The 57,671-nt window shown below is 47.5% G+C and carries 51 protein-coding genes and 2 tRNA genes (2 of these 53 only partly in view); 29 read left to right on the forward strand and 24 right to left on the reverse strand.

Going from position 1 to position 57,671, the window contains the following annotated elements; translation table 11 throughout:
* A protein-coding gene (locus tag ABV409_RS00890) for a carboxypeptidase regulatory-like domain-containing protein (RefSeq protein WP_353875624.1) crosses the window boundary here: on the reverse strand, nucleotides 1-1,090 show its 5' portion. Its footprint begins 1,598 nt before the window's first position; 1,090 of the gene's 2,688 nt are visible here — the first part of the coding sequence; the start codon lies at nucleotides 1,088-1,090; its stop codon lies off the left edge, out of view.
* 37 nt (nucleotides 1,091-1,127) lie between these two features.
* Complete coding sequence (locus ABV409_RS00895; protein ID WP_353875625.1) at nucleotides 1,128-1,964, reverse strand: GLPGLI family protein; 837 nt, start codon at nucleotides 1,962-1,964, stop codon at nucleotides 1,128-1,130.
* A gap of 128 nt (nucleotides 1,965-2,092) precedes the next feature.
* Here ABV409_RS00895 and ABV409_RS00900 point away from each other — a divergent pair, with 128 nt between their 5' ends.
* The 4 genes from ABV409_RS00900 (at nucleotide 2,093) to ABV409_RS00915 (ending at nucleotide 5,784) form a co-directional block, all read left to right on the forward strand.
* Nucleotides 2,093-3,568, forward strand: a complete 1,476-nt coding sequence (locus ABV409_RS00900) for a sensor histidine kinase (RefSeq protein ID WP_353875627.1) — start codon at nucleotides 2,093-2,095, stop codon at nucleotides 3,566-3,568.
* A complete protein-coding gene (locus ABV409_RS00905; protein WP_353875628.1) occupies nucleotides 3,565-4,245 on the forward strand; it encodes a response regulator transcription factor in 681 nt (226 codons plus the stop codon). Before ABV409_RS00900 ends, ABV409_RS00905 begins: the two co-directional genes overlap by 4 nt.
* 110 nt (nucleotides 4,246-4,355) lie before the next feature.
* Entirely contained in the window at nucleotides 4,356-4,970 is a 615-nt protein-coding gene (locus tag ABV409_RS00910) for a deoxynucleoside kinase (RefSeq protein ID WP_353875629.1), read from the forward strand.
* Nucleotides 4,971-5,079: 109 nt separating this feature from the next.
* Nucleotides 5,080-5,784, forward strand: a complete 705-nt coding sequence (locus ABV409_RS00915; protein WP_353875630.1) for an energy transducer TonB — start codon at nucleotides 5,080-5,082, stop codon at nucleotides 5,782-5,784.
* Between the two features lie 61 nt (nucleotides 5,785-5,845).
* On the opposite strand, the gene ABV409_RS00920 is transcribed toward ABV409_RS00915, so the two are convergent.
* From ABV409_RS00920 to ABV409_RS00935, 4 genes are all read right to left on the reverse strand, one after another.
* Nucleotides 5,846-8,248 (reverse strand): sodium-translocating pyrophosphatase, encoded by a 2,403-nt coding sequence (locus ABV409_RS00920; protein ID WP_353875632.1) that lies wholly within the window; start codon nucleotides 8,246-8,248, stop codon nucleotides 5,846-5,848.
* 112 nt (nucleotides 8,249-8,360) lie between these two features.
* Entirely contained in the window at nucleotides 8,361-8,888 is a 528-nt protein-coding gene (locus tag ABV409_RS00925; protein WP_353875633.1) for an inorganic diphosphatase, read from the reverse strand.
* Between the two features lie 73 nt (nucleotides 8,889-8,961).
* Nucleotides 8,962-11,457, reverse strand: coding sequence for a DUF5686 and carboxypeptidase-like regulatory domain-containing protein (locus ABV409_RS00930; RefSeq protein WP_353875635.1), 2,496 nt, complete (start codon nucleotides 11,455-11,457; stop codon nucleotides 8,962-8,964).
* A 166-nt stretch (nucleotides 11,458-11,623) separates the two neighbouring features.
* Nucleotides 11,624-12,604 (reverse strand): pyruvate dehydrogenase complex E1 component subunit beta, encoded by a 981-nt coding sequence (locus tag ABV409_RS00935; RefSeq protein ID WP_353875636.1) that lies wholly within the window; start codon nucleotides 12,602-12,604, stop codon nucleotides 11,624-11,626.
* A 179-nt stretch (nucleotides 12,605-12,783) separates the two neighbouring features.
* Here ABV409_RS00935 and ABV409_RS00940 point away from each other — a divergent pair, with 179 nt between their 5' ends.
* The 5 genes from ABV409_RS00940 (at nucleotide 12,784) to ABV409_RS00960 (ending at nucleotide 17,601) form a co-directional block, all read left to right on the forward strand.
* Complete coding sequence (locus ABV409_RS00940) at nucleotides 12,784-13,530, forward strand: electron transfer flavoprotein subunit beta/FixA family protein (protein WP_353875637.1); 747 nt, start codon at nucleotides 12,784-12,786, stop codon at nucleotides 13,528-13,530.
* A gap of 10 nt (nucleotides 13,531-13,540) precedes the next feature.
* The gene (locus ABV409_RS00945; RefSeq protein WP_353875639.1) at nucleotides 13,541-14,509 is read left to right on the forward strand and encodes an electron transfer flavoprotein subunit alpha/FixB family protein; all 969 of its coding nucleotides are present in this window, start codon (nucleotides 13,541-13,543) and stop codon (nucleotides 14,507-14,509) included.
* Nucleotides 14,510-14,599: 90 nt separating this feature from the next.
* The gene (locus ABV409_RS00950) at nucleotides 14,600-15,232 is read left to right on the forward strand and encodes a bifunctional nuclease family protein (RefSeq protein WP_353875641.1); all 633 of its coding nucleotides are present in this window, start codon (nucleotides 14,600-14,602) and stop codon (nucleotides 15,230-15,232) included.
* Between the two features lie 14 nt (nucleotides 15,233-15,246).
* Entirely contained in the window at nucleotides 15,247-16,692 is a 1,446-nt protein-coding gene (locus tag ABV409_RS00955; protein ID WP_425589985.1) for a NupC/NupG family nucleoside CNT transporter, read from the forward strand.
* A gap of 84 nt (nucleotides 16,693-16,776) precedes the next feature.
* A complete protein-coding gene (locus ABV409_RS00960) occupies nucleotides 16,777-17,601 on the forward strand; it encodes a thymidylate synthase (protein ID WP_353875643.1) in 825 nt (274 codons plus the stop codon).
* 85 nt (nucleotides 17,602-17,686) lie between these two features.
* Here ABV409_RS00960 and ABV409_RS00965 read toward each other — a convergent pair whose 3' ends face one another.
* Entirely contained in the window at nucleotides 17,687-19,756 is a 2,070-nt protein-coding gene (locus ABV409_RS00965; RefSeq protein WP_353875644.1) for a hypothetical protein, read from the reverse strand.
* Between the two features lie 221 nt (nucleotides 19,757-19,977).
* Here ABV409_RS00965 and ABV409_RS00970 point away from each other — a divergent pair, with 221 nt between their 5' ends.
* The 5 genes from ABV409_RS00970 to ABV409_RS00990 are packed head-to-tail and all read left to right on the forward strand — an operon-like array spanning nucleotide 19,978 to nucleotide 24,651.
* Nucleotides 19,978-20,682: a response regulator transcription factor gene (locus tag ABV409_RS00970; protein WP_353875646.1), complete on the forward strand. Its 705-nt coding sequence runs from the start codon at nucleotides 19,978-19,980 to the stop codon at nucleotides 20,680-20,682.
* Nucleotides 20,679-22,172: a sensor histidine kinase gene (locus ABV409_RS00975; protein ID WP_353875648.1), complete on the forward strand. Its 1,494-nt coding sequence runs from the start codon at nucleotides 20,679-20,681 to the stop codon at nucleotides 22,170-22,172. The genes ABV409_RS00970 and ABV409_RS00975 overlap by 4 nt, the downstream gene beginning before the upstream one ends.
* A gap of 48 nt (nucleotides 22,173-22,220) precedes the next feature.
* Nucleotides 22,221-23,381, forward strand: coding sequence for an ergothioneine biosynthesis protein EgtB (gene egtB, locus ABV409_RS00980; RefSeq protein WP_353875650.1), 1,161 nt, complete (start codon nucleotides 22,221-22,223; stop codon nucleotides 23,379-23,381).
* A 16-nt stretch (nucleotides 23,382-23,397) separates the two neighbouring features.
* Nucleotides 23,398-24,366, forward strand: a complete 969-nt coding sequence (gene egtD / locus ABV409_RS00985) for an L-histidine N(alpha)-methyltransferase (protein WP_353875652.1) — start codon at nucleotides 23,398-23,400, stop codon at nucleotides 24,364-24,366.
* Between the two features lie 3 nt (nucleotides 24,367-24,369).
* Complete coding sequence (locus ABV409_RS00990; RefSeq protein ID WP_353875654.1) at nucleotides 24,370-24,651, forward strand: DUF427 domain-containing protein; 282 nt, start codon at nucleotides 24,370-24,372, stop codon at nucleotides 24,649-24,651.
* A 26-nt stretch (nucleotides 24,652-24,677) separates the two neighbouring features.
* On the opposite strand, the gene ABV409_RS00995 is transcribed toward ABV409_RS00990, so the two are convergent.
* Entirely contained in the window at nucleotides 24,678-24,974 is a 297-nt protein-coding gene (locus ABV409_RS00995) for an isoamylase early set domain-containing protein (RefSeq protein ID WP_353875656.1), read from the reverse strand.
* A gap of 155 nt (nucleotides 24,975-25,129) precedes the next feature.
* Nucleotides 25,130-26,215, reverse strand: coding sequence for an aminotransferase class V-fold PLP-dependent enzyme (locus tag ABV409_RS01000; RefSeq protein WP_353875657.1), 1,086 nt, complete (start codon nucleotides 26,213-26,215; stop codon nucleotides 25,130-25,132).
* A 54-nt stretch (nucleotides 26,216-26,269) separates the two neighbouring features.
* On the opposite strand from ABV409_RS01000, the gene ABV409_RS01005 reads away from it, so the two are divergent.
* Together ABV409_RS01005 and ABV409_RS01010 are read left to right on the forward strand one after the other, a co-directional pair.
* Entirely contained in the window at nucleotides 26,270-26,659 is a 390-nt protein-coding gene (locus ABV409_RS01005) for a 2TM domain-containing protein (RefSeq protein ID WP_353875658.1), read from the forward strand.
* Nucleotides 26,656-27,147: a dihydrofolate reductase gene (locus ABV409_RS01010; RefSeq protein ID WP_353875660.1), complete on the forward strand. Its 492-nt coding sequence runs from the start codon at nucleotides 26,656-26,658 to the stop codon at nucleotides 27,145-27,147. Before ABV409_RS01005 ends, ABV409_RS01010 begins: the two co-directional genes overlap by 4 nt.
* 1 nt (nucleotide 27,148) lies before the next feature.
* Here the strand turns inward: ABV409_RS01010 and murI are convergent, their stop codons facing one another.
* The 8 genes from murI to ABV409_RS01050 form a co-directional block, all read right to left on the reverse strand.
* Nucleotides 27,149-27,937, reverse strand: coding sequence for a glutamate racemase (gene murI / locus ABV409_RS01015; RefSeq protein WP_353875661.1), 789 nt, complete (start codon nucleotides 27,935-27,937; stop codon nucleotides 27,149-27,151).
* Between the two features lie 62 nt (nucleotides 27,938-27,999).
* Nucleotides 28,000-28,509: an OmpH/Skp family outer membrane protein gene (locus tag ABV409_RS01020; protein ID WP_353875662.1), complete on the reverse strand. Its 510-nt coding sequence runs from the start codon at nucleotides 28,507-28,509 to the stop codon at nucleotides 28,000-28,002.
* Nucleotides 28,510-28,558: 49 nt separating this feature from the next.
* Nucleotides 28,559-29,389 (reverse strand): OmpH/Skp family outer membrane protein, encoded by an 831-nt coding sequence (locus ABV409_RS01025; RefSeq protein ID WP_353875663.1) that lies wholly within the window; start codon nucleotides 29,387-29,389, stop codon nucleotides 28,559-28,561.
* Nucleotides 29,390-29,483: 94 nt separating this feature from the next.
* Nucleotides 29,484-32,129 (reverse strand): BamA/OMP85 family outer membrane protein, encoded by a 2,646-nt coding sequence (locus ABV409_RS01030; RefSeq protein ID WP_425589986.1) that lies wholly within the window; start codon nucleotides 32,127-32,129, stop codon nucleotides 29,484-29,486.
* Nucleotides 32,101-32,841, reverse strand: coding sequence for an undecaprenyl pyrophosphate synthase (gene uppS, locus ABV409_RS01035; protein ID WP_353875665.1), 741 nt, complete (start codon nucleotides 32,839-32,841; stop codon nucleotides 32,101-32,103). Before uppS ends, ABV409_RS01030 begins: the two co-directional genes overlap by 29 nt.
* 1 nt (nucleotide 32,842) lies before the next feature.
* Nucleotides 32,843-33,529 (reverse strand): type IX secretion system protein PorG, encoded by a 687-nt coding sequence (gene porG, locus ABV409_RS01040; RefSeq protein ID WP_353875666.1) that lies wholly within the window; start codon nucleotides 33,527-33,529, stop codon nucleotides 32,843-32,845.
* 103 nt (nucleotides 33,530-33,632) lie between these two features.
* On the reverse strand, nucleotides 33,633-34,514 hold the full coding sequence (locus ABV409_RS01045) for an NAD kinase (protein ID WP_353875667.1): 882 nt from the start codon (nucleotides 34,512-34,514) through the stop codon (nucleotides 33,633-33,635).
* Nucleotide 34,515: 1 nt separating this feature from the next.
* A complete protein-coding gene (locus ABV409_RS01050) occupies nucleotides 34,516-35,172 on the reverse strand; it encodes a CBS domain-containing protein (protein WP_353875668.1) in 657 nt (218 codons plus the stop codon).
* 86 nt (nucleotides 35,173-35,258) lie between these two features.
* On the opposite strand from ABV409_RS01050, the gene ABV409_RS01055 reads away from it, so the two are divergent.
* The 7 genes from ABV409_RS01055 (at nucleotide 35,259) to clpX (ending at nucleotide 42,298) form a co-directional block, all read left to right on the forward strand.
* On the forward strand, nucleotides 35,259-35,975 hold the full coding sequence (locus ABV409_RS01055; RefSeq protein ID WP_353875669.1) for a pyridoxine 5'-phosphate synthase: 717 nt from the start codon (nucleotides 35,259-35,261) through the stop codon (nucleotides 35,973-35,975).
* On the forward strand, nucleotides 35,972-36,739 hold the full coding sequence (locus tag ABV409_RS01060; protein WP_353875671.1) for an alpha/beta fold hydrolase: 768 nt from the start codon (nucleotides 35,972-35,974) through the stop codon (nucleotides 36,737-36,739). The genes ABV409_RS01055 and ABV409_RS01060 overlap by 4 nt, the downstream gene beginning before the upstream one ends.
* A gap of 130 nt (nucleotides 36,740-36,869) precedes the next feature.
* Complete coding sequence (locus ABV409_RS01065) at nucleotides 36,870-38,375, forward strand: SGNH/GDSL hydrolase family protein (RefSeq protein ID WP_353875672.1); 1,506 nt, start codon at nucleotides 36,870-36,872, stop codon at nucleotides 38,373-38,375.
* A 51-nt stretch (nucleotides 38,376-38,426) separates the two neighbouring features.
* Nucleotides 38,427-38,777 carry a phage holin family protein gene (locus ABV409_RS01070; RefSeq protein WP_353875674.1) on the forward strand — a complete coding sequence of 117 codons (351 nt, stop codon included), beginning with the start codon at nucleotides 38,427-38,429 and terminating at the stop codon, nucleotides 38,775-38,777.
* 95 nt (nucleotides 38,778-38,872) lie between these two features.
* On the forward strand, nucleotides 38,873-40,195 hold the full coding sequence (gene tig, locus ABV409_RS01075; protein WP_353875675.1) for a trigger factor: 1,323 nt from the start codon (nucleotides 38,873-38,875) through the stop codon (nucleotides 40,193-40,195).
* Nucleotides 40,196-40,279: 84 nt separating this feature from the next.
* On the forward strand, nucleotides 40,280-40,960 hold the full coding sequence (gene clpP, locus ABV409_RS01080; protein WP_353875676.1) for an ATP-dependent Clp endopeptidase proteolytic subunit ClpP: 681 nt from the start codon (nucleotides 40,280-40,282) through the stop codon (nucleotides 40,958-40,960).
* 102 nt (nucleotides 40,961-41,062) lie between these two features.
* A complete protein-coding gene (clpX, locus tag ABV409_RS01085; protein WP_353875678.1) occupies nucleotides 41,063-42,298 on the forward strand; it encodes an ATP-dependent Clp protease ATP-binding subunit ClpX in 1,236 nt (411 codons plus the stop codon).
* Nucleotides 42,299-42,361: 63 nt separating this feature from the next.
* Here clpX and ABV409_RS01090 read toward each other — a convergent pair whose 3' ends face one another.
* Both ABV409_RS01090 and ABV409_RS01095 read right to left on the reverse strand, forming a co-directional pair.
* Nucleotides 42,362-42,901: a hypothetical protein gene (locus ABV409_RS01090; RefSeq protein ID WP_353875680.1), complete on the reverse strand. Its 540-nt coding sequence runs from the start codon at nucleotides 42,899-42,901 to the stop codon at nucleotides 42,362-42,364.
* 156 nt (nucleotides 42,902-43,057) lie between these two features.
* Nucleotides 43,058-44,584, reverse strand: a complete 1,527-nt coding sequence (locus ABV409_RS01095) for a GH3 auxin-responsive promoter family protein (protein ID WP_353875681.1) — start codon at nucleotides 44,582-44,584, stop codon at nucleotides 43,058-43,060.
* 70 nt (nucleotides 44,585-44,654) lie between these two features.
* Here ABV409_RS01095 and ABV409_RS01100 point away from each other — a divergent pair, with 70 nt between their 5' ends.
* Nucleotides 44,655-45,449: a DUF2797 domain-containing protein gene (locus tag ABV409_RS01100; RefSeq protein ID WP_353875683.1), complete on the forward strand. Its 795-nt coding sequence runs from the start codon at nucleotides 44,655-44,657 to the stop codon at nucleotides 45,447-45,449.
* A 249-nt stretch (nucleotides 45,450-45,698) separates the two neighbouring features.
* Here ABV409_RS01100 and ABV409_RS01105 read toward each other — a convergent pair whose 3' ends face one another.
* The 3 genes from ABV409_RS01105 to sppA are packed head-to-tail and all read right to left on the reverse strand — an operon-like array spanning nucleotide 45,699 to nucleotide 50,909.
* Entirely contained in the window at nucleotides 45,699-48,392 is a 2,694-nt protein-coding gene (locus ABV409_RS01105) for an AsmA family protein (protein WP_353875684.1), read from the reverse strand.
* A 32-nt stretch (nucleotides 48,393-48,424) separates the two neighbouring features.
* On the reverse strand, nucleotides 48,425-49,132 hold the full coding sequence (locus tag ABV409_RS01110) for a queuosine precursor transporter (protein WP_353875685.1): 708 nt from the start codon (nucleotides 49,130-49,132) through the stop codon (nucleotides 48,425-48,427).
* A gap of 4 nt (nucleotides 49,133-49,136) precedes the next feature.
* Complete coding sequence (gene sppA / locus ABV409_RS01115) at nucleotides 49,137-50,909, reverse strand: signal peptide peptidase SppA (protein ID WP_353875687.1); 1,773 nt, start codon at nucleotides 50,907-50,909, stop codon at nucleotides 49,137-49,139.
* Between the two features lie 74 nt (nucleotides 50,910-50,983).
* Here sppA and folK point away from each other — a divergent pair, with 74 nt between their 5' ends.
* A complete protein-coding gene (gene folK / locus ABV409_RS01120) occupies nucleotides 50,984-52,129 on the forward strand; it encodes a 2-amino-4-hydroxy-6-hydroxymethyldihydropteridine diphosphokinase (protein WP_353875689.1) in 1,146 nt (381 codons plus the stop codon).
* Nucleotides 52,130-52,237: 108 nt separating this feature from the next.
* Here folK and ABV409_RS01125 read toward each other — a convergent pair whose 3' ends face one another.
* Complete coding sequence (locus tag ABV409_RS01125) at nucleotides 52,238-52,786, reverse strand: RNA methyltransferase (RefSeq protein WP_353875691.1); 549 nt, start codon at nucleotides 52,784-52,786, stop codon at nucleotides 52,238-52,240.
* Between the two features lie 125 nt (nucleotides 52,787-52,911).
* Here ABV409_RS01125 and mutS point away from each other — a divergent pair, with 125 nt between their 5' ends.
* The 4 genes from mutS (at nucleotide 52,912) to ABV409_RS01145 (ending at nucleotide 57,090) form a co-directional block, all read left to right on the forward strand.
* Nucleotides 52,912-55,494, forward strand: coding sequence for a DNA mismatch repair protein MutS (gene mutS, locus ABV409_RS01130; protein WP_353875692.1), 2,583 nt, complete (start codon nucleotides 52,912-52,914; stop codon nucleotides 55,492-55,494).
* Between the two features lie 89 nt (nucleotides 55,495-55,583).
* Nucleotides 55,584-55,656: transfer RNA gene (locus tag ABV409_RS01135), tRNA-Gly, on the forward strand.
* A 55-nt stretch (nucleotides 55,657-55,711) separates the two neighbouring features.
* Nucleotides 55,712-55,795, forward strand: a tRNA-Leu gene (locus ABV409_RS01140).
* A 215-nt stretch (nucleotides 55,796-56,010) separates the two neighbouring features.
* Nucleotides 56,011-57,090, forward strand: coding sequence for a helix-turn-helix domain-containing protein (locus ABV409_RS01145; protein WP_353875693.1), 1,080 nt, complete (start codon nucleotides 56,011-56,013; stop codon nucleotides 57,088-57,090).
* Nucleotides 57,091-57,313: 223 nt separating this feature from the next.
* Here the strand turns inward: ABV409_RS01145 and ABV409_RS01150 are convergent, their stop codons facing one another.
* Nucleotides 57,314-57,671 carry the 3' portion of a hypothetical protein gene (locus ABV409_RS01150; protein ID WP_353875694.1) on the reverse strand. Its footprint extends 158 nt past the window's final position, so 358 of the gene's 516 nt are visible here — the last part of the coding sequence; its start codon lies off the right edge, out of view — the gene reads right to left on this strand; the stop codon is at nucleotides 57,314-57,316.

Genomic DNA, 57,671 nt, shown 5'->3' on the forward strand with positions numbered 1-57,671 from the left:
TTTCACGGATGTAGGTCCGGTTTGACACGCTAGAGATGTCGGTATCTATGTCTGAGAAAATGCCAAAGCCCGAAAGCTTCCACTTTTTATTCGGGCTATGATTGAAGTTCAAGGCCGCTAACTGGGTCTCGATATTGCGTGCCCTATTGTTCTGCAATAGCGACAATCCGATATCGTCTTGTGAAAGGTTTAACGAAGATCCCGAACGACGACCTAGACCTGCCAATCCGCCATTAAAGCGGAAATAATCCTGTAAAGTAAAGGCTTGTTCCCCGATATTGTTCAAATCACCGATGAAATTGAAGCTGGTCTTCGGCGAATAATAAAATAGGTTCGGATGGGCCAAATACCGGCCATCGGGTCCGGCACCGACGGTGACATCACCGAACCATAGGTTTTTCTTGCCGTCTTTCAATTTGATGTTCAAAGCCAAGGCATCGCTATCGTTCACCCCTTGCATCGGCCCTACTTCATTGAAGTCACGCAGCACCTGTACTTTATCGACTGCGTTGGCGGGAATGTTCTTAGTGGCCATTTTGGTGTCCCCATCGAAGAATTCCTTGCCTTCGACCAACACTTTCTCGACCTTCTTGCCTTGTACTTTGACCTCTCCTTCATCAGTGATCTCAAAGCCAGGCAGTTCTTCCAAAACGTTTTCCAGTTTCTTCTCTTTTCCGGTCGTGAACGAATCGGCGTTGTAGGTAATGGTATCCCCTGAAACGGTCACGGGGAATTCCTCGACCAATTCGACCCCTTCCAATTGATTGGGCGCACCTTTTAAAACCAGGTTCTTGACTTGGTCGGATTCGGCCTTGAATTCCGTTTCAAAGGTCTCGTATCCCAAATAACTGGCCCGGATGGTGTAGAGTGAATCCTTTTTCAATCGCAGTTGGTACCGACCTTCGTTATCGGTGATGCCATACGAAGCCATGGCGTTGGTGTTCTTGTTCAGGGCAATGACATTGGCAAGCTCCAATGGGGCGTCTGTCGAGTCGGTTACCTTACCGGTCAAGGTGACGCTTTGGGCGTTGAGAACTAGGCAAAACAAGACTGCGGCCCCATTGATGAGCATTGAAACACTTCTGTTCATTTTTTGATATTAACTGTTTGGAAATGTGCTGCGGTGATTAGCCGCCAATTTTGATTTCGATATTCGCCCCTTGGCCTTTGCGCTTACCGCCACCGTACATCTTGTTCATTTTTTCAACCTGCTCCTTCATGATTTCCTCGTATTCCTCGGCGGTCACTTTCTTGCCCTTATCGGGGATTTCGATGGCAACGGCATCCTTGGGGTTCAACACCACTTTGCTGCAGACGAGTACGCGGCCGCCATTGCTGACTTCCATGATGAGCCCCGGCAGCCCCCAATAGTCGTCAGGACCATGGTTTACTGGAATTTCGAGGGTATACCAAGCCGTGATGGTCTGGGTCTTGGTTTCTTCCTTTTCCTCTTTTTCACCATTGACTTCAGAGACACTGATCTGGGTGATTTCCCTTTCAGCTATCGCCTTGTAACAAGTATACCTTCCAATTTGTTTGGTCTCTGCGGTCATTTGCCATTCATAGGGTTGCAAGGCGCCGGAAACCAGGAACAGCTTTCCGAACCCGTCGGTCGATTCGACCGAATTCTTGGTTTTGGTGTTCTTATACAAGAGACCGTTTCCGCCACCCGAGCCGATCATCACGATCTCGACGCCTCCTCCAGCACCGGCATTGTCCAGTTTTTCAACTTCCTTCCAATTCGATTCGGTGGCGTTGAACACCAGATCATACTCTTTTTGCATGGCCTTCATCAACCGTTGGTTCAATAATTCTTGTTCTCCTGCGGATACTTTTGAGCTATCCATGGTGATCGACATTTTCGATGCTGACTTGTAGGTTGCGATCCCCGTGAATTCTTGGGCGGTTGTGGAAATGCCCATCCCCAGGGCCAACAATAGTAGGGTCATTCGGAAATTTTTCATGATTGCGCTGTTTTTTGTTCGTTGCTATGCTGCAAATTTGGACGAAGCATTGTCGGAAAAGGGTTAACCAACGTTAACGTGTGTTAACCGTAAGAAGCCTGACCGTTAATTGTAAGTACATTTGAAATGTGAAACAGAACAGATTCAACAGATTAGCGTATTTGATCGGCATCACCATAGCCATCACCATAGCGATCCAGGTCTATTGGAACATTCAGCACTACCAAGTCAACAAGCAGCAGCTGATCAACGAAGTGCAGACCAGCCTAGACAATGGGATCGAGGCCTATTTCGCTGAAATTGCCAAGACCGATGTGATGGCCTTCGTCGATCTTTCCGATTCGGGAAATACCTTTCCTGAGCGGGCGGGCAACATTTTATCGAGAATCGAGGGCAACAGCATCGATTCGATTTTCCTTGAGTTTCAACGCGACTCCATCACCATGGGCAGACGACCCAGTGGCTTCACCCAACTTCTCGATTCCTCATCGGGGGTAACCGTTGATAGTCTGGGCAATATCTCGGCCGTATCGGTTTTTCGCGGGCAAGCTGCAGACAGCATACGTGATATACAAGGTCTGGCGAACAAGATCATTATTTCGATTGCCCGTGACACCTTGGATTTTCCGAAACTCGAAGGACATTTCCAAAGTGAACTCAATCGGAAAAACATCAATATCCTGTATTCCTTTACCCATACCACCGAAGACAGCATCTACCAATGGAAAGAACGGGAGCCTGGTAAAAAATTGGCCTTATCGACCCTATCGAAATCGACCTATCTTCCGAATGATGAGACTTTGCAATTGCGGTTCAATAATCCGACATTGGCCGTACTGAAGCGCAGTCTGACCGGTATTTCCTTGTCGGTCTTGCTCTCGGCCTTGATCATCGGAAGCCTCTTCTTCCTATTGCACATCATCCAAAAACAAAAACAGTTGGCAGAGATCAAAAACGATTTGATCAGCAATATTACCCATGAGTTCAAGACCCCTATCGCCACTGTATCGACCGCGATCGAAGGCATCAAGAATTTCAACAGTGCCAATGACCCATCCAAAACCGAAAAGTACCTTGACATATCGAACCAACAATTGCAAAAACTACATCAAATGGTCGAAAAACTCTTGGAAACGGCCACCTTGGATAATGACAAGCTGCTACTCAATAAAGAAACGGCCGACTTGGTGCAGTTGATTACCCAACTGGTGGGCAAATACCGCATGATCACCCCCGAAAAAGAACTGCTGTTCAGCACCAATGTATCGGAATTGGATTGTGAAATCGACATGTTCCACTTTGAGAACGCCATAGCGAACTTGATCGACAACGCCATCAAATATGGTGGGGATCAAATCGAAGTGAATATCAATGCGGTTTTGGACGGCATCGAGATCAGCATCGCTGACAACGGTACCCCGATCGATGCAGCGCAGCGTGAAAAGATCTTCGAGAAATTCTACCGTGTTCCTACGGGCAACCGCCACGATGTGAAAGGATTCGGCATCGGGTTGTTCTACTCTAAAAAAATTATCAACAAGCACAACGGCGAATTGGAGTTGGTACCGAACAAGAACCACACGATCTTTAAAGTGACCTTATGAACCGACCCATAAAAATCTTATTGGCCGAAGACGAACCCGCTCTGGGAATGATCGTGAAGGAAAGTTTGGAAACCCGCGATTTCGAAGTGTTGCTATGTGAGGATGGAGCACAGGCGATGCAGGTCTACAAGGCTGAAAAACCGGAACTGCTGGTCCTCGATGTGATGATGCCGAAACTTGACGGGTTTGCACTTGCCGAACGCATCCGAAAACAGGACAAGCACATCCCCATCATTTTTTTGACCGCCAAATCGCAAGCCAAGGATGTGGTCGAAGGTTTTGAGCTAGGCGGTAATGACTATCTGAAAAAGCCCTTTAGCATGGAAGAGCTCATCGTACGGATCAAGAACGTACTTGGTAGGGCTCGACAAACCCAGTCGAAGGAAGAGATCCCTATCGGGCGCTTTCGCTTCAATTATATCAAACAACAGTTGCTTTGGGATGAGGAGATTATTCCATTGACCCATCGTGAGGCCGAATTGTTGTTCCACTTGACCGAACAACGCAATGAGATCCTCGATCGTTCGACCATTTTGAAACGGCTATGGGGAGATGACGATTTCTTCAATGCACGAAGCATGGACGTCTTCATCACCAAGTTGCGGAAAAAACTCAAAAAAGACGGTCAAATCCAAATCCTGAACGTCCGAGGATATGGCTATAAGTTGATTTGCTGACCCTGGTCGAATATTAAGGGGGAATTTTCAGCAAACCCATTATTCGTTGTATATTGCAAGGACCGACTTGAACCAACCCGAAGTCGAATTCTGTAATAACCAATCGCATTATGCACATCGCCGTTGCCGGAAATATCGGAGCAGGAAAAACCACTTTAACCACTTTACTTTCAAAACACTACAAATGGGAAGCCCACTTTGAGGATGTGGTCGATAATCCGTATTTGGATGATTTTTACACCCAGATGGAGCGATGGAGTTTTAATTTACAGATCTACTTTTTGAACAGCAGGTACCGGCAAATCCTAAAGATCCGTGAAAGCGGTAAGAACGTCATTCAAGACCGGACCATTTATGAGGATGCCCACATTTTCGCACCCAATTTACATGCCATGGGTTTGATGACCAATCGGGATTTCGAAAACTACAAGAGCTTGTTCGAATTGATGGAAACCTTGGTACAACCCCCAGATTTGCTCATCTACCTTCGAAGCTCGATCCCGAACCTGGTCAACCAGATCCACAAGCGCGGCCGCGATTATGAAAACAGCATTTCGATCGACTACCTCAGCAGATTGAACGAGCGCTATGAGGCTTGGGTCAATACCTATGAAAAAGGGAAATTATTGGTCATCGATGTCGATAACATCAATTTCGTCGACGAACCGGAAGATCTGGGCGAGGTCATCAATAAAATAGACGCCGAGATCCACGGGCTGTTTTAAATCAAAGATTCCGTTCCACTAACTCATTGAAGGCTACCGTTCCCTAATTGCTACTGGCAAGGACAGCGGGAGGACCCTAATTTCATAATCTAACTTAAATCGTAGGATTATGGAAAACAAAAAACACCCGAAACACCGTCTTGAAAAAAACTCAGGGCTTTACTTCGTCATGGGGCTCACCTTAGTGTTGGCCCTAAGTTACCTGGCTTTGGAATGGAAGACGTTCGAACCGGATCTGGCCTTCTTCCCGGAATTGGATGAAATCGAGTCCTTGGATGAAATTCCACCCGTTACGTTGATCCAACCACCCCCGCCGCCACCGCCCAAAATATTGGTGCCTGCCAGTTTCGATATCAAGGAAGACGATGAGCAGGTCGTTGAAACGGTCATTGAGTCGAATGAACCTGATCAAGACACCGAGATCCTTCCTATGAAAGAGGTCGATTTCGAGGCTGTCGAAGAAAACCCGACCGTGACCTGGGTAACCGTCGAAGATGCCCCGGTCTTTCCGGGTTGTGAGAACGCATCGGATAAGCGTGCCTGCTTTCAAGAACAGATGCAAAAACACATCAGAAAAGTATTCCGTTATCCCGACCCAGCGCAGGAAATGGGCATGCAAGGCAAGGTATTCGTCCAATTCGCCATCCTAAAAGATGGACAGATCGGTGAAATCAAGCTACGTGGTCCGCATCAGGTTTTGGAGGACGAAGCCGCTCGCATCATTTCGAAATTACCCCAGATGACCCCGGGCAAACAAAGAGGTACCCCTGTCAAAGTACCCTTTGCGATTCCGATTACTTTCGTTTTGCAATAGCAGGGCAAAAAAAAAACCACGCCTAGGCGTGGTTTTTAACTCAGGTATTTGAATTAGCCATTTATTCAATACTGATATCTTTGGTAAAGGCCTCGACCTTTTCCTTTACTTCTTCTTTGGTAGCCCCTGTGAATTCCTTCACTTCGGTCTGGGCTTCCCCGTTGATCTCCGATACGGTAGTGACTACGGCTTTGAAAGCACCGTCTTCGGTGTTGCTCATTTCAACACGGACTTGCTTTTCGACAGCTTTGGTCTCCTTCATTCCATCGGTGGTGATGGTGATCTTGGTACCGTCTTCTTTCAACATGCTCACTTCATCTGCAGGGGCAACGCTTACCAAACTTGGGGCGATGACCAAGGCAACGACCGACATCAATTTCAACAAGATGTTCAATGAAGGCCCTGAAGTATCCTTGAAAGGATCTCCAACGGTATCACCGACAACAGCAGCTTTATGTGCATCAGAACCTTTACGGCCTTCGCTTTCGATGGTTTTCTTGGCATTGTCCCAAGCACCACCGGCATTCGATTGGAAAATCGCCATCAAGACCCCGGCGGTGGTCACACCGGCCAACAAGCCTCCTAGCATTTCAGCGCCTCCAATGAAACCAACGGCCACAGGAACGGCGATAGCCAACAAACCGGGCAATACCATTTCCTTGATGGAAGCTTGGGTCGAAATCGCCACACACTTATCATATTCGGCAACCCCATCGGCAGCATCGAAGATCTTACGGTCTTCGGCAGAAGCTTTTGAGATGTCTGAATCGTATTTTACCATGACTTCCAAAGCGGCTTTCAAAGCAGGAATATCACGGAATTGGCGACGTACTTCTTCGATCATCGCCATTGCAGCACGCCCAACGGCGTTCATCGACAAGGCGGAAAAAACGAAAGGTAGCATACCACCGATCAACAACCCGGCCATGATATCAGGACGGGATACGTCGATTGACGTAACACCGGCTGTCTTCATATAAGCTGCGAACAAGGCCAAAGCGGTCAAGGCCGCTGAGGCGATCGCGAATCCTTTACCGATAGCGGCGGTGGTGTTCCCCACGGCATCCAACTTATCGGTACGCTCACGAACTTCACTTGGCAGCTCGGCCATTTCGGCAATACCACCGGCATTGTCAGAAATCGGTCCGTAAGCATCTACGGCCAATTGGATACCGGTGTTGGCCAACATCCCTACCGCAGCGATAGCGATACCGTACAAACCGGCGAAGTGGTGTGAGACCAAAATTGCGGCAGCGATCAAGATGATCGGAATGGCCGTAGACATCATTCCGACCCCAAGACCGGCGATGATGTTCGTGGCCGATCCAGTCTCTGACTGACGCACGATGCTATTGACAGGCTTGGTACCTGTACCTGTATAATATTCGGTTACTTTACCCACAGCCAATCCGGCGACCAAACCAGCGATGGTAGCCCAGAAAACACCCATTGCAGTGTAGGCCTTACCACCTTCTTCCCAGGCTTCGGGTAACATTCCATTGATCAAGAAATAAGAAACGACCAACATCAGCGCGGCAGAACCGAATTCACCGATGTTCAACGCGGTCTGTGGGTTTCCTCCATCCTTCACACGAACGAAGAAGGTTCCGATAATCGACATGACGATCCCTGCTGCGGCAAGGGTCATGGGCAAATACACGGCGCCCAATCCGTCAAACGCACCTTGGAATTCAGGAAGGGTGGCAAAAACGGCACCCAATACCATGGTTCCGATAATCGAACCAACATACGATTCGAAAAGGTCGGCCCCCATACCGGCTACGTCACCTACATTGTCACCAACGTTATCGGCAATGGTCGCAGGGTTCAATGGGTGGTCCTCAGGGATACCCGCTTCAACCTTACCGACCAAGTCGGCCCCTACGTCAGCAGCTTTAGTATAAATCCCTCCACCGACACGGGCGAAAAGGGCAATGGATGAGGCTCCTAGAGAGAAACCGGATAATACGTTAAGTACTTCGGCCAATTCCCAACCTTGACCACTGTAGATCATAAAGAGTCCGCTCAAGCCTAATACCCCGAGTCCGACAACTCCCAATCCCATAACGGCACCACCGGCGAAAGCTACTTCAAGGGCTTTCCCCAAAGAGGTTCGGGCGGCATTGGTCGTACGGACGTTGGCTTTTGTGGCGACTTTCATTCCGATAAATCCGGCCAAGGCGGAGCAGATCGCCCCAACGATGAAGGATACGGCAACCATCCAGTTCGATCCTTCTTCGGATTCCCCTTTAAAGACAAGCAATACCGCAACAGCGGCAACGAAAATTGCCAATATTTTGTATTCTGCCTTCAAGAACGACATGGCCCCATCAGCGATGTTCTTGGCGATACGCGCCATCTTGTCATCACCGACTTCCTGCTTTGCGACCCAGACGTTCTTCACAAGAACGTACAACAAGCCCAAAACACCGAAAGCGGGCAGAAACTTTACGATTAATTCCATAAGTACTAGTTTAATAGGTTTTTTTTAGTGGCAGCAAAAGTAGTAAAATACCACCTAATAAAAAAAGCAAAAAACCCAACTAATCCCTATAAAATCGGTAGGATGGAAACCGTTATTTCAAACTCAATTCCTCAAAAGTGACCTTGCTTTTCTCATAACGTTCCAAACTGGTCAAGACCGTTTCCTTGGCTTCTTCAAGATTACCGAAACCACCGACATCCACCTTCTTTCGTTCCAGGTCCTTGTACACCTTGAAAAAGTGCTCGATTTCTTTGATGAGGTGCGTATTGAGCTCTTCAAGGTCGTTGACCTTGTTCCAAACCGGATCGGAGACCGGAACGCAAATGATCTTTTCATCCGGACCTTTTTCATCGGTCATATGGAACACACCGATCGGCTTGACTTCCATGACACAACCCGGAAAAGTGGGCTCGGTCACCAAGACCAAGGCATCCAACGGATCCCCATCCAACGCCAAGGTTTCCGGAATGAATCCGTAATCAGCCGGGTACATCATCGAAGAGAATATCATGCGGTCGTATCGGATCTTTTTCAAATCGAAATCGTACTCATATTTGTTACGACTCCCTTTGGGAATTTCGATCAACACATCGAAAGAGGTAATTTCTTCGCCATTCATAGCTATTGTATTATAAGTTTTTTCTTACAATTAATAACTCTAAAATCGGTGGTTTAGTATGGCGGGTGCAAGCTTAAAAGTTAAAGCCAAAGGTACCGGTAATCCCAAAGGCCCTGGCATCCGGGTTATCGAGGTAATTGCCCCTAAAGTTAAAATCGACCCTGAAAATTTTGAAGATGTTGCCCACGCCGAACGAATACTCCCAATAAATTTCATCGTCTGGGGCCTGCAAGGGGATGTTGGTCGGAGAACTCAACAAAATGTTTTCATCCGATAATTGCCCCCAAGCCCCGCGGATACCCACGATTTCCCTCAGGTTCAATTTGCGAAGAAACGGGATGCGCGAAAACAAGCGCCCATTGAAATTATGTTCCAAATGAAGGGTCGCATAGGTATCGGTCACGAACTCATAAAAATCAAGGTTCGGAAACGTATTGTATAAGGAGAATACCGTTTGGTTGCCCGGTATCACGCTCAACAGGCCCAAGGGCACTTCACCAAAGGTCTTCCCCAACTCCACCGTACTGGTCAAACGCCCGAAACCACCCAACTGCCAGGGTTGCGTATAGGAGAATTGCAATCGCTCGTATTCGAAATCACTCTCAAGAAAGCCCTCCAGCCCCTTGGTATAGTTCAACACCAGTGTACTGTGGTTGTCATTGATACTGGCCCGTTCGACACCGTAACCGATCGTTCGTTTTCCCGGGGTGTAGATCAAGGTGGTATTGATATCGAACTGCTTGATTTCGCTGGCGATACCCGTCGGTGATTCGGGGTCGAGATAATCCAAACTAAAATCATTGGGCAGGGCCGAACTGAGGGTCCTAAATGCCCCACCGACCCGAAATCTAAGGTTACGCACCGGTTCGACCTCCATGGCCAAGACCGAAAGGTTGATATTACTCAGCCGGTTGTTGTTGCCCACCGTAACCAAGCCCGAAGAGGCAATACTACGCCCTAAAACATCGGTTGTACTGGTCAAACTCAATCCGAGTTGTTCAATATCGCGACGGTTACCCCCCGAAAGGATTAATCGTGATTTACGATCCAGCAAGAACTTGCCCGAAAAACCGTGTTTGAATTTTTTATCCTCAAAACCATAGGCCATATAGCCCTCAAGCCGCCAGGTATCGTTTTGACCGAAATAGGTGCGGGCCCCACCCCGTAGCCTTATGCCCTCGGCATCGTTAAAGCCGAACGTACTGTAAATATCACCGATATCGATATTCCATTTGTCGATTTCGACATAGCCCGACCCCAAGATGCTCACGATATCATAGTAGGTGCGGAACTTCGGAACGGTCTGCAGGGTATCGAGCAACTTGAAAATACCCGATTCGTCTTCGTTGAGGCGTTCCAATCGAGCGTTCTTCCAAAAGGTACTGTCTTGGGCGAAGACCCGGGGATCATAGGGATCTGATTTCGATTTATAAAAGGCCTCTGGGCGGTCACGATCGAATTGGTAATTGTCATAGACCGTGGTTCGCTTGCCATACACCCCCCTTGATTTTTCCTTTTTCGAAAAGGCGAAATCACTCAACATATAATCCCGCTTCAATAGAAAGACCGAATCGTTGACCACATCGAAGTCCTGCTCGATATAGATTTCCTTCACCCAGTTGATGTTGGCACTCTTGGTCACTTGCATGTTGATGTTCTTGACCGCGAAAGTGGTGTCATTGACCCAAAAATCACCTTTGAAGGTCAGCTCGTTCTTTCGCCTGGGGTAGTAGATGATGTTGTAACACCATTTATCGTCAATGTAGGTACTGTCAGACAAGACATAATTATAGGTGTCGATCCCTGTTTTCGAAAGGGGACTGGTAAAACTTTTATCGAAAAACTTCAGGTAGTTATCATAAATGTCATAATCCGAATAGAGGTCCTCCACAAAGGCCGTGATGGCCTGGTTGCCGCCGAAACCCGAGTTTTTATTGCCCAAAACATCCTCCTTTTCGAGTTCGAGACGGTTGTCGCCATAGACCTTTGAAAACACCTCGTTCAAAAACATGGGCAAATAGGTTTTTCCGGTAATCCGCGAAGTGTCGAGGTCGGCGAACATGAATTCCAATCCCCTGAACAATTTGCTTTTGATCAAGGCACTGTCAATGGTATTCAGATCGAATTCGACCTTCTCATATTTATCGTATTGATAACTTTTGAACTTGCGCACCCCGTTCTCACGTTTCTTGGCCCAGATCTTTCTTAGGATGTCGATGGCCGGATTGTTCTTTTTTGATTGCTTCCCAGTGTAGACCACCACTTCATCAAGTTGCTCGGTCGATTCGGTCAAAACCAACTCCAGGCCATAGTTCACCTTGCGTTCGAGCCGCAACTCCATGGTTTCAAAACCGATAAAGGATACTACGATGGTGTCATACGTGGCCTCCGATTCAAAATAAAAGCGACCGTTATCGTTGGTGATCGTTCCTTCGGTTGACCCTTTGAACACGATATTGGCAAATGCGATGGGTGTTCCGGAACCATCTTTAACGATGCCCCCGACTTTGGTTTGTGAAAAAACGACAAAGGATAGTAATGAAAAAAACAGGAATAGGTTCTTTTTCATGTGCTGCAAGATCTGGCAAACCCAACCGTGTGTTCCGATTGGGTGCTATTTGGTCATTTTGGTTTCGAAGTAACTTTTTATCAAAAACTATTCCCTTTTATTTCTAAAGCAAAAAAAAACCTCGTTGATCGAATCAACGAGGCGAAGATAGAATACAAATTCGTTGCTACTCGCGATATAACACTTTCTTAACAGCCTTGATCACATCTTGATGGTTGGGCAACCATTCGGCCAGAAGCACGGGTGAATATGGTGCCGGCGTATCCGCTGTATTGAGTTTAACCACCGGGGCATCCAAATAATCGAATGCCTGATCTTGCACGTGGTAGATGATTTCAGTCGCGACGTTTCCAAATGGCCATGCCTCTTCAAGAATGACCAAGCGGTTCGTCTTCTTGACTGAAGCGATGATGGCATCATAATCCATCGGGCGTACGGTACGCAAATCGATGATTTCGACGCTGATGCCTTCTTTGGCCAATTCATCGGCGGCCTTGTACGCCTCTTTGATGATTTTTCCGAAAGATACCAAAGTCACATCGGTTCCCGCACGTTTGATATCGGCCACCCCTAGTGGAATGGTATATTCGCCCTCAGGTACTTCCCCTTTATCACCGTACATCTGCTCCGACTCCATGAAAATCACCGGGTCATCATCGCGGATGGCAGCCTTCAATAAGCCTTTCGCATCGGCCGGGTTCGAAGGAACCACGACTTTCAAACCAGGACAATTGGCATACCAGCTCTCGAAAGCTTGCGAGTGGGTGGCGGCCAGCTGACCTGCCGAAGCGGTCGGTCCCCGGAAAACGATCGGGCAATTGAACTGCCCAGCTGACATTTGACGGATCTTGGCGGCATTATTGATGATCTGGTCGATACCGACCAATGAAAAGTTAAAGGTCATGAATTCGATGATCGGTCGATTGCCGTTCATGGCCGAACCGACACCTATTCCCGCGAAACCCAATTCGGAAATGGGGGTATCCAACACCCGATCCGGACCGAACTCATCCAACATCCCTTTTGACGCTTTATAGGCACCGTTATATTCGGCGACTTCCTCCCCCATAAGGTAAATGGAATCGTCGCGTCTCATTTCTTCTGACATGGCCTCACAAACGGCCTCTCTGAATTGTAGTGTCTTCATAGTTGTTTTCGGAGCTGGTTAATCAATCGCGCTCATGCAAAAATGCAAGCAAAAATAGGAAATTATATAGGAAATGATTCCCCTTAAATTTCGAAAAAACAACAAAAATTTATTATGCATGCATAATAAATTTGGGAATTATTGGCTATCTTTACACCTGGAAAAAATTAACGCATCCTATGAAGATTTTAGTTTGCATCAGCAACGTACCGGATACTACCTCAAAGATAAACTTCACCGAGGGAGATACCAAATTCGATACCAATGGGGTTCAGTTCGTCATCAATCCGAATGACGAATTCGGGTTGACCCGCGCCATGTGGTTCAAAGAAAAACAAGGAGCCGCCGTTCATGTGGCCACCGTAGGCGACGCCTCGGTAGAACCGACCATGCGCAAAGCCTTGGCCATCGGGGCCGATGAGGCGATTCGGATCAATGCCGAAGCCAAAGATGGGTTTTATGTGGCCCGACAATTGGCCGAAGTCATCAAAAACGGTGGGTATGATCTCGTAATCGCCGGCAGGGAGTCCATCGACTACAATGGTGGTATGGTACCCGGAATGATCGCCTCCTTGTTGGATATGAACTTCGTCAACACCTGCATCGGTCTTGAGATCGATGGGACCACGGCAACCGCCGAACGCGAAATCGACGGAGGCAAGGAAAAAATAAGTACGGCCCTGCCCTTGGTTATCGGCGGACAAAAAGGATTGGTCGAGGAAAGTGATCTGCGTATCCCGAACATGCGCGGCATCATGATGGCCCGAAAAAAAGTCCTGAACGTCGTAGACCCCGTGGATGCACCAAATCCCACCACCGACAAATCATTTGAAAAGCCAGCGGCCAAAGGGCCGGTAAAACTGGTCGATGCCGAAAATGTCGGTGAATTGGTCGATTTATTGCATTCAGAAGCCAAAGTAATTTAAGTAAAGCATCATGTCAGTATTAGTATATACAGAATCAGATAAAGGAGCATTCAAAAAGAATGCCTTCGAAGTAGCCTCCTATGCCCATGCCATCGCGGCGTCACTTGGCGAGACCGTCACAGCGGTCAGCATCAATGCCGATGACAATGCCGCCCTTGGCACTTATGGGGTCAACAAGGTATTGGGCATCAACGATGGAAAATTGGACACCTTCAATGCCAAGGCTTATGCGAATTGTATCGCCCAAGCGGCCGAAGCCGAAGGGGCCAAGATCGTAATCCTCAGCTCAAGTGCCGACAGCAAATACCTGAGCGGCCTTTTGGCGACGAAATTAAATGCCGGTTATGTACCTAATGTGGTCGGAACCCCTGAAAGCACGGTTCCGTTCGTGGTCAAGCGTACCGCCTTTAGTAACAAAGGATTCGCCCTAACCGAAATCGGGTCGGACAGCAAGATCATCGGGTTGTCCAACAATGCCTATGGCATCGTGGAAAACCCCACCGACACAACAGTAGAGGCTTTTGCCGCGAACATCAATGACAATGACTTCGGTGTGAAATCGGTCGAAGTCGATAAAGTAGTCGGTAAGGCGACCATCGCCGATGCCGATGTGGTGGTTTCCGGTGGCCGTGGATTAAAGGGTCCTGAAAACTGGGGAATGGTCGAAGAATTGGCCGACGTATTGGGTGCGGCAACGGCCTGTTCGAAGCCAGTTTCCGATTTGGGATGGAGACCACACGGCGAGCACGTAGGGCAAACCGGAAAACCGGTGGCCAGCAACCTCTATATCGCCATTGGAATCTCAGGGGCCATACAGCACCTAGCAGGCGTCAGTGCCTCCAAAACCAAAGTGGTGATCAACAATGATCCGGAAGCTCCGTTCTTCAAAGCGGCCGATTACGGCATCGTCGGAGACGCCTTTGAAGTCGTCCCAAAACTCATCGAAAAATTAAAGGAATTTAAAGCAGAGAACGCTTAATTTTTGTTAATTTGCTTCGTTGAAGCGGCTGTTCAAATAAGGGAGAAGCCACTTATTTGAACAGCTTTTTTTTTGTTTAGGAGGATAGCTATGAGTCTAGTACGGTTGAAAATTAAGGGAATATCCTACAGTCAGACGCAGAACGGTGCGTACGCCCTTATTTTGAATGAAGTTGAAGGAGACCGTAAACTTCCTATCGTGATCGGAACTTTCGAAGCCCAATCGATCGCCATCGCGCTCGAAAAGGAAATCAAACCCCCAAGGCCGTTGACCCATGATCTGTTCAAGAATTTCGCAGATCGTTTCGAGATCGTGGTCAAACAGGTCATCATCCATAAATTGGTCGATGGGGTCTTCTATTCCAGTGTCATCTGTGAACGTGACAAAGTCGAAGAGATCATCGATGCCAGGACCAGTGATGCCATCGCCTTGGCCTTACGGTTCGACGCCCCTATTTTTACCTACAAAACCATTTTGGACAAGGCAGGGATTTTCTTAAAGTTCTCGTCGAAGGAAAATGAAGATGACGAAGGCAACGATGACAGCATCGTGGTTGACGAAATCCTACAAGAAGGGGAAACCGTCGAAATCGATTCGGGGGTGGGTGACGCATATCGCGAAATGACCTTGGAAGAACTACACAAAGAGCTCGACAGGGCCGTGGCCAACGAAGACTACGAAAAGGCCGCTAAGCTCCGCGACGAAATTTCAAAAAGGAAATAACCAACACGCACTGTATGAAATCCATTCGAAATTGGGGTTGTTTGCTATTTTTCCTACTGATCATCCCTTTTTCGGCGCATGCCGGTATATCCTCCGAAGCAGTGGAAAGCCTACAGACCGGCTTGACCGAATTACCCGCCGAGATGGTAGCCAACCAAGGCTTCAGCTTCAACAGCCTATGGCGCGGCGCTTTGGGAATGTTCGTACTCATTCTTATCGCCTTCGCATTCAGCGCAAACCGCAAGGCCATCAATTGGAAAACCGTAGGAATCGGCCTGGGCATCCAGTTGTTGATCGCCATTGGGGTATTGAAGGTCCCTTTTGTACAGGTCATCTTTGAAAGCATAGGTCAGATATTCGTCAATATTTTGGATTTTACCCGAGCGGGAAGTCAATTCCTATTCGAAGGTCTGGTCGTTGACATGGATACCTTCGGATACATCTTCGCCTTTCAAGTGCTACCAACGATCGTCTTTTTTTCGGCCCTGACCTCGGTTTTGTTCTACTTAGGGGTCATTCAAAAGGTCGTCAAAGCCTTGGCCTGGTTGCTGACCAAATCATTGGGCATTTCAGGTGCTGAAAGCCTTTCTATTGCAGGCAACATCTTTTTGGGGCAGACCGAAGCCCCTTTGTTGATCAAGGCCTACTTGGAAAAAATGAACCGCTCCGAAATCCTATTGGTGATGATCGGCGGTATGGCCACTGTCGCCGGGGCCGTATTGGCCGCCTACATCGGATTCTTGGGTGGTGATGATCCCGAATTGCGTTTGATCTTCGCCAAACACTTGTTGGCCGCTTCCGTCATGGCCGCTCCAGGGGCGATAACCATTTCAAAAATCCTATATCCGCAAACGGAAAAAATCGATACCGATGTCAAGGTATCTTCCGATAAAATCGGCGCCAATTTTCTCGATGCCATTGCCAATGGAACCACCGAAGGTTTGAAATTGGCCTTGAACGTCGGGGCCATGCTATTGGTATTCGTAGCTTTTATCGCCATGTTCAACGGCATATTGGGATGGGTCGGTGATATCACCACCGTAAATGGATGGATCGCCGCCAATTCACCTTACGATTCCTTATCCTTGGAAGCGATATTAGGGACCGTTTTCGCCCCCTTGATGTGGTTGATCGGTGTCGCGAATGAAGACATTATGCTAATGGGGCAACTCCTAGGGATCAAGTTGGCTGCCAGCGAATTCGTAGGGTATATCCAATTGGCAGAATTGAAAGATATCACCAGTGCCGCGCACTTCACCTTCAACAAATCGGTCATCATGGCCACCTATATGCTGTGCGGATTTGCCAATTTCGCTTCCATCGGTATCCAAATCGGAGGAATCGGATCTTTAGCCCCCGGACAACGTAAAGTACTGTCAGAGTTTGGGATGAAAGCCGTTTTGGGAGGGTCTTTGGCCTCTTTACTCTCCGCTACCATTGCCGGAATGATATTGGGTTGATAACCTTTGGATAAAAGCTCTCAAAAAGAGTTCACGAATTTCCATGCATTTTCTATTTTGGACGGAATTTTGGATTGAAATAGTATGCGGCAATACCACCAACTCCTAGAACACGTCCTTCAGGAAGGCAACCAAAAAGGGGATCGCACAGGTACCGGCACCCTAAGTGTCTTCGGCTACCAAATGCGATTCGACCTTCAGGAAGGATTTCCAATGGTGACCACCAAAAAACTTCATCTAAAGTCCATCATCCACGAACTGTTGTGGTTTTTGAAAGGCGATACCAATGTGAATTACCTTCAAGAGAACGGTGTTCGCATCTGGAACGAATGGGCCGATGAAAACGGCGATCTCGGGCCGGTCTATGGGCATCAATGGCGCAATTGGAACGGTGAGGAAATCGACCAGATCAAGGAGGTGATCGCGACTTTAAAAGCCAACCCGAACAGCCGTCGTATGCTCGTTTCGGCCTGGAACCCCAGTGTCATGCCCGACACCTCGGTTTCTTTTTCGGAAAATGTCGCCAACGGAAAGGCGGCCCTTCCCCCCTGTCACGCTTTCTTCCAATTCTATGTCGCTGACGGAAAGTTGAGTTGCCAGCTGTATCAACGCAGTGCCGATATCTTTTTGGGCGTACCCTTCAACATTGCCAGTTATGCCCTGTTCACCTTAATGATGGCACAAGTGTGCGGATATGCCCCTGGGGAATTCATACATACCTTCGGGGATGCCCATATCTATAACAACCATATGGAACAGGTCAAGCTCCAACTCTCGCGCGAACCACGGGCCTTGCCCAAAATGTACCTGAACCCCAAGATCAAGGATATCTTCGATTTCACTTTCGATGATTTCACACTGTTGGATTATGATCCGCACCCCCACATCAAAGGGGCGGTCGCGGTTTGATTCAAAAAAAAGCCCGGACTTTCGTCCGGGCCATTCCAACATGATTAATTAAACAAAACACTGACTTTCCTTTTCATAGCGTAGTTTATTGTCTTGTCACCATAATGGAATTCGATAGTCCGTAAAGGCCTTCCAGATCCGCTACATTGTTCCCTGCCATTAGGCCGGTCAATCCGTCTTCGTATCGCATATACCAAATAAAGCATACGCCTACGCCTGCAGCATCGAAATCGACACCTTCTACCGCGGTTAGGGTAGGCGGCAAGCCCAAGATGTTGTTTTGATCATCGGTGATCACCCAGGTTCCGTTCGATCCCGTAGCCGTGCTGTTGTCCAAACTGATCCCGCTGACCATGTCAGGGGTGCCGTCAACGGTGAAGGTGAATGGCCCTCCGCTGATCGTGCCCGCACTGGGGTTGCGATAAACCCCTAACGAATTGGACAAGGCATAGAAGCCATCGAGTCCACTGACATTATTGCCGGCCATCAATCCGGTCAAGCCCGGTTCATAGGTGATGTGCCATATCAGGCATACCCCTACCCCGGCGGCATCGAAATCGACCCCTTCTACAGCCGCGATGGTAGGTGGTAGCCCTAATATATTTCCTTGGTCATCGGTAATCACGTACCCTTGGTTCGTTCCGGTCAAATCGGTATCATCAAGTGCCACTCCCGATACCATATCGGGGGTCCCATCGACGGAGAACATATAGGGTCCACCAGACAATACACCGGCATTCAATGGATTTCTGTTCACCACAACGAAGTTCGAAAGATCGAATAGCCCGGTGACGTCGTCAAGGTTGTTGCCCATGGTCAAACCTCCCAAACCAGTGGAATAGGTCAAATGATAGATATAACATGAGCCCACGCCAGCGGCGTCAAAATCAACACCCATAACCGCTTCCAAGGTTGGGGGTATCCCCAAGATATTCCTATTGTCATCGGTGATCACATAGGTTTGGTTTTCCCCATTCAATTCTGAGGAATCCAAGCTGATGTTCATCACCATATCCGGATTTCCATCCACGGTAAAATTGTAAGGCCCTCCATTCAAGGTACCGGCGTTCAAAGCTCTTCTTCCGACCTCAACGAAATTCGACAAGGCGAATTCACCAGTGACATCATCAAGGTTGTTACCCATTTCCAAACCTTCCAACCCGGTAGAATAGGTCAAATGGTAGATGTAACAATCACCGACGCCGGCTCCATCGAAGTCAACGCCCATTACGGCTTCCAAAGTCGGTGGCACCCCTAAGATATTACGACTGTCATCGGTAATGACATAGGTTTGGTTCTCACCGCTAAGGTCGGTATCGTCCAAGGCGATGTTCATGACCATATCGGGCAATCCATCGACAACGAACTCATAAGGTCCGCCACTGAGCACCCCGGCATTCAAAGCGGAACGTCGCACCTCGACGAAATTCGACAAAGCGAACTGACCGGTTACGGCATCGAGGTTATTCCCCATTTCAAGGCCTTCCAAACCAGTGGAATAGGTCAAATGGTAGATGTAGCAATCGCCGACACCTGCACCGTCAAAATCCACACCCATGACGGCTTCCAGTGTTGGAGGGATTCCCAAAATATTCCGATCACTATCGGTGATGACATAAGTTTGGTTATCGCCGGTAAGGTCGGTATCGTCCAATGCGATGTTCATGACCATATCAGGCAATCCATCCACCAAAAATTCATACGGTCCACCACTTAGGGTACCCGCATTCAATTCGTTGCGTAAAACCATAATAAAATTCGAAGTATCGAAATTGCCCTGTAGGTTATCCAAATTCTCCCCCATGGCCAATCCGGTCAAACCGGTATTGTAGGTGATGTGGTAGATGTAACAGGAACCGGCCCCGGCACCATCGAAATCAACACCCAAAACAGCTTCGATAGTGGGTGGCAATCCTAGAATATTGCGTTCGGCATCGGTAATTACATAGGATTGGTTATCACCGTTGCCGTCAAAATCAGAAAGTGTAACTTGACTGACCATATCGGGCACCCCATCAACCGTAAAGGTATACGGACCCCCCGAAAGCGAACCGGCATCTAAAATTGCCGGGGTATCGTCAGAGTCATCCTCATCACAAGAAAGCACCAAAAGGCCCAAAAGCCCGATGAATGCGAAAGTTTTTAAGTTGTTCATAGCTTATGTTTTAATGTTTCCCCAAAGGAATCGAGAAGGTGTTGCAAAAAGATCACAGAAAAATCAATTTTTATTACATCCTGATTATTAGCTATTTAGAATAAAAACAATGCGATGTCTGCAAGTATTGGTGTGCTAGACCGACCTTTATGGTGAAATGTTCACGTTTTGCATACGGAACCGTGAACTTTTCGTGATAGTTTACTTTTTACTTCGTTCCTATGAAAAAGGTCGTAATCATCGAGGATGATCCCGAAATCGTGCATTTGCTTGAAATACACCTTAAAGACCTTGGTTGCGACGTACAAGTCGAAAACCAAGGTGACACCGGCCTGAGAACGGTGATCAATACCCAACCCGATCTTGTCATACTTGATGTGATGCTTCCAGAAATGGACGGCATCGAAGTTTGCCAAAAAATCAGGGCCAACGACATCCCCTCCCCCATCATGATGCTCACCGCGAAATCGGAGGAAATCGATAAGGTCTTGGGTCTTGAGGTCGGTGCCGACGACTATTTGACCAAACCCTTCAGTGTCCGTGAATTCATTGCCCGTGTCAAGGCCATATTCAGAAGACAAAAGATGGGTGCCGAAAAAGTTAGCTCCGCCGCCCAAGGCAGTGTCATGCATTTTGACAATCTGGCTATCGACATCGATATGCGAAAAGTGACCCTAGCCGGGTCACGGGTTGATCTATCACCCAAGGAATTCGAACTCTTGACCTTGTTATCATCGAATCCTGGAAAAAGTTATGACCGGACCAAATTACTCGACATGATCTGGGGCTATGATTTTAAAGGGTATGAACATACGGTGAATTCGCATATCAACCGATTGCGATCCAAAATCGAACCCGACATGGCCCATCCTAAGTTCATTTTGACCACTTGGGGCGTCGGATACAAATTCAATGAAGAACTATGAGCCGAAAAGTACTATCGAACCGACTGATTAAAAAATTGGCCTTTTCGTTTTTGGCGATCCTGATTCTGGCCGGGGCGGGCTATACCATTGCCACCCTTTATTTTTCGAACCAGTATTTTTATGAAACCACGCAGCGCTTGCACGCGAACTTGGCCCAAGACCTCATTGATGAGAAGTTCACCGATGCACACCCCATTGACAGTTCGGGAACGATAAACAAGGCGCTTTTCGGCGACATCATGCACGACATGATGGCCGTGAACCGAGCGATCGAGGTGTATTTGCTCGATATGGATGGCTTTGTGCAGTATTCCGTCGTCTTAGATCACAACGCCCCTGAAACGAATGAAAAGCGGGTGGCTTTGGCCCCTATACAGGAGTTCATTGCCAATGGGGGCCAAACCTATGTTTTGGGTGATGATCCGAAAAATCCTGAAAACCAAAAAGTGTTTTCAGCCGCGAAGTTCGAAAAAGGAGGTAAAGAAGGTATCATTTATATAATCCTGGCTGGCGAAGAATACTTATCGACCCGCAACATGCTGTTCAGAAGCTATGCCCTGAAACTGGGGCTGGGCACCTCACTACTCACCTTGTTTTTCGCCGCCTTGTTAGGCATTCTTTCGGTCTGGTACCTGACCCGAAACCTGCGCGAGTTGGTCTATGCCGCCAAACGTTTTCAAGAGGGCGACCTAAGCTATCGTATCTCCGAAGCTGAAAAAAGCGATTTGGCCGGGGTGACCACCACCTACAACGAAATGGCCGATACCATTTTGACGGATATTGAAAAAATCAAATCGCTTGAAAAGTTAAGGCGAGAATTGATCGCCAATATATCGCATGATCTGCGTACGCCCTTATCGATCATCCAAGGCTATATCGAAACCCTGCAAATGAAAGATGGCGATTTGACCGACAAAGAGCGTTCGGGCTATTTGGAAACCATCGGTAATAGCAGTGAACGTTTGGGAAAATTGATCGCACAACTTTTCGAATATTCGAAATTGGAAGCCAATCAGATCGAACCGCAAAAAGAACCGTTTTTGATCTCTGAATTGGCGCATGACATCCATAGCAACTACAAGGTGCTGGCGGCTAAAAAAAGCATCCGTCTCGAACTGGTCATGAACGAACAGGTCCCTTTGGTTTTCGGTGATATTTCCCTGGTCGAGCGCGCCATTCAAAACCTAATGGACAACGCTTTGAAATTCACCCCGGAGAACGGCACGGTTACGGTAAACATCGTTCCGAGCGAAACCCAGGTCGAAATCGTTATTAAAGATTCTGGACCGGGTATTTCAAAAGCCAACCAAGCCTTGATTTTTGAACGTTACCGTCAGACCAAGACCGGGAAACAAAAGGAAGGTGCCGGTCTAGGGCTCGCTATTGTCAAAAAGATCATGGAGTTGCACAATGCCAGCATCAAAGTTTTGAGCGCACCGAACGAGGGCACTGCATTCAGTTTCAGCCTACCGATATACAGCGCGGCCTGATGGCTTGAACTGTGTGCAATTATGTATCTTTAAGGGTAAATACCCGGCATGCTCCAAAACAAATCACTACCTGATTTTTTTACCACTACCCGGAACCATACGGAAGCGATATGTGAGCCCCTTGAAACGGAAGACTATGTCGTTCAGCCCATCGTCGATGTCAGTCCACCGAAATGGCATCTAGGACACACTACCTGGTTTTTCGAGGCTTTTATTTTGATTCCCCATGCGAAAGGGTACCGCGAATTCGATCCTGATTTTTCATTTGTCTTCAACAGCTATTATGAAACCATGGGTAAGCGCGTTGTTCGTGCCGACCGTGGTAATATGAGCAGACCGTCGGTCAAACAAGTATACGCTTACAGGGCCTACGTCAATGAAGCCATTGGAGAACTATTCGAATCTACCGCTTCAGCGCAACTGCACGCGCTTTTGGAAATCGGAATCCATCACGAGAAGCAGCACCAAGAACTATTGCTCGCCGATATCAAGTACATTTTGGGCAACAATCCACTTTTGCCGCGATACAGTGAAGCCTTCGACGACCATCCGGTCGAAAGCCATGAACGGGAGTGGCTATCCATTGCGGAGGGTCTCTACCCTATAGGCCATGCTTCGGATTCATTTTGTTTTGACAATGAATTAGGTACCCACCGTGTTTTCTTGAACGCCTTCGAGATCGCCAACAAGCTGACGACCAATGGGGAGTATCTGGAGTTTATCACGGCGGGAGGATATAGCCGATTCGACTTATGGCATTCGGCAGGCTGGGATTGGGTCAACCAACACCAGATCGCCCAACCGCTCTATTGGCACCAAGTCGACGGGGTCTGGATGCACTATACGGCGAAAGGCTTGCTACCCCTTGACCTTGAGGCTCCGCTGACCCACATATCGTATTTCGAGGCCTTTGCGTTCGCACAATGGAAAGGTTGCCGCTTGCCAACGGAATTCGAATGGGAGACGGCCCAAGCCTATTTTCCGTGGGGCAAACGTTGGGAATGGACGGAAAGTGCCTATCTCCCCTATCCGAATTACAAAAAGGCCGAAGGTGCCCTCGGCGAATACAACGGAAAATTCATGGTAAATCAAAAAGTTCTCCGAGGTGGATCGGTCGCCACCCCTTCACAACATACCCGACATACCTATCGCAACTTTTTCCAACCTGAGCATCGGTGGCAGTTCACCGGTATAAGGTTGGTGCGCTAATTACGACGAACGACCTATGCCAAATAAAACAAACGCTGTGGATACAGCTTTCGCCAAAGAGGTCCATGAAGGCCTGACGGCCTATCCGAAATACCTTTCATCAAAATATTTCTATGATGTCATCGGTGACAAATTGTTCCAGGATATCATGGCCATGCCAGAATATTACCTGACGGATCGCGAGTACGAGATCCTCCAAACCCATAAACTGGAAATCGCCAATTTATTCGCAAACGGCACAACGGGATTCCAGCTTTTTGAGTTGGGGGCCGGTGACGGTAAAAAAACCAAAGTGTTGCTTTCGCATTTCTTGACGGAAGGCCTAAAATTCACCTACCGCCCAATCGATATCAGTCAGAATGCGCTCGATCAATTGGAAGGATCCATACGGGCCGAACTCCCCGGATTGGACATACAACCGATACAAGGCACCTACTTCGACACTTTGAAAAACATCAAAGCCGAAGCTTCGACCAAAAAAGTCATCCTCTTTCTCGGTTCGAACATCGGCAACCTGCTTCACCCCCAGGCCATTGATTTTTTGATTCAATTAAGGGAGGCCATGGATGATGGGGATATGGTTTTCATGGGGTTCGATCAGAAAAAAAACCCACAGACCATTTTGGATGCTTATAACGACCCAACGGGCATTACGGCAGCTTTTAACAAGAATATCCTAACCCGGATCAACAACGAATTGGGCGGCGATTTTAATTTGGATAAGTTCTTACACTGGGAAGTCTATGATCCCGAATCGGGTACGGCCAAGAGCTACTTGGTCTCGAAAGAAGCCCAACAGGTTTCTATTGATGAATTAAACCTACAGGTCGAATTCAAGGCATGGGAAACCATACATACTGAAATTTCCCAGAAATATGACGACCAAGTGGTTGCATGGTTGGCCGAGCAATCAGGGTTGGAGATCATCAACCGGTTCGCCGATGCTGATCAACACTATAAAAATTACGTATTTAGAAAAAAGTAAGCTATGAAAGCCATTTGGAACGATAAAGTCATTGCGGAAAGCAACGAAACGGTAGTTATTGAAAACAACCATTACTTTCCACCGGAAAGTATCAACGCCGACTACTTCAAGCCGAGTTCGACCCATACGACCTGCCCTTGGAAAGGGGTAGCCTCGTATTATACCCTCGATGTCGACGGAAAAGAAAACCAAGACGCGGCCTGGTATTATCCTGAGGCCAGCGCTTTAGCCAAAAAATTCGAAGGCTACGTCGCTTTTTGGAAAGGGGTCACCATCGAGGAATAAACCTCGATGATGACCGATTCGTCCACTTAAAGTACCAAAACGGCGTTTTCGGCGCCGGCGTAGTCATTCCACTGATAGCTATCGGCCTCAGCTTCGTTGACGTAGGTATTGTCGATCAGGTATCGAAATTCAAAGGAGTTCTCTTTCGGTAGATCGAAAGTTCCTTTAAATGTGCCGTTCTTCAATTTCTTCAACGTGCTCCCTTTTGGGTTCCAGTTGTTGAAATCACCAACAACGGCGACTTTCTTCGCTTCTTCTGCCGGTACGGTAAAGGTTACTTTACAAACGGGCTTGCTTTTCAAATACTGTTTTTTAATTGCCATGGTAAACTAATTTTCAAACTAAATTAAGGGACAAAGCAAATCATAAAACAATTAGCTGTCAATAGGTTACGTTCGAATTATCAATTTGGTAAAATATGGATTACGAATTGTTGACTTTGGCAAAAAAGCGTAGGATTTTTACCCTAACATTCAACTCAATCCAATTTTTTAAGAATCTTCACCAGGCGGTCGATCTCGTCAAAGGTGTTATAAAAATGAAAACCGACCCGAATTCTACCTCCACGAAGCGAACAAACCACATCATTGCGTCTTAATGCGCGGTATCGATCGTTCTCATTGGTAATACTAAAGATGGTACTGTGGGCGGTACGGGACACCACGGAATCTTCTATCAATCCCATTGCGGCAAGGGTCTCTTTGAGTATTCGTGACAATTCAGTATTGTGGTCCCCGATTTTCGTTAAACCGATTTTTTCCATGAATTTCAGGGAGAAGTCCATACTACCGAAACATTGGGCATTCAAATGCCCCGGTTCCAATCGGTTTGAGAGGGTCATCCCTTCCCTCTTGTCCATATCGCCCACTACGGATCCAAAACCGACTGATTTCGGTGTGAACCGAGCCATGGCCGAAGGTTTGATCAATAGGAACCCACAGCCGTAGCCCCCAAGCATCCATTTATAACCACTGGCCCCCAGTACGTCAAAGCCAGAAGCATTGAAACTGAATGGGAACATCCCACAAAATTGGGTACCGTCGCCGATGATCAACAAATCAGGGAATTCCGTTTTCAAACCGGCAATAAATTCTAGGTCGACCAAAACCCCGTTCAACCATTGTACCACGCTTAACGCTAGGATATCGAAATGGTGCGTTCGGAGTTTCTTTGCGATTTCTTCTTCGAAATCGATCGAAACCTTCACGTATTCGATGTCGAAACCCCGATCTTCAAAAGGCCAATTCACTGAAGGATAATCATCTTCGACCAACAAAACCCGTTGTGAACCCGGCTGGTTTTCCATCAGCAGGTTCATTCCGATACTGAAATTAGGAACCAAGGAAACTCCCTCGACCGTCGCATTAAAACAACGCGCTACGGTATGACGTGTGGTTTCAATCGTCGCCAGACACTCGGCGAAATGTTCACTCCCTGAAACCAACTGGTCCAATTCATGTGATTGTCGCCATTCCAAAAGGTCGTCGTACAGCAAGCCCGATGCCGGAGTATTGGCATAAATACCATGTCGTAAGGCCGGAAATTGATCGCGGACCCTATCCACAGCAGTAACTATTCCTATCCATTTCGGTTATCTTTGTTGTTAAAGATAGGCCAAATGTTCTCAAAAATTAAGCCCGAAACCGAAGTCGACCGCGAGCAACACGAGCTGTTGGAGCATGCCCAAAAACGGATTCGGCAAAAAAAACGGCTGTATACCCATTTCGTGGTGTTTTTGATCGGTAGCGTTTTTTTGGTGCTCATCAATAAGATTTTGAAGTATGGCGAATCGTACGACTGGTTCGTTTGGGCGATAACCTTTTGGGCCTTTTTGTTCGCCATGCATGCCTTCAATGTATTCGTCACCCAAAAGTTCCTTGGCAAGGAATGGGAACGGCGCCAACGCGAAAAATTAGTTGCCAAGCAGAAGCAACGCATCAGTACCCTTCAGAAAGAAATTGAGACCGAATTCCCGATTTCGAACGTCAATAAAAAAAAAGAGGAGTGAGTGAATTGATCCTTATCGCCGCAGCGGCTGAAAACAACGCCCTAGGCATCAATAATGACCTACCATGGCATTTACCTGATGACTTCAAGCGATTCAAAGCCTTGACCACCGGTCACAAAATCATCATGGGCAGAAAAACCTTGGAGAGCTTTCCGCGGGCCTTGCCCAAACGGGAGCATATTGCCATTACCCGTGAAAAAGGATACCGGCCGAAATTCGAATGCACCATGGTACATTCATTAGAGGCTGCCTTGGCCTTGGCCGAAAACGATGACAAAGCCTATATCATCGGAGGTGGTGAGATTTATCGCCTTGCCTTGCCTTTCGCGACAAAGATCGAGTTGACCCGGGTACACGCCCAATTTGAGGCCGATACGTTTTTCCCTGAAATCGATTTGGCTGATTGGGAGTTGGTGCATGAAGAATACCATCCTAAAGATGGAGCACATGCCCACGATTTTACTTACCTCACTTACGTAAGGAAATAGCTTAAAATTCGAGATAACCCACATGGGCGTCCTGATCGGAAACCAATGCCTTCAACGGCTCGATGACCGAATTGGTGTACAAGCGGTGCCTATCGACACCTTGCGACCGCGTCGGGCTCAACAAGTCGTGCCGTTGGAGCACGTTTTGGGTCTGTTTGGCCACTGCCGAACCAGAGTCGATGATCTGCACCGATGGCGGCAAAAGCTTTTGCAATAACGGAATAAGGTAAGGATAGTGCGTGCATCCCAAAACCAAGGTATCGATCCCGTTTTCGACCATGGGTCGCACATAGCTTTCCAATAGGGTCTTGGTTTTTTCGGAGGCCCATTGTCCGGCCTCGATCAGCTCGACCAAACCGGTCCCTTCTTGTTCGATGATCTCGATTTCGGCCGCATGGGTCGTGGCCGTTCGATGAAAAAGTTCGCTGCTGAGGGTCCCCTTGGTCGCCAACACCCCGACTTTCTTGGTTTTCGTACCCAAAGCGGCCGGTTTTATGGCCGGTTCTATTCCAATAAAGGGCAAATCGTAACGCTCACGCAAAAAGGAGATGGCATTGGTGGTGGCCGTATTGCAAGCCACAACGATGATTTTGCAGTTTTGGGCCAGCAGATATTCGGTGTTCTTGACGGCCAATTCACGAATGCGGGTTTTGGAGCGGAGGCCATAAGGTGCGTTGGCGCTATCGGCCAGATATATGGTTCGCTCGTTGGGCATACGTTCGACGATTTCACGCCAAATCGACGTACCCCCAAGCCCTGAATCAAAAAGTCCTATCGGTTGTTCACTCATCGACATAAAAAAACCGTTCCTACTAAGGTAAGAACGGTTTTGGTTTTTTTAGGCAATCCGGATTAGAATCCGAGTTCCTGCTTTACTTCAGGAAGTAGATCTTTACCCTTGGCAACGATCAGACCCCCTCCTTGCGAAGCATCGATCACATAATCGAACCCTTGGGCCGCGGCGACTTTTTCAATAGCCGTTTTGGCCTTTTCGGAAATCGGGGCGAACAACTCGGATTGCTTTTTCTGCATTTCTTGCAATGCTGCTGTTTCGGCATCCTTGATATTCTTTTCGAAACCTTGGAGTTCCAAAGCCCTTTTGTCGTTTTCTTCTTTCGACTTTGATGGCGCTTCGTTCGAATATTGGGTGTATTTGTTCTGAAGCTCGGTCATGCTGCTTTCCAAATCGGCACGATAGCTTTCTTGAAGCTTCTTGAGCTCGGCCTGGGCTGCCTTCATCTCAGGCATCTCCTGCAACAATTTATTGACATCGATATGTGCTACCTTACTTTGGGCATTCACAAAACCAGTCATCGCCACCACCATCACGATCGCCAAAACGATTCTCTTTACATTTTTCATAATTCTAAGTAACTTAAATTTGAGTGTTAAATTTCGTGTTTAGTTATCTTCACTGATTTACAGTATCCTTTGCTTGTTCTTTGGCGCGTTCTTCTTGTTTCGCCTTTCTTTTGGCCTCCCGTTCTTCCAGCAACTTCTTCCTGCGTTCTTCGTAGGCCTTTTTCCGCTCTTCACGGAGTCGTAACTGTTCAGCCCTTCGATCTGCCAAGGCTTTTGCCTTTTCATCTTTGCTGGCTTTCGCCTTATCGCGACGTTCTTGGAGCGCCTCGCTTATTTCTTTGTCGGCTTCGGCTTCCTGTTCTTGGAATTCCTTCAGCCTGTTATTCAATTTTTGCTCTTTGTTCGACTTGCTCACCTTTCTGGTTCGCCCTATCTCCCTTAAAACGAGGTCGCTAATATCGTGCCTTTTTTCGGAATACAACATAACGACATCGGCAGATTTATCAAAAATAAAGTCGTACCTCTTGTTTTTACCGATTTTCTGCACCTCAACAAAGACCTGATCTTGAATCGGCTGCACCAACAACCGCTTTTGCAACACCAGATCACCTTGGGGGCCGAAGCGATCTTGTTGGTAGTCGAGCACCTCGGTTTCGAGAATCTGGATCTCTTCTTCCCGTTCAGCGATCAACTCATCGGTCAAGAGTACTTTTTCGGCCATCAGATCTTTCTTCATCTGCTCGATCGTACTCAATTTCAACTCGATCTCTTGCTTCCATTTGGAGGCTTTGGCATTCAGTTGCGCAGTGGCATCCCGATATTCTTCGACATTTTCCAAAATATACTCCATATCGACATACCCGATCCGTACGCCACGTTGTGCCATTACCTGCATGGAACAAACCAAAATGGTCAATACTAAAAGCCCCTTGGTCTTCATTTTATGTTTCCGCTATTTGTATAGAAAATATCATGCCAAAAATAGCAAACTACTAACAATCAGTTGCTTACGATTTGCATGAATTTCTATAAGGTTAAAATCGTTGACCTATGATGAAGTGGGTTTGCCAACCGCTAGGTCCTTGTCCGATCGACTGTGGTCGCAGGTCTTCGTCAAACCCATACCCAAAATCGATACCTAGAAGTCCGAACGCTGGCATAAAAATACGTAGCCCCATTCCAGCAGATCTCTTTAACTGAAACGGATTAAAGTCACTAAAATTGTTGAAGGCGTTTCCTGCCTCGATAAAAGATTGAACGTAGATGGAAGCCGAAGGTTTCAAAGTCAAGGGGTAACGCAATTCGAGTGAGAATTTGTTGTAGATGGTTCCTCCATCCTGTTCTTGTCTACCGGTAATCGGATTCACACTAAAAGGCGTCAACGAACTGTTGTCGTACCCTCGCAATTGGATGACATCACGACCGTCAAGGGTAAAGTTCCCCAAGCCATCACCTCCGACGAAAAAGCGCTCGAAGGGCACGTCACCGATGTCGTTGTTGTAATTGCCCAAGAACCCAAACTCCGCATTGGTACGCAATACCAACTTATCTACCAAACGGGTGTACCAATCACCACGGAATTTGATTTTGTAGTATTCGAGCCATTTAAAGCGCTCTTCCTCCAATTCTTGCAATCTGTTGGTATCGACCGAATTCAAAGGTTGCCCATTGGCATTTTCCACGATTTCATCGATTTCCTCCGAAATCGCCTTGAAATCCTTACTACCGAATAAGGAATAGGGCGGGGTAAACTTGGCGGTAATCTCGAAGTTTGACCCAGTCAATGGGAAAATCCGACTCGGACCTTGCGAACTTCTTGAAATACCGATGGTGTAGGCTAGGGAGTTCGAAGTTCCGTTACCGAAATTAAAGAGACCGATATTATAATCGTTGAACTCGTACAACTGATAGCCCAAAGAGTGGGAAATCGTAAAGTAATCGTCAGGCCATTGTACCCGTTTTGCCAATCCGGCGGTAACCCCGGTAATGGAGAAACCACGGTCCTTATCGACATCGATCTGCCCTTGCCCGTTGAAATTCGAGGCGAATTGTTGTGTTCTCGAGAAGGAAAGGTTGAAACGGACCGGTTTCTTACCCCCCAACCATGGCTCGGCGAAGTTCAGACTATAGACCCTAAAGGTCCTACTGGCCTGCAAGCGGAGCGAGAAGGTCTGCCCATCACCCATAGGTACGGGTTTATAGGCTTCCCCATTGAATATATTCTGAAAGGAGAAGTTATTGAACGATAGTCCCAAAGTTCCGATAAATCCGCCTCCACCATAGCCTCCCTGCAATTCGATTTGGCTCGAACCGGCTTCGACCAAGCTGTATTTGATATCGACCGTACCTGAGTTCGGATCTGGATTCTCGATATCGGGCACGATCTGTTCTGCATCGAAAAACCCAAGTTGTCCTAATTCACGAACACTTCGCACGATATTGTCTTTGCTGTATTTCTGTCCGGGACGCGTACGCAATTCACGGAAGATCACATGGTCGTTGGTCTTGTCGTTACCTACTACGGTTACGTGATCCAAAAATGTTTCCTTACCCTCGATGATCCTGATTTCAAAATCGATGGTATCATTGACGGCCGAAACCTCTACCGGATTGATACTGGAGAAAAGATATCCGTTGTTCTGATAAAGGTTGGTCACATCCTCAGCGTCCGGTTTGGTATCGTCGGCGATCCGCTTTTTCAATAAGACCCCATTATAGGTATCCCCTTTGTTGATTCCGAGTACCTGGGAAAGGATACGATCTGAATAGACCGAATTTCCGACAAAATCGATGTTTCCGAAATAGTACTTATCCCCTTCCTCGACCTTGAGATTCAAGGCGATGTTGTTGTCGTCGATCTTGACGAAAGTGTCCGATAAGATCCGGGCATCGCGATACCCACGTTCAGCATAGGCGTCGACGAGATTCGACAGGTCTTCTTCATAATCGGCCTCGATATACTTCGATTTCTTCCAAAAGCGGTAGAACTTCTTTTTCTTGGTATTCTTCATCGCCTTACGCAAGCGTTTGGCCGATAACTTATCGTTGCCTTCGAACGAAATGCTTTTGATTTTCACCTTGTCGCCCTTGTTGACGTTGATGACCATACTTTCGGAGTTCGTACCTGAGGTATCCTTGGCCGTCGCTATGGTGACCCGGGTGTTCAAATACCCTTGCTTACGGTATTTGTTTTCCAAATAGCCTTTGGTATTCGCAATAAGACTTTCAGTGATCTTTTTGCCTTTTTTCAAATCCGTATCATCGAGGATACCCTGAACCTTACGTTTCTTGACCCCATAAACGGTGACATTGGATAAGGTAGGCCGTTCAAGGATGTTCAATTCAAGAAAGATCTTATCGCCCTCGACCTTGGTCTGGTACATGGAGACATCGCTGAAGAGTTCGAGACCCCATAATTTTTTGATTACGGCGCTGATCTCTTCACCCGGAATGGTAATGGGCTGCCCCACCCTCAAGCCGGTATACGTCTTTACGGTTTGCTCATTGTAACTTTGAAGACCGGTAACTTCAAGTCCTCCTAAAATATACTTCTTACCAGCGTCATAGGAGGTTTCCTGTGCGTAAGTTGCTTGGACAATGATTAAAAGAAGGAGTAGAAGTCTAAAATATGAAGTTGCCTTTGTTAAGCCTTTAATGGAGTTGTTCGCTTGTTTTTCCAAATCGTCGTTCTCTATTCTGGTAATTGATAATCGCGTCTACCAAATGTTGCTCACTAAAATCGGGCCAAAATACGTCAATAAAATATAATTCAGCGTATGCGATCTGCCATAATAAAAAATTGCTTATTCTATGTTCACCACTTGTACGAATAAGCAAGTCCACATCGGGCAGGTCATGCGTGTAAAGATGAGTATTAATAATGGTATCGTCAATATCCCCAGGTGAAATTATATTATTTTTAACTTTGGTACTGATAGCCTTAACAGCCGACCGCAACTCTTCCCTAGCGCCGTAACTCAAGGCCAGTGTCAGGGTGGTTCCGGAGTTGGTCGCCGTTTTCGCAATGACCTCTTTCAGCTCTTGGGAAGCCTTTGCCGGTAAAGAGTCGATGTTTCCAATGGCATTCAACTTGATGTTGTTCTCGTTCAGCGTCTTCAGTTCTTTTCGCAGCGAGGTGACCAAAAGGCGCATTAAGGTATCGACCTCCAGTTTGGGACGGTTCCAGTTTTCGGTCGAAAAGGCATAAAGGGTAAGGTAACCCACGCGCAGACGGGCACAGTTCTCGACGGTTTGGCGTACGGCCTTGACCCCGTTCTCATGCCCGAAAACACGAAGTTTGCCGCGTTGCTTCGCCCAACGGCCATTGCCATCCATAATGATGGCGATATGCCTCGGCATTCTTTCTTCGTTGATGTCGGTAAGGCTGTTCATGTCATTCGAAACAATCCTGACATGGCTTGCGCCCAAAGGTATAGGTGAGGGTTATACCCGAGAACACGTACCAATCGTCACTAAACACATTTCCAAATCTAAATTGCTCAAAGTTAGAACCTTCTGGATTACTTCCATCCAAATTATCGGTAAAAGTGTATCGAGCGCCAATTTCAGCACCTAAGATGAAAAACTGGCTCAGGCGATATTTCGCCCCAATGGTCATTGGAATCGCGAAACTACCATCTTTTTGGTTAATACGCTGTACCTGTTGGGCATCAAAATAGTTAAAATCGTATCTAAAATAGGTCACCCCGGTATAAAGGTATGGGGTAAAGGCAGGACCGAGCTTGTGCAGGTTGTATTCGACGAAGTTGAATTCGAGTCCCGCAGAAAACTCCAAAATCGTATTGTCTATTTCATAGTCGCGCTGCTCCCTTGAAGCGAAGCCGGATTGGGAGTCCTTGAACGAAAGGTCACCCCGATAGACGCTGGCCCGCCATGCGTAGCGCTTGCTGCGGTTCCATTTAAAGACCCCGCCAAAGGCGAGGTTCGACGGTAAAATGAAATTGGTTCGCCCCACATCACCGATTCCGTTCGCACCCCCAGCAAACAACCCGATTTCATAGGTTTGTGCCTGAAGCCCAAAACTTGCCAATAAAACTACCAGTATGAATGTTCTCCTCATATTTTCGTGCTGCTATAGCAAAAACAATACCTAATATGGAATTCGGCCGCTATATAATGTTCTCTTTGTAAAACTGGAAATGACCGTATTTATTGTTTAACGATCAATTGCGGCGGTCTTCGCCCCAGAGGAGTTTGTTGCGGAGGGTCTTGAGAAAGCTTTCCGACTTGTATTCGATCATTTTAATGGTAAAATCGGCCTTTTGGATCAAGAGTTCTTTCCCATTGGGAATCGTTGCGATACGCGAATCCAAGGAAACCAAATGATGCTCTTCGCGACCCGAGACCTTAAGGCGTATTTTGGTATCATGATCGATCACCAACGGACGTGCATTGAGGTTATGCGGGGCTATGGGGGTCAACACCAGTGCTTTTGCCGTGGGTGCTATTACGGGCCCGCCGCAACTCAGCGAATAGCCAGTCGATCCGGTCGGGGTCGAAATGATGAGGCCATCGGCCCAATAATTGGTCAAGTACTCGTCATTCAAATAGGTTTCAACGGTGATCATCGAAGTGGTATCCTTTCTGCTGACGGTAATTTCATTTAGGGCGAAATTCAGCGGTCCGAATCCATTATCGCCATCTTCCATAAGGATTTCGACCAAACTCCGCTCTTCAATGGTAAAGGCGCCATTGATAAATTCAGTGACTACTTTACGGACATCTTCTTTTTTGAAAGTAGACAGAAAACCCAAACGACCGGTATTGACCCCAACGATGGGGATCCCATAGTCCTTGACATAGGCAACGGCACGCAGCATGGTTCCGTCACCCCCAAAACTGATGAACAGATCAAAAGAATCGTCAAGTCCATGGTGCATATCGAAGGTGCCGGTCTCGATGAAGCCGTGATGACCGGTAATCTTTTCCTTGAAGTCAGTGAGGATATGGACCCCTGCCCCTACTTTGGCCAATTCTTCGAGCAATTCCAAGACAAAAGGAACGTCTTGTTCCATCAAAACCTGACCAAAGATCGCGACCTTCATCTCAGACATTTAGGTATTTATCCAAATAATCCGATCGTTGTTTCAGGTCTTCGATGAACTGATCGTCGTTGTTCCCGAAAAGGATGGTGTAATTGTAACGACGAAACGTCTGGATCACCTCATTCAGGTTACTGCCACCGATTTTGACGGTTATCTGAACAACGTCGTTTTGACTTTCGGTAATAAAAGCCCCGATAAGGCGGCTATTGTTGCTCTCTACGATTTGCGAAATCTCACTGAACGAGTAGTCTTTGATGCCCTTGGCCACGACTACGATGCCCCCGGGTTCGGTAAAAAAAGGAGTGCCGATGAAAAGGGCCACGATGTCATTTAAATCGTAATACCCCATCACACGGTTCGAATCGTTCAAAACGGGTAATAGGTTCGCTTCGTTCCTTGCGAACTTTTCCAAGACATCGAGCCACGAGGTTTCGGTAGTCACAAAGAAAGATTCCAGCTCGTAGCGGAATTCCTCAATGGTCTTTTCAGCTTCAAAGCAAGCCAGGTCCTCGGCTGTCAACAAGCCTAGGAAAAAACCGTTTTCCGTGACGGCGATGTGCGAAAAAGTGGACTCATCGAAAAATTGGATGACTTTTTCCAACGGTTCCGACACTTCGAATACGGGAATCGAGTCGAGGATGTGATTTTGAATGTGCATAACGTAATACGGGTTGCAAATTACAAATTAATCCCTCGCAAAAGGTGTGCCCATTTTGTATTTTTGCGGCTTAATCGAAGAAAGCGATGACGAAATTAAGCGTCAACATCAATAAATTGGCCACCTTGCGAAATGCCAGGGGTGGCAACGTGCCGAATTTGATCACGGCGACCCGCGACATTGAGGGTTTCGGAGCGGAAGGGATCACCATCCACCCTAGGCCCGATGAGCGACATATCAAGTACGCCGATGCCCGTAATTTGAAGTCCGTTGTGACCACCGAATACAATATTGAAGGCAATCCCATCGATAGTTTCGTCGACTTGGTCTTGTCGGTACGCCCGACCCAAGTGACCCTGGTGCCCGATGCGGTAGATGCCCTGACTTCGAATGCGGGCTGGGATACCATAACCCATCGCAGCTTTTTGGTCGATGTGATCAAAACGTTCAAAGAGGCGGGCATTCGCACCTCCATTTTCGTCGATCCGGTGCTTCCCATGATAGAAGGTGCTGCAGCTACCGGTACCGATCGCATCGAATTGTATACGGAGTCATTTGCGGTTGGTTATGCCGAAGGTGATTTTGATAGTGTGGTTCCCTTTGCCCAAGCGGCCCAGTTGGCACATGAATTGGGCATGGGCGTCAATGCGGGCCATGACCTCAGTCTTGACAACATCGCCTTTTTCAAGGACAAGGTTCCACATTTGTTGGAGGTCTCGATCGGTCATGCCTTGATCTGTGAGTCCATTTACCTAGGCCTCGAGAATGTCATTTCAATGTATTTACACCGGTTACGCCCATGATTCTGCATGCAAAGGTTTTGGGGGAAGGTAAACCCCTGTTGGTATTACATGGTTTTCTGGGGATGTCGGACAACTGGAAGACCTTGGGCAACCAATATGCGGAAAAAGGGTTCGAAGTCCATCTGATCGACCAGCGCAACCACGGAAAGAGTTTTCATTCCGAAGATTTCGATTATGGCTTTTTGGCAAACGACCTTTTGACCTACTTGCAGCATCATAATATACTAAAAGCGAACATCATAGGACATTCGATGGGCGGTAAAACAGCTATGGAATTCGCTTGTAACCACGGCCCGATGGTCGACCGCTTGATCGTTGCCGATATCGCTCCCAAATACTATCCTCCACACCATCAAGAAATCATCGATGCCTTGGTCGCCATGGATATTGACAGTGTCGATAGCCGTTCTACCGCCGATCAACGCCTGTCACAACGGCTCTCGAACATCGGGATACGGCAGTTTTTGTTGAAGAACCTGTACTGGAAGGAAAAAGGTCGATTGGCCTTGCGCTTCAATCTGGATGTTTTACGCTACCGCATGGACGAAGTCGGTGAAAACATCGGCAGTACGGATAGTTTCGATGGGCCGACCCTATTTTTAAGGGGCGAACGTTCCGAATACATCCTTCCGAACGATTATGAAGGCATCTACAGACACTTCCCTAGTGCCCAAATCGACACGGTTCCTAAGGCAGGCCATTGGGTGCATGCCGAAAACCCCAAAGCGTTCTTCGACAAGTCATTGGAATTTCTACTTTCGTAATTTAAGGGCCAATTTATTATGCATGCATAATTTTTTTGTCCCTTTTATTGTATGTATGACAATTTTCCTCTAGATTTGGTAGCACTGGAATAACGATTAATTTACTCAAACTAACTCAAACACTTTTGATATGAAAAAGTTCCCTGCCCTTCTATTGATGATGGGGCTTGTTCTTGTTTCTTGTTCGGATGACGACGATGTCATCGTCGATAATGGTGGGATGATGGACGATCCCATTACGTTTACAAGTGGTTCTGCAAACTTCTCGAATTTCGTTGCCCTTGGCAATTCATTGACCGCGGGCTTTTCAGATAACGCCTTGTTCATCGCAGGGCAAGAGGCTTCCTTGCCCAATATGTTGGCTTCCAACTTCGCTTTGGCGGGTGGTGGTGCCTTTACCCAGCCTTTGATGGCCGATAATCTCGGAGGATTGACCCTTGGGGGTACCCCGATATCGGGCAATCGCTTGATCCTGTCCTTTGCTTCAGGTTCACCTGCACCGGTACCGGTAGCGGGTCAAGGGGCGACCGAGGTATCCAATGTATTGTCAGGTGCGTTTAATAATATGGGGGTACCCGGAGCGAAAAGCTACCATCTTTTAGCACCTGGTTATGGTAACGTTGCCGGTGTCGCAGCCGGGTTGGCCAATCCGTACTTCGCGCGATTCGCTTCAGACCCCAACGCCACGGTACTGGGTGACGCTGCTGCACAAAGCCCTTCATTCTTCATGTTGTGGATCGGTAATAACGACGTACTCGGTTATGTTGGTTCAGGAGGTTCCGGGGTCGACCAAACCGGAAACCTGGATCCTTCCACTTATGGAGGATCCGATATTTCAGACCCCAATGTGGTTGCCGGATCTATTGATGCCGTGCTTCAGACCATGACAGCCGGAGGTGCCGGTGGGGTTATTGCCAACCTTCCCGATGTAGGAAGCATTCCGTTCTTGACCACAGTACCTTACAATCCCGTTCCGTTGGATCAGGCGACCGCCGATTTGTTGAACGGGGCCTATGCCGCATACAATGGTGGATTGGCACAATTACAAGCGTTGAATTTGATTTCAGCCGAAGAAGTGGCCCAACGCACCATCAGCTTTGCCGCCGGTGATTCCAACCCTGTTGTTCTTCTCGATGAGGACCTGACCGATTTGACCGCTTTCAATCCGGCCTTGATCAATATGCGTTTATCGACCCCTGACGATTTGATCGTCTTGCCTGCCAGCTCGTTTATCGGCACTTTGGCCAACCCAATGGACCCGACCTCGATCAATGGCGTGGCAGTACCCTTGGCTGACAATTGGGTCTTGACACCACAAGAACAAATGGCAGCGAACAACGCTTTGGAAGCTTACAACCAAGCCATTGCGGCTTTGGCAGCACAATACAATCTAGCATTCGTCGACACCAACGCCCTTTTCGATGGCATTCGTGAGAATGGATTTCCTTTGGCCGATGGTAGTTCGGTTACCACCACCTTCGGTACCGGAGGCGGGTTCTCGTTGGACGGGGTACACCCCTCACCACGTGGATATGCGATCTTGGCCAATGCCTTTGTCGAGGCCATCAACGCCCGTTATGGTTCGAACCTACCCGGGGTGAACCCATTGGACTTTACCGGACTCTATATCGAATAGTCTAAAAATAATCGTATTTTAAAGCACCGTTCGCGGTGCTTTTTTTATGTTATGAAACTACTATTTCGAATTTTATTGAGTGCCCTCGCCGTTGTCATCTTGGCCCAATTGCTGCCAGGTGTCGGTGTTGATTCATACGTCACGGCGATAATCGTGGCCGTTGTACTCAGTGTATTGAACCTTTTGGTCAAACCGATCATGGTGATCTTAACCCTGCCGGTGACCATCCTGACTTTAGGACTCTTCCTATTGGTCATCAACGCCCTGATCATCTTGCTTGCCGACTATTTCATTTCGGGTTTCCAAGTCGACGGACTGCTCTGGGCCATCGTTTTCAGTTTATCGCTCTCACTCCTGCAGTCGCTGTTTTTCGGCCTACTCAAAGAAGACAAAAAGAAGTAGCGTTCGTTTTGATTTTCAATTGTTTGAAAACTTGGTACGCAAACTAAATTGTAGTACTTTTGCGTCCCATTTTAGAAAAGCAAATTGCAGTATTGATGAATATTACGAAAGAGCAGATCGATGCGTTGAATGCAGTGGTCAAAGTAGCGATTACGAAGGACGATTATGAGGAAAAGGTAAATACCATTCTCAACGATTATCGAAAAAAAGCCAATATCCCCGGATTCCGTAAGGGCCAGGTTCCTATGGGCTTGATCAAAAAACAATACGGTAAAGCGGTATTGGTCGATGAGGTGAACAAATTGCTTCAAGACAACCTGAACAAATACCTTACGGAGGAGAAATTGGACGTTTTGGGCAACCCACTCCCCAAGCAACAGGAAAACTTCAATTGGGATAGCGACAACCTTGATTTTGAATTCGAATTGGGCCTAGCCCCAGAATTCGACGTACAGGTCAAGACCCGCAAATCGATTACCCACTATAAAATCGTGGCCGACAAGAAAATGATCGACGAGCAGGTCGACCGCATCAAGAAACAATACGGTAAAATCGTTTCGAAAAGCACCGTGGAAAAAGGTTTCGAATTGACCGGATCCTTCAAGAACGAGGCGGAAGAAATCGATAATAAAACCACCCTTGAATTGGATAAAATCAAAGCCAAAAAGGCTTTGGATGCCTTCTTGGGCAAACAATCTGGTGACTCGGTCATGGTGAAGACCAAGGGCTTGTTCAAAGAAGAATACCTACTGGCTTCAGCCTTGGGCATCAATCGCGAAAAAGCGGAAAAGCTGAACATCGAGGTGACCTTCACCATCGATGAGATCAATGAAAGGGAAGCCGCCGTTCTAGACCAGGAGCTCTTCGACAAACTTTTCGGAAAGGATGCCGTAAGCTCTGAAAAGGAAATGCGCGAAAAAATCAAGGAGGATTCCGAAAAACAATTCGAACAACAGTCCGATCAAAAATTGTTGAACGACATTACCGAAAAGTTGATCTCGGATACCAAGTTCGATCTACCATCTACCTTTTTGAAAAAATGGATCCAAATCAGCGGCGAGAACCCATTGACCGAAGAGCAGGCCGTTGAGGAATTCGAAAAATCGGAAAAAGGATTGCGCTACCAATTGATCGAAGGCAAGTTGATCAAAGAAAATGACCTGCAGGTACAATTCGACGAGTTGAAGGAGTTCGCCAAAGGGTTTATCAAGTCGCAAATGGCACAATACGGCCATCTTGACCCAAAAGAAGAAGAATTGGAGACCATCGCCACCCGCGTTATGGGTAATCAGGAGGAGGTCAAAAGGATGTCGGAACAATTGATGAGCCAAAAATTGCTCAACCTGTACAAAGAAAAAGGCAACCTTAAGGTCAAGGAAATCAGCTACGAGAACTTCGTCAAAGAAGTCTACGGATAGCATCCTAAAATATGTTTATCTTTACGGTTCTGGAATTTTGGGTTCCAGAACCGTTTTTTGTTTAAAATAAGCGCTTCAAATCCTATGGATTACGGAAAAGAATTCAAAAAATTCGCTACCCAGCATCAGGGCATAAACAGCATGTATTACGATCAAATCGTGAGCAGCATGCTACCGGTGAACATGACACCGAACATTATCGAAGAACGTCAAATGAACATTGCCGTTTTCGATGTTTTTTCACGATTGATGATGGACCGCATCATTTTTATGGGTACGGGTATCAATGACCAAGTCGCGAACATCGTGCAGGCGCAGTTGTTGTTCTTGGAAAGTACCGATGCCTCCAAAGACATTTCGATATACATCAACTCCCCAGGTGGAAGCGTATATGCCGGTTTGGGCATTTACGATACCATGCAGTTCATCAAACCCGATGTAGCTACCATTTGTACCGGTATCGCTGCGTCGATGGCGGCCGTATTGCTTTGCGCCGGTGAACCTGGCAAACGAAGTGGGCTGACCCATTCAAGGGTGATGATCCACCAACCAATGGGCGGGGCCCAGGGCCAAGCCAGTGATATCGAAATCACGGCCAAGGAAATATTGAAACTGAAAGAAGAGCTTTACCACATCATAGCGAACCATTCAGGGCAGACCTATGATAAAGTATATGAAGACAGTGATCGCGACTATTGGATGAAGGCCGATGAAGCCAAATCCTATGGGATGATCGATGAGATTTTGGTAAGGGATCGTTCGTAATCGCGAACTAACCCTTAACACGAACACCTTCAGAGGAACAACGAACACCAAATGTCCGTTTTTTACGTTATGTAACCTTGAAGGCCGTTTATACGAAGCAGTATGGCAAAAGAAAACTTGGAATGCTCATTTTGCGGGCGAAAGAAACCTGAGACCAATTTATTGATCGCAGGCCTCGATGCCCATATTTGCGATCGATGCATCGAACAAGCCCACAGTATAGTCGCTGAAGAATCGAAACAGTCTAAGAACAATGACCTGTCTTCAGAACTGGTACTGCGCAAACCCATGGAGATCAAATCGTTTCTCGACACCTTTATCATCGGCCAAGAACGGACGAAGAAGGTGATGTCGGTCGCGGTTTACAATCATTATAAACGATTGCTTCAGCCCAAAGGCAAGGAAGACGATATCGAGATCCAAAAGAGTAATATCGTCATGGTCGGGCAAACCGGAACCGGTAAGACCTTGATGGCGAAAACCATTGCCCGCATGCTGAACGTACCTTTGGCGATCGTCGATGCGACGGTGCTGACCGAAGCAGGTTATGTCGGTGAGGATGTCGAGAGTATCTTGACCCGTTTGCTTCAAGCCGCCGATTACAATTTGGAAAAGGCCGAACGGGGTATCGTTTTCATCGATGAGATCGACAAGATCGCCCGTAAAAGCGACAATCCATCGATAACACGTGACGTTTCCGGTGAAGGGGTACAGCAAGGACTGTTGAAGTTGTTGGAAGGAACCGTTGTGAACGTACCGCCCAAAGGAGGACGAAAGCATCCTGATCAAAAATTCATCGAAGTCAATACCGAGAATATCCTTTTTGTGGCCGGGGGTGCCTTCGACGGCATCGAACGCATCATTACCAAGCGCTTGAACATGCAAGCGGTCGGATACAGCGCTTCTAAGGCCGAAGACAATCTGGATAGTGAGAACATCTTACAGTATATCATTCCGAAAGACTTGAAAGAATTCGGATTGATTCCTGAAATCATCGGTCGTCTTCCGGTGTTGACCCATATGAACCCCCTAGACAAGAAAACGCTTCGGGCCATTCTCACCGAACCTAAAAACGCGATCATCAAACAATATGAGAAACTGTTCGCGATGGACGATATTTCGTTCGGTATTACCGAGCAGGCCTTGAACTACATCGTTGACAAGGCGGTCGAATATAAATTAGGGGCCAGGGGGCTACGCTCACTATGTGAGGCCGTATTTACCGACGCCATGTTCACCATGCCCAGTGGTGAGGAAAAAGAATTCAAGGTTTCAAAGGCCTATGCCGAGGAAAAACTTTCCCATGAAACCATCAAGAAATTGAAAGCGGTCTCTTAGATCAAACTTCAATGCATAAAAAAAGGGAGCGAATGCTCCCTTTTTTATTTTGATGTTATACTATCAAACGGCTTTGCGGGTCACTTTGTTCAAAAGATCCATACAAACATCACCGATAATCTTTTCGTCAGAATAGAGTTCGTGGCCGAAGTTAGGGATGACTTCCAAATCGACCCCTATTTGGCTTTCCCAATGGGTATCGGGTTTGAACGCATCGTTGCCGCCAAAGATCAGGTTCATTTCGCAATCGGGTTTCTGCGATTCCATACGGATACGCGTTGGTGAAACGGCGGTCAAGGACTTCATCGGAAGCCCCATCAATGCGGCTTTCCAGGCAATGGTTCCACCGGTACTAAAGGCTAAATAATGACTGGCTTCGGTTTCTTTACGCAGCAAATGTGCGGCTGCGGTCGCAATACCACCATCCACGAAAGCCTTATGCAAATTCTCTTTGGTATTGACCAATTCATTGATATTGGCCAATTGCTGACAGTCATAGAACGTAATGTCATAATACTGTTGCAGGTAACCAAAATAAGAGGTAATCCAGAGGCCTTTCTTAACGCCCCACATGTCAGATAAAACAACAAGTTTTTGTGCCATAATCGTGTTGAATGTAAGTTTTTGGTGGTTTAAAGGTGTTAACAAAACGTCGGATAAACCAAAATATTGGTTCAATTCGAATTTTCTTTCGATAAACCGTCAAAAGTTACGAAAACGTTTTCGTAAAAATTTAGGGAATTGTATATGAAGGGGTGTTTACTGTACGGAATGTGCATTTAGATGTAGCAATTCTTCCAAATGTTCCCGTTCGTTCGAAAGTCGTGGCACTTTGTGTTGCCCTCCCAATTTGTTCTTGGTCTTCAACCAATCGTAGAACAGATTGGGCCGCGCCTGATGTACCTTGGGCATCTTTAAGGTCGTATTGTTATAACGTTTGGCCTCATAATCGGAGTTCAGTGATTTCAGGGCATTATCCAAAAATTCGGTAAAGTAGGCAATGTCATCCGGTGGGGTCCTGAATTCGATGATCCACTCGTGTGAGCCTTTTTCGCTCCCGTTCATGAATACCGGAGCAGCGGTATAGTCTTTGATCTCGGATCCCGTTTTTTTACAGACTTGCTTTAAGGCCTCTTCGGCATTTTCGATGATCAATTCTTCACCGAACGCATTGATGTGGTGTTTGGTACGGCCCGTAATTCGAATACGATACGGGTCAATTGAGGTGAATCGAACGGTATCACCGATCATATAACGCCATAATCCGGCATTGGTCGTTATGACCACGGCGTAGTTCTTTCCGGTTCGGACTTCCCATATCGGAATCGCTTTGGGATCCGCCGATCCGAATTCCTCCATGGGGATGAACTCATAGAATATGCCATAATCAAGCATCAGCAACAGGTCTTCCGAATTGTTTCGGTCTTGGATCGCAAAGAACCCTTCAGAGGCATTATAGGTTTCATAATAGTTGAATCGTTTTCGGGGCAAGAGCTTGCGGTATTGATCTCGATAGGGGGCGAAACTCACTCCGCCGTGAAAATAAACCTCAAGATTCTCCCAGACTTCGAACAAATGGTTCTTCCCTGTCTTTTCGAGTACGTTGTTGAGCAAGACCAGCATCCATGAGGGTACTCCGGCCAGGCTGGTCACGTTTTCCTTGATGCTTTCCTCAATGATCGCCGCCAGCTTCGATTCCCATTCGCTCATCAAGGAGACCTTGCTGCTTGGCGTGCTGCTGTACTCCGCCCATAATGGCATGTTGTCGATCAGTATGGCCGAAAGGTCACCGAAAAACGTTCCATTATCCTCGTACAACTCTTTGCTACCCCCTAACCGAAGGCTTTTGCCCGTGAACAACTGTGAATTCTCGTTGTTGTTCAAATACAGGCATAACAAATCCTTTCCCGATTTATAGTGGCAATCTTCCAAAGCCTCGGAACTTACGGGTATGAATTTGCTCTTGGCATTGGTGGTTCCACTACTCTTAGCGAACCACTTTATCGGGGAAGGCCAGAACAGGTTTTGTTCGCCGCGACGTGTTTTTTCAATCAGCTCGGCCACACCTTCATAATTAACTATCGGAACCCTTGACGCGAAGGTGGCATAATCCGGTATGGAATCAAAGCCGTACATTTTGCCGATTTCGGTATGTTTGGCGACATAGAGCAATTGCCGCAACAGTTCGTCTTGAACATCGGCCGGATACTTGAGGAAAAGCTCAATTTGATGGTACCGTTTTTTTAGCAACCATGAGGCTATGGAGTTAAACAACGGTATCTGCATTTTCGGTATCTTTAGTTGGCTTTTAGCTAAAATAACTTTTATTTCAATTTCGTTCAAACTCACCTAACCTATGCTATTCGAAGGCGTCTTGCGCAAAATGCGCACTGAATGGGGGCAACCGATCCAATACTACCTGGTATTCGACAATGATTTCATCAATATGAACCAGGCGCTGAACAAGCGGCTGTCGATTTCATTCATCAAATACCAATGTTTGAATTGTGGCGAGAACAACCCTATTTACCGTCAAGGGTTCGACCGCAATTGTTTTTTTGAAACCCCACTGGCCGGCGATTGGATCATGAGGCCGGAACTGAGCACGGCACATCTCGATAAGGAAGATCGCAACCTCGACTATGAAAAGCGGATGCAATTGCAACCCCATATCGTCTATTTGGCGAACAGCAGCAATGTAAAAGTGGGTGTAACACGAAAGGCCCAGGTTCCCACACGTTGGATCGACCAAGGGGCGCACGAGGCCATCGAAATCGTCGAAGTGCCCAACCGGTACTTGGCCGGAATCACGGAAGTGGCCTTAAAAGCCCATGTGAGCGATAAAACAAGTTGGCAGAAAATGCTTAAAAACGATATTGAGGATGTCGACTTGAAAGCCTGGCGCGAGAAACTCAAACCCTATATCCCTGAAGAGACCATCGAGTATTTCATCAACGAAAGAAAAGAAACCGAAATCGAATTCCCGGTGCTGCAGTATCCTGAAAAAGTAAAAAGTCTGAACCTGCAGAAAACACCATCCTACGAAGGGGTCTTAAAAGGAATCAAAGGGCAATACTTGATTTTTGAAGACCAAACGGTTTTTAACGTGCGGGCGAACGAAGGCTTGTATGTCGGCATCGACATCAACTAGGCAGACCAAGCGGTATTGGTCTAAAAAGGTCTTTTGGCCTTTTTATTTCGGCTACTCCTGAAATTACGACTAGCCCGGGTCATGAAGTGGACCCCGACCATGAGGGCACTAATGAGTATGATCGAAATCAAGATTTGATAAAATTCTTCCGGTAATCCCATAGTAGTAAGATACGAAAAATAAATCAAACCTTTGAATTTGAGCTACTTGACGGACTGTTGAACGAAATGAGCCCCTGGTCGACCGCGGTCAGTCCACCGAATCCTTTTTCTTCTTCTTTTTACCGAGTAGCCCGCCTAAAATGCTTTTGGCTGCATCCTTGACCTCATTGCCTTGGGTAGAATCTTTTGGGATGGAATCGGATTTCCCTTCCCCAAGCAGTCCTCCAAGTACTTTCCCTACCGCATTTCCCGAATTGGTGGTAGAATCCGTCTTGGTGCTATCGGAGGCATTCCCCAAAACATCACCTAAAAGGTCTTTGACCGCATCGCTTCCTTGGGCAACTAATTTCCGCTTTTGGATCTCTACCAACTGTTTCGTCAATTCACCTACTCCGCTAGTGAAATCACTTTGGACCTTCGGATCGGAATAATTTCCCCCTATCGTTGCAGTTACCGGAATGGTCAGGCCTTCCAAGTCATCATCATCGATTTGGGCGATCAACCCCTGTACTTCGTTTCCCAAATATTCAACCGGCACGTCAACCTTGACCCGATAGGCCAATTCGTTCGCAAAGGTATGCGAACCATCGAGCGTAAACGTTAGCTCTTCATAGGCTAAGGCCAGGGGCTTTACCTTGACTTTGCTGTCTTCGAATTCAAGTGCGGCTTTAAGGTCTTTGAGATTCCACTTTTCCAAATCCACGAAACTCAAATTTTGGTCCAGCGAGGCCAGCAGTGGCGTGTTCTGCGAACTTACTTTGGTCGCCAACAATTGGGCGAGCACATCACCGGTCAATGAAGCAAGGTTGGGGGTCAGGTCGTCATTAAGGTTCCCAGACAAACGGATTTCGGTATTCATCCGACCTTGCAGGGCATTGGCAATCGGAGCCAAGGCCTTGAACAATTTCAGGGATTTGAACGATTCGGCGATTTCGACGGCATCGAATTTCAAGGCCATATCGAAGGTGCCGGTTTCGGCCTTGGTGGCGACATTCCCGTTCAATCCCAATTGGCCCCCGAATATGGAAGAGGATACGTTCTCCAAGGTCGCGGTCTCATCTTTGATACGCAACCGACCTTGTACATTGTCGAGGGTCAAATCATCATAGGTCACCCTTGTAGCGCTGGCTTCAATGGTGCAATCCAAGAAAGCCGGAAGTTTGACGCGCGACCCCGGTTCCGCGGATGCTTCCGCAGTTTCGGGCGAACTATCATCGACCATGAAATCGTCAACCGTGAATTGATTGGAGCTTAGGGTAAATTCGCCTTGGAGGTCTTCTTTGTTGAATAGATACCCGAGCATATTGCTTACCGTTCCGAACGCCTTGAAATCCGACGCTCCGGTACGGCCTTCAAAATTGTTCAAGCGAACCACGGTCGGCGTAAACGAAAGGGCGGCCTTATCGATCATCACAGGATGCGTCAATGCTTCCGATCGGTAACGGAAGTCTTGCAACTGCACTTCCCCTTGGGTCGAAGTCCGCTCATAAGCCTGTTCATCCAAAGCCGCCATATCGAAAGAAGAACGGATATCGGCCTGTAATTGGCCGGTCAAATCGTAGGAATCGGGCAAGGGATACGCCTGTGAGATCTTGGCCAAATCGATGCGCCCGTCGGCTTCAAAGCCCACCAGGGGGTTTCCCAATAATTTTTGGATGGAGGCCTTCAACTTGAAAACGTCCTCATCGATTCGAAAACCCAATCGATCGACCTTGACGAAAGTATCCTCCAACAGGCCCGTACTGTTGGCGATCTTGGCTACCAGAGCTACATCGGTCACCGCCTTGGGCAGATCAGGATATTTGAACGAGGCATTATCGGCGATGAGGTTGATGTCGAAATGTGGTACCCGGGTTTCGTCGGATATTCCGGAAACCGTTCCTGCCACTTCGAATTTCCCAGAAGTCCGAACCTCGGCTAGGTCTTTGGAGTAGGTTTCTGGAAGCACCGCCAAAAAGTTCTTGAAATCCGAAGTCGGGGTTTCAAAGCTAAGTTGTATGTCTTGGCCCGTTTCAAGCAATTGCACATACCCATCGAATACCAAGGGCAACTGATTGATGAGTGCCTTGTTTTCTTTAAAGGAATACTTGCTTTGCAACAGATCGATACCGATGTCGGCATCTAAGGTTACGGCTTGGGCATTGAGGTAGGTGACGCTATCCATCACAAAAGAAACCATCGCCTCTGTATGCGTAGATAAAGTAGATCGATCCAACGCCAGGTCACCATTGCCGATATGTACCATATCGTCGATCTCGAGCACCATGCCCGTACCTTGATCCCCATAGCGCAAGCGGGCTTGTTGCAGTTCGTAATGTTTCACATCCAACTGGAACCCTGAGGTATTTTCCTCCGAGCTTGTTTCTTCTTCACTCCCGGTTTTTGCGATATCATAATTCGCCCGTTCCAATGAATCGACTACGATATTCAAATAGGGTCGGTTGACCACGAACTCTTTGATCTGTATGGGGTCATCGGCAGCTTTGAACAACTGACCGAAGGAAAGTTCCAAAGCGATATCGTCGGCAGCGAACAAGGTATCACCGGCAAATGGGGCGTGGTTCACCAAGCGTACCCCCTGTAGGTCGACATAGGCGTTCGGAAAGTCCTTGATCAAACTGATCTCGGCCTGTTCGAAATCAAAGGTCGCATTGATATTTTGATTCACCTTGGTCTTGATGACCTCGGCAAGTTTGTCTTCCAAAAAGAAAGGAAGGGCCACCAATAGGACTAGGATAAGGCCCAATAAGGCCCCTAGGATTCTAAGGATTCTTTTGCGCATTGTTCGAATTTTGGGGCAAAGGTGATGGGGCGTTATTCCAATACGATTTCCTCACCGACCTTTAGGTTAAAACGTCTTCGTATTAGATATACGAAAAGATACAGCAAAGGGGTGTCAAGGAATGCAATAAAAATCTTAAAAATGAAGCCACTAATCACCAATCCATAAAAAAGTTCCCAGGGAATTTCCCCAAAAGCGCACAATAGCAAGACCACGGTAAAGGTATCGATGAACTGTGACGAAAAGGTCGAAAAGTTGTTCCGCAACCATAAATAGCGCCCTTTGGTCACCCTTTTCCAGAAATGGTAGATCTGGATATCGACGAACTGGGCCAACAGATAGGCCATCATCGAAGCGAAGACCGCAACTATCGTATTTCCGAAAACCTGTTTGAACAGGCCGCTATCTACAGGTGACCAATCGGTAGCCGGAACGGCAGATGCGGTGTACACGATGGCCAAAGAGAAAAAAGAGGCAAAGATGCCCGCGACCACTACTTGGTTGGCTTTTTTCTTTCCGAAAATCTCCGAAATCAAATCGGTGATCAAAAAGGTGATGGGGTACGGCAAAATCCCTACCGAAACCTCAAACAAAGGTGCCCCGAAAACGGTGACCTCCCCGAAGGGATTCCAGTAGAAAAACTTTTGGAAAATCAGGTTCGATACTACCAAAGAGGTGATGAACAGCGCCCCGAGATAGAGGTAGATTGAAAAAGCGGTCTTCTTGTCCTTCGGACTCATGGGGTTATTTGATGTTCAACACAAAGGGCATGCGCGCCTGTATCCCTTTTCGTTCGGTCATCGTCTTCAGCTGTTTTAGGGTTTCATAGGTTTCTTCGCCGATTTCTTCTTTGATGAGGTCGCTACCGATTTTAGCTTTGGCCCCACCGAGATCATCCATCAACTTTTCGAAGTCGGATCGGTATCTCGGGTATTTCCGGATGCCGTAGTCACCCAAATCGGCCAATTCAGCGGCCGCCTCGATGGCGTCATCCAAATTACCCAATTCATCTACGAGTCCGAGTTGCTGGGCTTCTACCCCACTCCAGACCCGTCCCTGGGCGATTTCATTGACTTCTTCCTTGGTCATGTTACGGCCGTCGGCCACCCGCTCTAAAAAGGTATCATAGGTTTGCTCGATGCCTTCCAAAATCTGTTCCCTAAAACGATCGGTCATCGGCTCGAAAACGGAATAGTCGATCGAATTTTCATTAGTACCCACCTGTTCGGCGTTCACGCCTATATTGCCGGCCAATTCACTGATGTTCGGTATGGTTCCGAACACACCGATCGATCCTGTGATGGTGGTCGGTTCGGCGAAGATCTTATCGGCACCCACCGCGATGTAATAGCCTCCAGAGGCGGCAACGTTCCCAAACGAGACGACCACGGGCTTCACCTCAGCGGTCAAGGCCACTTCGCGCCAAATGATATCGGAAGTCAGTGAACTGCCCCCTGGCGAATTCACCCGCAAGACCACGGCTTTGGTATTGTCGTTGTCACGTGCCTTTTTCAACGCCCTGACCATCATGCCTTGGCCGATATACTGACGATCGCCTTCCCCATAGTAAATCTCCCCTTGGGCGTAGATTACGGCGATTTTGTCCTTTCCGGAGCGACGCCCTCGATTTTTGGCCGCTGTCACATAATCGGAAAGACCGATATAGGTCAACTTGCTATCTTCGGATTGCCCCATAGTCTCGCGCAAATGCGCTTCGTATTCATCAAAGTAACCGACTTGGTCTATCAATCCGGAAGCGACGGCAAGATTCGGGGTACGACCCCCTAAGGTATCCGCTATGCGGTTCAGTTCATCGACGGTCAGCTCGCGGTCACTGGCGATATCCTCCAACATCGATTGCCAGACCGAACCGATCAGTTCCTTGATCTGCGAACGGTTTTCGGCACTCATTTCATTCGCCAAAAAAGGTTCTACCGCACTTTTATACTTGCCGTGGCGTACCACCTCCATTTTGACCCCTGTTTTTTCTTGTAAGTCTTTATAGTAGAGCACTTCGGTCGCCAGCCCTTTGAAATCAAGCACCCCTTGCGGGTTCAGATACACTTCATCGGCCACACTGGCCACGTAATAGTCTTTCTGCGAATAGAAATCGGAATAGGCATGCACGAATTTCCCAGTGTCTTTGAAGTCTTGCAAGGCCCTTCGGATCTCTTGTGATTGGGCGATCCCGGCCAACAAGTAACTGGTCTCGATACTGATCCCTTCGATGCGTGAATCGCTTTTCGCGACCTTCAAGGCGTGAAGGATGTCATCTAAGCCCTGTCCTTCTTCGAATAGTCCGCCAAAAGGATCCGAATCGGTACTTCCCACATAATCGCTGATGGGCTCGGTAAAGCTGATCCTCAGGATCGAATTCCCGCGTACGGTCACCCCGCCATCACTCGACCCGATCATTGCCGCTGAAATGATCAGCAAGAGGTAAAAGCAGACGAACAGAATGCCGAATGCGATGATACTTCCCAATATCGACGCCAATAAATTTCGCAAAAACTTCATGCTGTAGCTACATTTTGTAAAGTTGCAAAGATAACCAATGTGCCTATCTTTTACGTACTTTGCCAGTTAGTAGTATGAGTGGCAAAATTGTTACATATATTTCGTTGGGAAGTAATATGGGCGACCGGCATTGGTCGCTACAAAAGGCCCTGTTTGAAATAGCAGGGGACTGTGGTCCCCTCCTTTCCATTTCCAAGGTGTATGAAAGTCGTGCCATGGGCTTCGAAGGGGCCGATTTCCTCAATGCCTGTTGTGGCGTCGAAACCACCCTCTCCCCTTCAGAACTCCTAGCACGTCTTTTACAGATCGAATCACGTATGGGACGCGGTCGCACCCCGGGTTCCGGCTATGAGGCACGACCCATTGATTTGGACGTGCTGTATTATGGGGATGCGGTCTTGCAGACCGATAACTTAACGGTACCCCACCCCGGCTTGCACGAACGCGATTTCGTTCTCAAACCCCTGGCCGACATCGCTCCGCAGCACTACCATCCCATCCTAAAAAAAGACACGAGGAACTTATTGCAACAATTACGCGAATCGAACGACCTGATCAAAACGGATCTCAAGCTCCATAGTGGGCGCACCGAACTTTTCGCATCCTGTCCTTTTTTGGCCATTGAAGGCAATATCGGTGCCGGAAAATCGACCTTGGCCGGGCGAATCGCTGAAGAATTCAACGCTAAACTGGTTTTGGAACGATTTGCCGACAATCCGTTCTTACCCAAGTTCTATGAAGACCAATCGCGCTACGCCTTTCCGTTGGAAATGTCGTTTTTGGCAGACCGCTACCAGCAATTTACCGACGACACCTCGCAATTCGACCTCTTTAAGAATTTTATGGTGAGCGATTACGACATCTATAAATCCTTGATCTTCGCCCAGATCACCTTACAGACCGAAGAGTTCGACTTGTACCGCCGCATGTTCAATTTCATGTACAAGGAAGTACGCAAACCCGATATCTACGTGTACCTCTACCAACGTACGCCGCAGTTGCTCCGGAACATCCATAAAAGAGGGCGTGACTACGAACAATCGATCAGTGCCGACTATCTCGACAGCATCCATTCGGGGTATATGGAATTCATGCGTACCCTGCCCCAAAAGAACAGCTTGATCATCGACATGGAAAACAAGGATTTCGTAGGACGGATCGTAGATTATACCGCCCTTCTCGACATCTTGGGAGCCAAAATCCTGGAACTATCCCGTTAAGATAATTTTTAGAATTTATTTGGATATCAAGAAAGGTTTTATTTTATTAGCACCCTGCTAAGACAGAAACTAACTAACTCAAACTATATGTTTAGCCCTTGATTCACTTCAAGGGCTTTTTTTTTGAAGCTTGTCAAGCTTCGTCCAAACATCCCAAACCACCACTCCGGTACTTACTGAAATGTTCAACGAATGCTTGGTGCCGAACTGGGGGATTTCGATCACCCCATCACAGGCAGACACCACGTCTTGGGTGACACCTTTGACCTCGTTACCGAACACAATGGCATAGGGTTGGCCCGGTTTTGGCTCGAAATCATGGAGCATTTGGGCCCCTTCGGCCTGTTCGATGGCCAAGACCTTTACGCCATCGCCCTGCAGGGCGTGTACCAACGACAGGGTGTTTTCACGATATTCCCATGCTACACTTTCGGTCGCCCCCAAGGCAGTTTTGCGAATGTCTTTATGGGGTGGTGTCGCGGTGATGCCGCAGAGGTAGATTTTTTCGATCAGAAAGGCGTCGGCGGTACGAAAGACGGAACCGATGTTGTTCAAACTCCGAATATTGTCCAAAATAATGATCAAGGGGGTTTTGTCGGCTTTTTTGAATTCGTCCGTATTCAATCGATCCAACTCGCTATTGGCCAGCTTCCGCATAATTTATCCACTTTTGGGCCCGAAATATCAACAATGGCATACAGACCCTGTACAACTTTTTATTTTCGACAAAAATACACGTATTCGATTTGGCCGGCACAAAGACAAAGAAAGTCACCCCTTTGATGAAGCAGTACAATGCGATCAAGACCAAGCATCCCGATGCCTTGTTGTTGTTTCGTGTAGGCGATTTTTACGAAACGTTCGGTGAAGATGCCGTTAAGGCCGCCCAGATTTTGGGCATTGTACTGACCCACCGCAACAACGGGGGCGACCAGACCGAATTGGCGGGATTTCCGCACCACTCGTTGAATACTTATTTGCCCAAATTGGTCAAGGCCGGGCAACGCGTGGCCATCTGTGATCAGCTTGAAGACCCGAAACAGACCAAAAGCATCGTCAAACGAGGGGTTACCGAGCTCGTTACCCCGGGTGTCGCCTTGAACGACGATATCCTCCAAGCCAAAAGGAACAATTTTCTAGCGGCCGTCCATTTTGGACGTAAGCAACTGGGCGTCGCCTTTTTGGATATTTCGACCGGCGAATTCCTAACTGCCGAAGGCAGTGCCGAACAATTGGACAAACTGCTACAGAACTTCGGGCCCAATGAGGTCTTGGTCTCCAAAGACCACCGCAAGGAGTTCACCGAGCTTTTCGGACAGGCCTACCATACCTTTTACCTTGAAGATTGGGTCTATCAAGAAGATTATGCCCTTGAACGGTTGACCGGGCATTTCAACGTGAAATCACTACAAGGGTACGGTGTCGCCAAGCTCGAACAGGGCATTATCGCTTCGGGGGCCGTATTGCATTACCTGTCTGAAACCCAGCACCGCCAACTGCAGCATGTCAACAAAATCCAACGCATAGCCGATGAACATTATGTTTGGATGGATCGTTTCACGGTGCGTAACCTCGAACTATACCACTCGAACCACGCCAATGCCGTGACCCTTTTGGAGGTTATCGACAAAACGATATCACCCATGGGTGGGCGGCTGTTGAAACGTTGGTTGGCCCTTCCGTTGAAATTGAAGGACCCCATTATCGAACGGCTTGAGATCGTCTCTTTCCTGCAAAAGGAAAACACCTTGTTGCATCGCATTCGCGAAGGCATCAAGAAAATGGGCGACCTAGAACGCTTGACCGCCAAAATCGCTACGGGCCGGATCAGCCCGAAAGAGGTCATCCAATTGAAAAACTCGCTCGAAGCGGTCGTACCGATCAAGGAGTGGGCCATGGCGGCCGATAATGAAGCCTTACAACATTTAGGCTCGGCACTGCATGCCTGTGAGGACCTTCGTAGCAAAATCAAGGAACGGCTCGATGAATCGGCACCCGTGCAGATCGGAAAAGGCACCACCATCGCCGAAGGCTATTCGGAAGAGTTGGACGATTTACGCCAGCTGGCCTTTTCGAGCAAAGACTATCTCGACCGCATGTTGGCCCGAGAAACGGAGACCACTGGAATCAGTTCGTTGAAAATCGCTTCGAACAATGTCTTCGGATATTATATCGAAGTGCGCAACACCCATAAAGACAAGGTGCCCGAATCGTGGATCCGTAAGCAGACCTTGGTGAATGCCGAGCGCTATATCACTGAAGAACTCAAAGAATACGAAGCCAAGATCTTGGGGGCCGAAGAGCGCATCTTAAGTCTTGAGCAACAATTGTTCGAACAGCTCCTGGTCTGGATGCAGTCACATATCGAAGCCGTGCAAGGCAATGCCCAACGCATCGCCAAGCTCGACTGCCTCTGTGGGTTCGCCCAATTGGCACAAGAAAATGGCTATTGCCGGCCTACGATCGATGAGGGCACGGCACTCGAAATCGTCAATGGGCGGCATCCGGTCATAGAAAAACAATTGCCCCTTGGCGAAGCGTATATCGCGAACGACCTCAACCTGAACCGCGAAGAGCAACAGCTCATCATGATCACAGGGCCCAATATGAGCGGAAAATCAGCGATCTTACGACAAACCGCATTGATCGTCATCCTAGCCCAAATGGGCAGTTTCGTACCAGCCGAATCGGCCAGGATCGGGGTGGTCGACAAATTGTTCACCCGAGTCGGGGCCAGTGACAACATCTCTATGGGCGAATCGACCTTTATGGTCGAAATGAACGAAACGGCGTCGATTTTGAACAACCTTTCAGACCGCAGTCTGGTATTGCTCGATGAAATCGGTCGCGGCACCAGCACTTATGATGGCATCTCCATTGCCTGGGCGATTGCCGAATACCTGCACGAACACCCCAGCAAACCGAAAACGCTTTTCGCCACGCACTACCACGAATTGAACGATATGACCCAATCGTTCGCGCGTATCAAAAACTACAATGTGGCCGTAAAGGAATTGAAAGACCGGGTATTGTTCATGCGCAAATTGGTCGCTGGGGGCAGCGAACACAGCTTCGGGATCCATGTGGCCAAAATGGCGGGCATGCCGCAACATGTCATCCAAAAAGCAGGTAAAATGTTGAAGAAGTTGGAACAGTCGCATAGTGGGGAGAAAATCGCTGACAGCCTGCAGGCGGCCCAAAACGAAATGCAACTGAGTTTCTTCCATTTAGACGACCCGTTGTTGGAAGAGATTAAGGAAGAAATCCTCCATTTAGACATCGATACCCTCACCCCGGTCGAGGCCTTGATGAAACTCAACGAAATCAAACGCCTTTTGGACCGCAAAAAAAAGGCCAGCTCTTAAGCGAATTTTCGTTTGCGAAATTCTTTTGATTTTAAAGAAATATGTTAACTTTGCGTCCGCACTTTTAGGAAGTGTATGTTCATTCTTATGCGAAAATAGCTCAGTTGGTAGAGCATCACCTTGCCAAGGTGGAGGTCGCGGGTTCGAATCCCGTTTTTCGCTCGAAATGACTCCGCTCAGTCCACACGGGTGGAGTTTTTTTTTGATAAGTCCAATGGCTCGAGTGGTGGAATTGGTAGACACGCCGGACTTAAAATCCTGTGGGCATTTGCCCGTGCGGGTTCAAGTCCCGCCTCGAGTACGAAAAGCTAAAAACCAGTGCGATTGCACTGGTTTTTTGTTTTCCCTTATTTACCTTGAATGCTAGTGAGGCGAGTCCCGGTGTCATGGAGTGATGCTTCATGAGGGTTAGTGACATCCACAAAAATCGTATTTTCACCTGGTAAATGAACACACTGCCCGTTATCAAACCAAAACCAGGTCGCCATTAGTCTGCTTTTCATCCTAATTATCGTTTTGCTCGGGGCTGTGCAAGGGTTCACCCTATGCCTCTACCTCTTTCGTGTCAAAAGGGAGAATAAGGCGGCATTCTGGTTTTACCTCTTGTTCCTATTTTCCCTTTCCTATTTCAATCTCATTTATTTTTTGACCTACATGGGGATCGAGACCATCGGTGACCTTCCGATAAGTTCCTTACCCTTCCCCTACAAATACCTTATCGCCACCGGCTTTTTCATGTACCTTGACCGTTTGATCATGAGCAAGGACCGACCGAAGTTCGACTTGAAATTGTTGCTCTTCGTACCTGCCCTCGCTTATGCGATCTTAAGGACCTATTGGTATGTCAACATGCATTTGGGCGGTGATGAACAGCTGTTTTATCGGGTGTACCAAACCGGTTTTTTCAACTACAATGAATTCGTGTACCTGGGTTTCAGCCTTATACTCATCGGCTATGCCTTGGTACGGTACAACAAAGAACGCCCTAAGGTCAAAGGGGGCAAAAAGGCCGTTCAGAATTGGGACTGGATCATACGGTTTACCAGGGTGTATTTCATTTTCATTGCGGTGAACCTGGGGCATCAGATCATAGCGAACCTTTTCGGCTTACAACATAAAGGGGAATTTTATTTGATCTTGCTTTTACTGAATTCCCTCTATATCTATTGGGTGGGATTTGTCAGCTTTTCGAAATCGAAGTTGTTGTTTCCCAGATTCGAGCTTTCCGATTCGAAAGATGGGGCGAATACGGCGCTTCAGGCGAAAATCGAGAAACTGGAGCACTTGATGCAAGTCGAAGCCTTGTATACCCAACAAGAGTTGCGGGCCTCGGATCTTGCCGAGGCCTTGGAAATGCCTTCCAACCAACTTTCATTGTTGTTACAGGAAACCTATGGCATGACCTTTACGGAGTATATCAATGGATACCGGGTCGAAAAGGTAAAAGAATTGTTGAAGTCCGACGTATTAAAGACCTACAACCTTGCCGCGGTCTATGAACAGGCGGGGTTTCGTTCTAAATCGAGCTTTAATGCGGTCTTTAAAAACGTGACCGGTCAGACCCCAACGGCATACCTTAAATCGCTGGAACCTTAAGGGTGTCAGCTAAGAAAACAGACCACAAACTTTATGGTTTTTCGATACTATGGATTTCATAGAATCATAGCCATAGGAAAAATCAGGCTTTTGGAAGACTTGAATAGCTACAAATCCACTCAGCTATTCATCTCATTTTGACGACTGAATACAAGGTCATAAAACCATCGACACCCTCTTCCTTCGTTTTATTTCAAGCGGAAAGTAACGGCTCAACTAGTTCTCAATACATGGACAATCGATGAACCTTTTCCAAAACCCATTGGCCATCCTTCTTTATATACTGCTCGGCCAGACTGGCACCGATGGCTTTGCCTCCCTTGTACTTTTTGTTTTTTGCTGCATACCATCGGAACAAAAGGGCTTTGTTGCGAGCGACATAGATCGGCCTGGAGAAAAACCGTTTGGTGTAACCGCCATTTTCTTTACAGGGAGGACTAGATCGGGAAACAGCAATTAACAGGCCCTTGAGCTTTTGGCTTTGGACATAATCCGCCGCCTCAACACTCCTTTCCACTTTTTTTAATTGCTTCTTGGTCAACCCTCCAATCGCCTTCATGTCTTCGTACATCTTTTGAAGA

The sequence above is a fragment of the Flagellimonas algarum genome, assembly GCF_040513375.1.
Taxonomy (GTDB): Bacteria; Bacteroidota; Bacteroidia; order Flavobacteriales; family Flavobacteriaceae; genus Flagellimonas_B; species Flagellimonas_B algarum.

Excerpts from the sequence above, each read along its gene's own strand:
- folK (WP_353875689.1), top strand. The coding sequence starts at position 50,984 with ATGAGTGGCAAAATTGTTACATATATTTCGTTGGGAAGTAATATGGGC.
- ABV409_RS00950 (WP_353875641.1), top strand. The coding sequence starts at position 14,600 with ATGAGTCTAGTACGGTTGAAAATTAAGGGAATATCCTACAGTCAGACG.
- ABV409_RS00935 (WP_353875636.1), bottom strand. The coding sequence starts at position 12,604 with ATGAAGACACTACAATTCAGAGAGGCCGTTTGTGAGGCCATGTCAGAA.
- ABV409_RS00905 (WP_353875628.1), top strand. The coding sequence starts at position 3,565 with ATGAACCGACCCATAAAAATCTTATTGGCCGAAGACGAACCCGCTCTG.
- ABV409_RS01065 (WP_353875672.1), top strand. The coding sequence starts at position 36,870 with ATGAAAAAGTTCCCTGCCCTTCTATTGATGATGGGGCTTGTTCTTGTT.
- ABV409_RS01105 (WP_353875684.1), bottom strand. The coding sequence starts at position 48,392 with ATGCGCAAAAGAATCCTTAGAATCCTAGGGGCCTTATTGGGCCTTATC.
- egtB (WP_353875650.1), top strand. The coding sequence starts at position 22,221 with ATGCTCCAAAACAAATCACTACCTGATTTTTTTACCACTACCCGGAAC.
- ABV409_RS00970 (WP_353875646.1), top strand. The coding sequence starts at position 19,978 with ATGAAAAAGGTCGTAATCATCGAGGATGATCCCGAAATCGTGCATTTG.
- ABV409_RS00995 (WP_353875656.1), bottom strand. The coding sequence starts at position 24,974 with ATGGCAATTAAAAAACAGTATTTGAAAAGCAAGCCCGTTTGTAAAGTA.
- porG (WP_353875666.1), bottom strand. The coding sequence starts at position 33,529 with ATGAGGAGAACATTCATACTGGTAGTTTTATTGGCAAGTTTTGGGCTT.
- clpP (WP_353875676.1), top strand. The coding sequence starts at position 40,280 with ATGGATTACGGAAAAGAATTCAAAAAATTCGCTACCCAGCATCAGGGC.
- ABV409_RS01100 (WP_353875683.1), top strand. The coding sequence starts at position 44,655 with ATGCTATTCGAAGGCGTCTTGCGCAAAATGCGCACTGAATGGGGGCAA.
- ABV409_RS00975 (WP_353875648.1), top strand. The coding sequence starts at position 20,679 with ATGAGCCGAAAAGTACTATCGAACCGACTGATTAAAAAATTGGCCTTT.
- ABV409_RS01090 (WP_353875680.1), bottom strand. The coding sequence starts at position 42,901 with ATGGCACAAAAACTTGTTGTTTTATCTGACATGTGGGGCGTTAAGAAA.
- ABV409_RS01110 (WP_353875685.1), bottom strand. The coding sequence starts at position 49,132 with ATGAGTCCGAAGGACAAGAAGACCGCTTTTTCAATCTACCTCTATCTC.
- ABV409_RS01125 (WP_353875691.1), bottom strand. The coding sequence starts at position 52,786 with ATGCGGAAGCTGGCCAATAGCGAGTTGGATCGATTGAATACGGACGAA.
- murI (WP_353875661.1), bottom strand. The coding sequence starts at position 27,937 with ATGAGTGAACAACCGATAGGACTTTTTGATTCAGGGCTTGGGGGTACG.
- ABV409_RS00945 (WP_353875639.1), top strand. The coding sequence starts at position 13,541 with ATGTCAGTATTAGTATATACAGAATCAGATAAAGGAGCATTCAAAAAG.
- ABV409_RS00910 (WP_353875629.1), top strand. The coding sequence starts at position 4,356 with ATGCACATCGCCGTTGCCGGAAATATCGGAGCAGGAAAAACCACTTTA.
- ABV409_RS00925 (WP_353875633.1), bottom strand. The coding sequence starts at position 8,888 with ATGAATGGCGAAGAAATTACCTCTTTCGATGTGTTGATCGAAATTCCC.
- ABV409_RS01025 (WP_353875663.1), bottom strand. The coding sequence starts at position 29,389 with ATGAAGACCAAGGGGCTTTTAGTATTGACCATTTTGGTTTGTTCCATG.
- ABV409_RS00965 (WP_353875644.1), bottom strand. The coding sequence starts at position 19,756 with ATGAACAACTTAAAAACTTTCGCATTCATCGGGCTTTTGGGCCTTTTG.
- ABV409_RS00955 (WP_425589985.1), top strand. The coding sequence starts at position 15,247 with ATGAAATCCATTCGAAATTGGGGTTGTTTGCTATTTTTCCTACTGATC.
- ABV409_RS00940 (WP_353875637.1), top strand. The coding sequence starts at position 12,784 with ATGAAGATTTTAGTTTGCATCAGCAACGTACCGGATACTACCTCAAAG.
- ABV409_RS01005 (WP_353875658.1), top strand. The coding sequence starts at position 26,270 with ATGTTCTCAAAAATTAAGCCCGAAACCGAAGTCGACCGCGAGCAACAC.
- sppA (WP_353875687.1), bottom strand. The coding sequence starts at position 50,909 with ATGAAGTTTTTGCGAAATTTATTGGCGTCGATATTGGGAAGTATCATC.
- clpX (WP_353875678.1), top strand. The coding sequence starts at position 41,063 with ATGGCAAAAGAAAACTTGGAATGCTCATTTTGCGGGCGAAAGAAACCT.
- ABV409_RS01070 (WP_353875674.1), top strand. The coding sequence starts at position 38,427 with ATGAAACTACTATTTCGAATTTTATTGAGTGCCCTCGCCGTTGTCATC.
- ABV409_RS01045 (WP_353875667.1), bottom strand. The coding sequence starts at position 34,514 with ATGAAGGTCGCGATCTTTGGTCAGGTTTTGATGGAACAAGACGTTCCT.
- tig (WP_353875675.1), top strand. The coding sequence starts at position 38,873 with ATGAATATTACGAAAGAGCAGATCGATGCGTTGAATGCAGTGGTCAAA.
- ABV409_RS00920 (WP_353875632.1), bottom strand. The coding sequence starts at position 8,248 with ATGGAATTAATCGTAAAGTTTCTGCCCGCTTTCGGTGTTTTGGGCTTG.
- ABV409_RS00930 (WP_353875635.1), bottom strand. The coding sequence starts at position 11,457 with ATGAAAAAGAACCTATTCCTGTTTTTTTCATTACTATCCTTTGTCGTT.
- uppS (WP_353875665.1), bottom strand. The coding sequence starts at position 32,841 with ATGAACAGCCTTACCGACATCAACGAAGAAAGAATGCCGAGGCATATC.
- ABV409_RS00895 (WP_353875625.1), bottom strand. The coding sequence starts at position 1,964 with ATGAAAAATTTCCGAATGACCCTACTATTGTTGGCCCTGGGGATGGGC.
- ABV409_RS01020 (WP_353875662.1), bottom strand. The coding sequence starts at position 28,509 with ATGAAAAATGTAAAGAGAATCGTTTTGGCGATCGTGATGGTGGTGGCG.
- ABV409_RS01095 (WP_353875681.1), bottom strand. The coding sequence starts at position 44,584 with ATGCAGATACCGTTGTTTAACTCCATAGCCTCATGGTTGCTAAAAAAA.
- ABV409_RS01055 (WP_353875669.1), top strand. The coding sequence starts at position 35,259 with ATGACGAAATTAAGCGTCAACATCAATAAATTGGCCACCTTGCGAAAT.
- ABV409_RS00960 (WP_353875643.1), top strand. The coding sequence starts at position 16,777 with ATGCGGCAATACCACCAACTCCTAGAACACGTCCTTCAGGAAGGCAAC.
- ABV409_RS00990 (WP_353875654.1), top strand. The coding sequence starts at position 24,370 with ATGAAAGCCATTTGGAACGATAAAGTCATTGCGGAAAGCAACGAAACG.
- ABV409_RS01050 (WP_353875668.1), bottom strand. The coding sequence starts at position 35,172 with ATGCACATTCAAAATCACATCCTCGACTCGATTCCCGTATTCGAAGTG.
- egtD (WP_353875652.1), top strand. The coding sequence starts at position 23,398 with ATGCCAAATAAAACAAACGCTGTGGATACAGCTTTCGCCAAAGAGGTC.
- ABV409_RS00915 (WP_353875630.1), top strand. The coding sequence starts at position 5,080 with ATGGAAAACAAAAAACACCCGAAACACCGTCTTGAAAAAAACTCAGGG.
- mutS (WP_353875692.1), top strand. The coding sequence starts at position 52,912 with ATGAAGCAGTACAATGCGATCAAGACCAAGCATCCCGATGCCTTGTTG.
- ABV409_RS01060 (WP_353875671.1), top strand. The coding sequence starts at position 35,972 with ATGATTCTGCATGCAAAGGTTTTGGGGGAAGGTAAACCCCTGTTGGTA.